Source organism: Novosphingobium sp. GW821-FHT09E05 (assembly GCF_059416165.1).
Genome location: NZ_JBWKOQ010000001.1, coordinates 1 through 55691 on the forward strand (window position 1 = coordinate 1; position 55691 = coordinate 55691).

Below are 55691 nucleotides of genomic sequence, written 5' to 3' on the forward strand. Positions count from 1 at the left end.
GACCAGCGCGGCTCGACCCGCGCGCCCGGATCAGGCCCCAACCACCCGCCACATCTTCACCGCGATCCCGTGGCCCGCCCCCCGCCTCCCGCCACATCGGGCAGACATAATCTGGCCAGCCTCGCCCCTGCAGCCGCGCGAAACACCGGAGGCTCGTGGTCATAAGGCTTGATCTCAGAGCAAAGGGCCATGCCGGAAGGTGAGCATCTCGCGCAGTTCTGCAGGCGCCAGTGAGGATCCGTAAAACGCATCGCGAAGACCGCGATCGCGCGGTTTGATCGGGCTGACGAGCGGCATCTTGAAGCGGAATTGCGAAAGCGCGAGCCTTCACGAAACAGGCTCTCGTCTACGTGCGCATGGTGACATGGCTTATGCCCCGACGGCAGAGGGGATGCGCCGTTGGCTCGATTGCCGCGGCGCTTCGCGCTCGAGGTCGGTGAGTTGAGCGGCCTAGCTGGATGGTCTGACGAACATGGCTCTTTGTGTCAGGTAGCCGGTTGCGCACCAGGGAGCGGAGGACCCTGTGGCTCTTGCTGAGCGGTCACGGTCGATAGGGCAACCAAGGCAGGAACATAAAAAAGGCGGCAGTCCGATGGGACTGCCGCCTTTTTTGTTGTCCGGATTGACGCCTCAGCGGCTTGCGAGTTCCTTGTTCAGCCAGAGCGCAACCAGCGTCGCGAGCGCGCCGGAGAGCAGGTAGCCGCCCGAGGCGATCAGGCCGAACTTCACCGAGAGCAGCAGCGCGGCCAGCGGCGCGAAGCCGGCGCCGAACAGCCAAGCGAGGTCGCTGGTGAGCGCCGAGCCGGTGTAGCGGTGCTCGGTCGCGAAGGCGGAGGAGACGACTCCCGAGGACTGGCCGAAGGCGAGGCCCAGCAGGATGAAGCCGGAGATCATGAAGACGATCTCGCCCGCTGTGCCGCCGTCGAGCAGCTGAGGGGCAAAGCCGCTGAACACGGCGATGGCGACGGCGCAGGCACCGAGCAGGGTGCGGCGGCCGTAGCGGTCGGCGAGGCGGCCCGAGGCGACCATGGCGACGACGCCGAAGGCGGCGGCCAGCGCCTCGATCAGGAGGAAGCCGGTGGGCGCCTCGCGGGTGAAGAGGAAGACCCACGAGAGCGGGAACACGGTGACCATGTGGAACAGCGCGAAGCTGGCCAGCGGCGCGAAGGCGCCGATGACGATCGTGCGCCATTCGCGCGTCACGGTGCCGACGACGCTCACGGGCTGCAGGTCGCGGCTTTCGAACAGGCTCTGGAATTCCTCGGTGACGACGATGCGCAGTCGCGCGAAGAGGGCGACGACGTTGATCGCGAAGGCGACGAAGAACGGATAGCGCCAGCCCCAGTCGAGGAAGTCGGCCGCGGGCAGGGTGGTGATCATGAAGGCGAACAGCAGGCTGGCGACGATCAGGCCGAACGGCGCGCCGAGCTGCGGGATCATCGCGTACCAGCCGCGGCGGTTCTCAGGCGCGTTGAGCGCTAGCAGCGAGGCCAGGCCGTCCCAGGTCCCTCCAAGGGCGAAGCCCTGTCCGAGGCGCAGCAGGGCGAGCAGCCAGACCGAGGTCATGCCCGCCGTCTCGTAGCTGGGCAGGAAGGCGATCGCGGCGGTGGAGCCGCCGAGGCCGAACAGTGCGATCGTCAGCTTGACGCCGCGGCCGTAGGCGCGGTCGACCGCCATGAACACGAGGCTGCCGACCGGACGGGCGAGGAAGGCCAGCGCGAAGATCGCGAAGGAATAGAGCGTCCCGGTCAGAGGATCGACGAAGGGGAAGAACAGCTTCGGGAACACCAGCACCGAGGCGATGGCGTAGACGAAAAAGTCGAAGAATTCGGAGGTGCGCCCGATGATCACGCCGATCGCGATCTCTCCGGGAGAGATCGTGTGGTGCGGCTTGAACGTCGGCAGGCCGAGTTCCTCGCGGGTTGATGGAGTGGTAATGCTCATCTGGCGTCTCGCAGCCTTTGTCTGGTAGTAACACACGGCCGGGCGGGAGTCTCCACGCGTCCGCGAATCGCGCAGGCGCGGCAAGCGCCCGGCTTCAACATGCGGCCTATCGTCATTGGCGGGCCGCAAGGGGATTGGACAAAATGTCCTATGTTCGCATCCGCAGCACGAGCCTAGGCGCAGCGCCATGCACCTGCTCGAGTCACGCCTGAACCCGCCCGGCCGCCGCAGCGGTCCGAGTCGCCTCCTCAACCTGCGCGCCCTGTCGGCCCTGGCACTCGCCGGGTCGCTGGCCGCCTGCAACACCGTCGTGCTCGACCCGGCGGGCGACGTGGCGCGGCAGCAGGGCGACCTGGTCATCATCTCGACCCTGCTCATGCTGCTGATCGTGATTCCGGTCATGGCCGCCGTGGTGATCTTCGCCTGGCGCTACCGCGCGTCGAACAAGGACGCGAAGTACGAGCCGGACTGGGATCACTCGACCCAGCTTGAACTGCTGATCTGGACGGCGCCGCTGCTCATCATCATCTGCCTCGGCGCGGTGACGTGGGTCAGCACCCACCTGCTCGATCCCTATCGCACCATCGGCCGCATCGACGGCGAGACCCCGGTTGCGGCGAACGCGAAGCCGCTCGAGGTGGAAGTGGTCGCGCTCGACTGGAAGTGGCTGTTCATCTACCCCGAGCAGGGCATCGCCACGGTCAACGAGCTGGTCGTGCCCACGGGCCGCCCGCTGCAGTTCAAGATCACCTCGTCGAGTGTGATGAACTCGTTCTACGTGCCGGCGATGGCCGGGCAGATCTACGCGATGCCGGGCATGGAAACGCGCCTGCACGCGGTGATGAACAAGCCCGGCAAGTTCGAGGGCTTCTCCGCCAACTACTCGGGCGCCGGCTTCTCCAACATGCGCTTCGCGGCGCACTCGGTTTCCGACGCCGACTTCGCCAAGTGGGTGGGTCAAGTCAAGGCGACCCCTATGCAGCCCGGACCCGCCGGCCAGCCGGCCGACGATCCGCTGCCGGAGGGCCAGAGCGCCCGCCCGGTCGGCGGCAACCTCGACCGCGCGGCCTACCTCGCGCTCGAGAAGCCGAGCGAGAAGGTCCAGGTCATCCGCTACGCCTCGGTCGCGCCCGACCTCTACGACGCTATCGTCGACATGTGCGTCGAGCCGGGCAAGATGTGCTCGAGCGAGATGATGGCGATCGACGCGCGCGGCGGTCTCGGCAAGGCCGGCATCCGCAACGTCTCGATGCTCGCCTACGACAAGAACGGCCGCCAGGCCGGGAGTGAGGCCACCGCCAACCCCAACGACGCGGTCCGCAAGGAACTCGCCTGGGTGCGCGCGCTGTGCCGCCAGATACCCGGAGCGGCGCCCGACGGCACCGTCAAGGCGCCGACCGACCTGCGTTCGCTGAACGGTGCCGGCCTGGCCGCGCCGCAGTCGATCGGGCTCGGGGACCGCGAGGCGCGTGCGCCTGACGCGGCCGCCAAGCCCGCTCACGTTTCCCTGAATTCCCGGAACTGATACGATCATGGCACTAGAAGCCGCCGTAGACCATTCCCACTGGAGCCCGATCATGGGCCGCCTGTGGCTGGACGCGCTCCCGCAAGAGCCCATCGTGCTCGCGACCTTCGTGGTCGTGGCGCTGGGCGGCGTCGCCCTCGTGGCGGCGCTGACGTACTTCAAGCTCTGGGGCTATCTCTGGAAGGAGTGGTTCACCAGCGTGGACCACAAGAAGATCGGCATCATGTACATGGTGCTCGGCCTCGTCATGTTCCTGCGCGGCTTCGCCGACGCGGTGATGATGCGCATCCAGCAGTCGATCGCCTTCAACGGCAACGAGGGCTACCTCAACGCCCACCACTACGACCAGATCTTCACCGCCCACGGCGTGATCATGATCTTCTTCGTGGCGATGCCGTTCGTCACCGGCCTCATGAACTACATCGTGCCGCTGCAGATCGGCGCGCGCGACGTCAGCTTCCCGTTCCTGAACAACTTCAGCTTCTGGATGACCACCGCCGGCGCGGTGCTGGTCATGATGAGCCTGTTCATCGGCGAGTTCGCACAGACCGGGTGGCTGGCCTATCCGCCGCTCTCCAACCTGGCGTACAGCCCGTGGGTCGGCGTCGACTACTACATCTGGGCCCTGCAGATAGCGGGTGTCGGTACATTGCTCTCGGGCGTCAACCTGATCGCGACCATCGTCAAGATGCGCGCGCCGGGCATGACGATGATGCGCATGCCGATCTTCACCTGGACCTCGCTCTGCACCAACATCCTGATCGTCGCCGCCTTCCCGGTGCTGACGGCGGTGATGACGATGCTCTCGGTCGACCGCTACCTCGGCTTCAACTTCTTCTCGAACGACTTCGGCGGCTCGCCGATGATGTACGTGAACCTGATCTGGATCTGGGGCCACCCCGAGGTCTACATCCTCATCCTGCCGCTGTTCGGCGTGTTTTCGGAAGTCACCGCGACGTTCTGCGGCAAGCGCCTGTTCGGCTACTCGTCGATGGTCTACGCGACGCTGGTCATCACCATCCTGTCGTACCTCGTGTGGCTGCACCACTTCTTCACGATGGGTTCGGGCGCGAGCGTCAACTCGTTCTTCGGCATCACCACCATGGTGATCTCGATCCCGACCGGCGCGAAGCTGTTCAACTGGCTGTTCACGATGTACCGCGCGCGCATCCGCTACGAGCTGCCGATGATGTGGACGGTCGCCTTCATGCTGACCTTCACGATCGGCGGCATGACCGGCGTGCTGCTCGCGGTGCCGCCGGCCGACTTCGTGCTGCACAACTCGCTGTTCCTGATCGCCCACTTCCACAACGTCATCATCGGCGGCGTGCTGTTCGGCATCTTCGCGGCGATCAACTACTGGTGGCCCAAGGCCTTCGGCTTCAAGCTCAACCAGTTCTGGGGCAAGGTCAGCTTCTGGCTCTGGGTCCCGGGCTTCTGGGTGGCCTTCACGCCGCTCTACATCCTGGGCTTCATGGGCGTGACGCGCCGCATGCGGGTGTTCGACGATCCGAGCATCCAGATCTGGTTCGTCATCGCGGCCTTCGGCGCGCTGATGATCGCCGGCGGCATCGGCGCCATGCTCGTCCAGTTCGCGGTGTCGATCTGGAAGCGCGAGGAACTGAAGGACGAAACCGGCGATCCCTGGCACGGCCGCACGCTCGAGTGGGCGACCTCCTCGCCGCCCCCTGAGTACAACTTCGCCTTCACGCCGATTGTCCATGACATCGACGCGTGGGATGACATGAAGCGCTGCGGCGTGGAGCGTCCGACCTCCGGCTACCGTGCGATCCACATGCCCAAGGGCACCGGCACCGGCATCATCCTCGCCGGCCTGTCGACCGCGCTCGGCTTCGCGATGATCTGGTACATCTGGTGGCTCGCGGCGGTCTCGTTCGCCGGGATCATCGGCTACGCCATCTTCCATACCTTCAACTACAAGCGGGACTACCACATCCCCGTCGAGACGGTCGAAGCGACCGAGGCGGCGCGGACCCGCCAGCTCGCCGCGGCGGGAGCCTGAATCATGAGTGCAAGCACCTTGAACCCCGCTCATGACCTGAGCCAGGCGCAGCTCCAGGCCGCGTTCTACGACCTCGACGAGCACGACCATCCCGAAGGCGGCAGCACCATGCTGGGCTTCTGGATGTACCTGATGAGCGACTGCCTCATCTTCGCGATGCTCTTCGCCGCTTACGGCGTGCTCGGGGGCAGCTTCGCCGCCGGGCCAGGACCGAAGGACCTGTTCGAACTGCCGCTGGTGGCGCTCAACACCGCCATGCTGCTGTTCTCGTCGATCACCTACGGCTTCGCCATGCTGGCCATGGAGAAGGGCTCGAAGGGCGCGACGCAGATCTGGCTGCTGGTCACCGCCGTGTTCGGCATCGCCTTCCTGTCGATCGAGCTCTACGAGTTCTACCACCTGATCCACGAGGGGGCGACGCCGATGCGCTCGGGCTTCCTCACCGCGTTCTTCTCGCTGGTGGGCACCCACGGCCTCCACGTCACCTTCGGCCTGATCTGGCTGTTCACGCTGGTCGTGCAGGTCGGAAAGAAGGGCCTGATCCCGGCCAACAAGCGCCGGCTGATGTGCCTATCGCTGTTCTGGCACTTCCTCGACGTCATCTGGATCGGCGTCTTCACGTTCGTCTATCTCATGGGAATGCTGTGATGGCCCACGCCGACACCCACAACGCCGCCGCCCATCCCCATCCCGACGCGCATGCCGAGGACACCATGGAGCACGGCGGCCATGGCTCGCTGCGCGAATACGTGGTCGGCTTCCTGCTCTCGGTCGTGCTCACCGCGATCCCGTTCTGGCTGGTCATGTCGGGCGCCATCCCCGACCCGCGCACCACCGCGCTGGTCATCATGGCCTTCGCGATCGTGCAGATCGTCGTCCACATGATCTACTTCCTGCACATGAACACCAAGTCCGAGAACGGCTGGACGGTGATGGCGCTGATCTTCACGATCGTCATCGTCGTGATCGCGCTCTCGGGCTCGCTCTGGGTCATGTACCACCTCAACCACAACATGATGCCGATGAGCCACGAGATGAGTTCGATGGGCTGATCCCGGTGCCTACATCGGAAACGACTACAGCAGCGCGGCGGCCCTATGGGCTTGCCGCGCTTTTGCTGGCGGCCATGGCGCTGTTCGCCGCGCTGGGCGTCTGGCAGGTCCAGCGCCTGTACTGGAAGCACGCGCTGATCGCCCGCGTCGAGACGCGGGTCCATGCAGAGCCGGTCGAGGTGCCCGCAAATGGTGCGCTCTCTGGCAGCAAGGCCGGCGATCTGGAATATCTTCGCGTCCGGGCCTCGGGCGTCTATCAGGGAACGGCGACCGCGCTGGTGCGGGCCGCCACGGACCTGGGGACGGGGTACTGGACGATGACGCCGCTGCGCATGGATGATGGCCGCCGGGTCTGGATCAATCGCGGCTTCGTGCCTGCCGGCACCAGTGCCGCGCTGGCCGGAGCCACCGCTCCCGGTGGCCGCGTCACCGTCACCGGGCTCCTGCGCAAGAGCGAACCCAAGGGCAGCGTGCTCCAGTCCAACCGCCCGCAGGACGACCGCTGGTATTCGCGCGACGTGGACGGCATGGCGGCGGCGCGCAGGCTCGGCGCGGTGGTCCCCGCCTTCGTCGACGCACAGGTCGAGCAGCCGGGCAGCCCGTCCTCCGCCACGCCGCGGCCCGTCCCCGGCCTGACGCAGATTCACTTCCCCGACAATCACCTCATGTACGCGCTGACGTGGTTCACCCTGGCCCTTCTTTCCATGGTGGGCCTCGGCTACATCTGGCGCCGGGCGTGATCGACCGCATCGCGGCGCTGTTCGCCATCCCCGGCATCGCGCCGGGCATGGCGGGCATGTCGCCCAGTCGCTCGAGCGTCGTGCTGCTGACCCAGCTGCGCTGGCTCGCGGTGTTCGGCCAGCTGGCGACGATCGTCATCGTCTCGGCCGTGCTGAGGGTAAACCTGCCGCTCGCCCCGCTGCTGCTGGCGCCGCTGCTGCTGATGGTCATCAATCTCGCGGTCGCGGGCGTGCTCAAGCGCCGCCGGACGTTTTCCCAGCGCGAACTGTTCTCGGCGCTCATGGTCGACGTGGTGGCGCTGTGCTGGCAGCTCTACCACTCGGGCGGGGCGACCAATCCCTTCACCTTCCTGTTCCTGCTTCAGATCGTGATCGGTGCGATCATCCTCGAAGCACGGTGGAGCTGGCTCGTCGCGCTCAACGCCTGCCTTTGCATGGCGCTGCTGACCTTCCATTACACGCCGCTGCGCCTGCCGCCGCCGCACGCGAACGACCCGTTCCGCCTCTACATCTACGGCAGCCTGTTCTGCTTCGTGCTCGCCGCCGTGCTGCTCATCGTCTTCGTCGTGCGGCTCGACCGCAACCGGCGCGAGAGCGACGCGCAGCTCAGCGCCCTGCACCAGCAGGCGGCGGAGGAGGACCACATCATCCGCATGGGGCTGCTGGCGTCCGGCGCTGCCCATGAACTGGGCACGCCGCTCTCCTCGATCTCGGTGATCCTGGGCGACTGGAGCCGCGAACCGCTGATCGCCGGCGACCCGGACATGGCCGCCGACCTCGCCGACGTCCGCCGCGAACTGGCCCGCTGCAAGACCATCGTCTCGGGCATCCTCATGTCGGCGGGCGAAGTGCGCGGCATCGACCCGGCTGCCACCGGCGTCCGCGCCTTCATCGAGGACATCGCCGGGGAATGGCGCACGCGCATCCCCGGCGAACTGCGCCTCGTCGACCGGGTGGACGAGGACATGCCGATCATCGCCGACCCGGGCCTGCGCCAGGTGATCGGGAACGTCGTCGACAACGCCGCCGAAGTCTCGCCCGACCTCGTGGTCATGGAAGCCTGGCTGGAAGGCGCAGGGGACGCGCGCCGTCTCGTTCTCACCGTCAGCGACCGCGGTCCCGGCTTCGCGCCCGAGATGCTCGACCGCATCGGCCAGCCCTACGCCTCGACCAAGGGGCGCGACGGCGGCGGGCTGGGTCTGTTCCTGGTGGTCAACGTGATCCGCAAGCTGGGCGGCGCCGTTTCGGTCGAGAACCGTCCCGGCGGCGGTGCGAGCGTGCAACTGGCGATCCCCCTCGCTACACTGGCGCTCGACCATACCGGCCCGGACACCATCGCATGAGCGAGACCGACCTACTGCCCGAAGGCGCGAGCCTGCTCATCGTCGAGGATGATCCCACCTTCGCGCGCACACTGCGCCGCTCGTTCGAGCGCCGGGGCTACCGCGTGGCCTCGGCCGCCAGCCCCGAAGAGGCCGAGGCACTGTATAGCACGGAGGGCTTCGACTTCGCGGTCGTGGACCTCAAGCTGGGCGGCGCCTCGGGCCTTGCGGTGGTCGAGGCGCTGCACGCCCGCTCGCCCGACACCCGCATCGTCGTGCTGACCGGCTACGCCAGCATCGCCACCGCGGTCGAGGCGGTGAAGCTGGGCGCCGCACATTACCTCGCCAAGCCCTCCAACACCGACGACATCGAGGCCGCCTTCGCGTCCCTGCGCGGCGATGCCAGCGTGCCGCTCGAAGGGCGCAGGAGCTCGATCAAGACGCTGGAGTGGGAATACATCCACCGCACCCTGGTGGAGTGCGACTTCAACATCTCGGAAACCGCCCGCCGCCTCGGCCTCCATCGCCGCACCCTCGCGCGCAAGCTCGAGAAGCGGCAGGTATGACCGCTCGCGCCGCCGCTTCCTGTTGACCGGCATCCGCGCCGGCTCGCAACCGGCGAGACCGTCGGCCGCCGGTTCGCCCTGCCTGACGACGAAGGTGCGGTGGATAGGTTCTCGCCGGGATGTCATGATCCTCGATTACGCCCCACTGGTCGCCGAAGCGGACAACGCCCCGCCGCGTCCGGAGGGCGCTTTGTTGCAGCGCGGGAAACAACCTCCGCCCCCTAGAGTTCGCCATGATCATGCTGATTTCCCGTCCCGTCCAGGACCATCCCGACCATCCCGGACTGCTGAGCCGGTACGGCGCGGTACTGTTCCTGCGCAACGCCGTTGCCTCCAGCCTGTGCTTCGCGCTCGACATGGGGCTGATCTGGGTCATGGTGTCACAGCTTGGCATCGACAAGTTCGTCGCCGTGACGCTGGGCTTCGTCACCGCCAACGCGCTGAACTACGTCCTCGCCCGTATCTGGGTCTTTCGAGAAACCGATCGCGGGCTGTTCACCGGCTACATCTATTTCCTGGGCAATGCGCTGGTCGGCCTCGCCATCATCCTCGCCGGTTTCGCCCTGCTGACCGGGCCGCTCGACACGCATTACATGGTGGCGCGGGTGGTCGTCTCGCTATGCTCGGGGACGATCGTCTTCATCCTCAACGCGACGCTGAACTTTCACGAGGTGTAAATCCTACCGTGAGCCGCGGCGGGCTGCTATGGCGAGGGCGGGCAGCTTGGCCGCGGTGGGCTCATGCTGCGGGACAGGAGGCGGCGACATGACGATCCTGAGTCTCCCGATCCTGCAGGGCCTCGCCCGCGGATGGGCAGGGCCGTTCCGCTTCCGGGCCCTGGGCGCCGGCCGGTTCGAAAACCGGGATGGTGCCGCCAACCGCATCCTTTTCGATGACGTGCCGTGAAGGCGTCGCTCGCGCTGTTCGGCGCGCTGGCGCTGCTGCCGGCGATGGTCGGTCCGCTGGAGGCAGAGGCGCGCACCCTGCCTGCCCCACTTTGCGGCGGCTCGGCGGCGATGCTCCGCCTTCCCGTCCGTGACGCCCCGCCGGGACCCCCGCAGGGGCCGTGCTGCGCCAAGGGTTGCCATTCGGACAGCAAGCGCAAGCGGCTTGATCGCGCGTAATGACCGGGAAGGGGCTCAGCCCTGGGTATCGAACTCGACGCCGAACAGGTTGTCTTCCCGCCAGCGGACGAGACCCCACAGTTCGCGGCCGTCCACCAGCCGGGCGCGGATCACCTCGTTGAGCGCGGGCGGCGGGCCGAGCGCGGCGGCGCTGAGGCCGCGCGCGGAGATGTCGCGCACGATCACCGCGATCTCCGCTCCGGACGCATCGGTGAGCGCGAAGCGCATGCAGCGTCGTCGGCGGCGTTCGCGCAAGTGGGGGGTGGGGCGGAAACGCGGCTCGTCCATCCGGACCATGACGGCAGCGCGGCGGAGATTTTCAGGGTGCCGCCTTCCAGGAGCCCCAACAAGAAAAGGCGGCCCATGGACCGCCTTTTCCCTCCTCTCCAAACCTACGATGACCGGACCGTCTTGCGCGGTCCTGGCCGGGGGTTTGAAACTCTCAGTGATCCGCCGCGGATGCGACGGCGATGCCGGTCTGCATGTAGGGGATCGGGTTGACCGCTTCGCCGGCCATGCGCACTTCGTAGTGCAGATGCGGGCCGGTCGAGTTGCCGGTGCTGCCGACGAAACCGATCACGTCACCCTTGTGGACGCGCTGGCCCTCGGCGACGTTGAGGCGCGACATGTGGCCGTAGCGGGTCTGCATGTCGCCGCCATGCTCGAGTGCGATGTAAAGGCCGTAGCCGCTGAACCACGAGGCGCGGCTGACGGTGCCGTCGGCGGTGGCGTAGATCGGGGTGCCGACGGGGGCGGCGAGGTCCACGCCCTTATGCGCGCGGCGGCCACCGAGAATGGGGTGTTCGCGCATGCCGAAGGTGCTGGTCATGCGTTCCTGGGCGAGGGGGTTGCGCGAGGGGATGGCGACCGAGGCGAAGCTGCCGGAGATGGCGGGCTTGGGCTTGGCCGAAGCGAGACCGGTTTCCTCGAAGTTCTGCCAGGAACTGAAGAGCTGGCGGAACTGTTCGTCCTCGCCGCCGGTTACGGACTGGTTGGCAGCCTGTGCGGCGCGCAGCGGAGCCGAAATGTCGGCCGAGGCGGCGCTGCTGTTGGCCATCGCGGGATGCGCGGCCATCGAAAGTCCGGCGACGACGAAGAGTCCTGTCACTGCGCGGAACTTGGCGAAGAATTTCGTTACGACCACTCGCAATACCTTGCTTTCCGCCGCTATCCGCCCGGCATTTTCCGAGCGCATGCCACGTTGTTTTCGCACGACCAGCTAAGCGGAAGCAGGCCGCACTTCAGGATTGGAGATGGTCGGAACCCCCCGCCGTCTCGCAGAACATGACTTATGCCGTTAGGTTTCGCCTAGGCAAGCGCCGTGTACAGGTCGCGCGACAGACCGGCAGAGAGGCGCGCCGAGTCGTTGAACGGTGGTTTGAGGTTGCTGCGAAAGTAACGGGAAACCAAGGATTTCCACAAGTTTCCGGGCTCCTCGGCCAACCGTTCGGCGACGTCGGTGAAATGGTTTGCGCCGAAACGAACGTGGCGAATCTCGTCGTCAAGGATTCGTTCCAGGATGCGCGCGCCGCGCTCGTCACCCCCGCCCCGCACGCGGTTTATGGCCCCCGGCGTGACGTCGAGGCCGCGCGCTTCCAGCACCATCGGCACCACCGCGAGGCGGGCGGCGACGTCGTGGCTGGTCTCCGCGGCGGCGCCCCACAGGCCGTCGTGGGCGGGCAGGGCGCCGTAGCGGCTGCCCAGGGTATGCAGGTGGCGGTTGAGCAGGGCGAAATGCATGGCCTCGTCCGCTGCAACCGACAGGAAATCGCCGACGAAGGCCGGGCCCATCTCCTGTCCGAACCGCCCCGCCATGTCGAGCGCGAGGTCGATCGCCACGAACTCGATGTGGGCGAGCGCGTGCCACAGCGCGATCCGGCCGTGCGCCGAGCCGTTCTTGCGCTTCGGCATTCTGGCGGGTGGCAGCAGCTCAGGCTCGTCCGGGCGGCCGGGCGTTTCCGGCATGGCGACGTCGAATGCGAAGGCGAGGCGCCCCAGACGCCAGTCGCGCGCGACCTTGCGCGCCGCCATCGTCTTGGCGCGTACGTCACGCTCGCATAGCGCAGCGCGGATCGCGGCGGCTACGGAGTTCTGCATGAGTGGCCCTTCATCAAAATACCCGTCGTCCGCCTGCGCGGGGGCGACGAGGCTTTAGTTCATTCTGTGGCTGAGATTCACACCGCCTGCGCGGCTTCCAGCACCTTGGCGGCGTGGTCCTTGACCTTCACCTTGTCCCAGACCTGCGCGATCCGGCCATCGGGACCGATCAGATAGGTGGTGCGCACCATGCCCATGTAGGTGCGGCCGTAGTTCACCTTCTCGGTCCAGATGCCGAGCGCGTCCGAGAGACCGTTTTCCTCGGCATCGGTGGCGAGCGGGGCCTTGAGGTCGTGCTTGGCGATGAAGTTCTGGTGCTTCTTGGCCGAATCCTTGCTGACGCCCAGCAGCGCGGTGCCGGCGGCCTCGAATTCGGGGGCGAGGGCGGAGAACTCGATGTTCTCGGTGGTGCAGCCCGGCGTCGCGTCCTTGGGGTAGAAGAAGACGACGAGCTTGCGGCCGGCGAAGTCCGAGACTTTCACGGCGGCGCCCTCGGGCGTTTCGAGGGCGATGTCGGGGAAGGCGTCGCCGACGTGGGGGCGGGGGTTGGTCATGTCTCGATCTCCAAGGTTTCGCCGAAGGCCGCGTGCCAGGCCGCCGCGACATGCGCGCGTGCCTCGGCCAGCCCCCGTTCGAGCGTCTGCCAGTCCCCATAGCCACATGCGCGCACGAGCGCCATGCAGGCGGCGTGGCCGGGCTCCTGCGCATCGGGCGCGAGCAGCCGCCCGGCGACGAGCAGGCGGGTGAGCGCATCGTGCGCCTCCACCAGCGGGGCGGCGACCAGCCCGGCGGCGGTCAGCGCGCGCACCGCTTCGCCGAGATCCGGGTCAAGGCCGGGGCCGCGTTCGCGCAGCTGGATGAAGTGGACGATGAATTCGAGATCGACCAGCCCGCCGCGCGCCAGCTTGACGTCGAGCGGGCCCTTGGCGGGTTTGTGCTTCGCCATCTTCGCGCGCATTTCGAGCACGTCGGCGCGCAGCTTTTCGGGCCCGCGCGGTTCGGTCAGCACGGCATGGACGATCCCGGCCAGCGCGGCGCGCCCTTCGGCCGACCCGTAGAGCGGGCGCGCGCGGCACAGCGCCATGTGCTCCCAGGTCCAGGCCTGTTCGCGCTGGTAGCGCTCGAAGCTGTCGAGGCTGGCGGCAGGCGGGCCCTGCGCGCCCGAGGGCCTGAGGCGGGTATCGACTTCGAACAGCGCTCCCTGCGCGGTCGCCACCGACAGCGCCGAGATCGCGCGCTGCGACAGGCGGTTGTAGTAATGGGTCGCCCCCAGCGGCCGCCGCCCGTCCGACTCGGCCTGAAAGTCGCCGCTGAACAGGTAGATGAGGTCGAGGTCGGAAGCGTGGGTCAGCACCCCGCCGCCCATGCGGCCAAGGCCGAGCACCAGCATCTCGCTGTCCGGCACCTCGCCATGGACGGCACGGAATTCCTCCACGGCCGCATTGGTCAGCACCACCAGCGCGGCCTCGGCGATTCGGGCGAGGGCGTGGCCGATGGCGATCGGGTCGTTGACGCCCTCGATCAGCTGGACGCCCAGCTTGAAGCGCAACTCGCCCACCTTGCGGCGCACCGCGTCAAGCTTGCGCTCATAGTCGTCGCCCGGCTCGAAGCGCGCCAGTTCGGCGGTGAGTTCCTCGACCGTGCCGGGCAGGTCGAAGGCGGATGCGTCGATCAGCGGGTCGAGCAGGTCGGCGCGGCGGGCCAGTGCGTCGGCGAGCGGCGGGGCGAGTCCGAGGATGCGCGCCAGCAGCTCGATCAGCGCAGGGCGGGCTTCCAGCAGGTTGAACAGGTTGATCGCGGTGGGCAGGTTGCCCAGCAGTTCCTCCCAGCGCGCCAGCAGGCGCTCGGGATCGGGCGCGGCGCCGAAGGCGGCGAGGAGGTCGGGGCGGATCGCCTCGAAGGCCCGCCGCGCAGGCTCGGAGCGCAGCGCCCGCACCTTGCCGCCCAGCCAGCCGCGCATCCGCTCGGACAGGGCGAGTGGATCGGCGAAGCCCAGAGCTTCCAACTCGTCGGCGAGCGAGGTCTGGTCGGGCATCGCGACCGGCACGCCGGAGCGTTCCGCATGGGCCATGATGAGCGCATCGTAGCGCTCGCCCACCGCCTCGGTGATCGCGGTCAATTCGTTGAGCAGGGCCTGACCGCTTTCCAATCCATCGAGCCGGGCGACTGCCTCGATGGCCTCGGCCGTTTTCGGCAGGCTGTGGGTCTGCTGGTCCTGGATCATTTGCAATCGGTGTTCGACGGTCCGCAGGCGGTCGTAGCTTTCGCCGAGCAGCCGCGCTTCTTCCGCCGGGACCAGCCCGGCATGGGCCAGTGCATCGAGCGTCGCGCGGGTGCCCCGCAGGCGGAGCGCCGGGTGGCGGCCGCCGTGGATGAGCTGGTGGGTCTGGGCGTAGAATTCCACCTCGCGGATGCCGCCGCGGCCTTTCTTGAGGTCGAAGCCCGGCCCCACCACCGCCGAGCCGCGGGTGCTGGCGCGGATCTGCGCGGTGAGGCGCCCGATCTCGGCGATGGCCCCGAAGTCGAGGCTGCGGCGCCAGACGAAGGGCCGGATCGCAGCGAGGAACGCCTCGCCTGCCGCGATGTCCCCGGCGCAGGCGCGGGCGCGGATGAAGGCGGCACGCTCCCAGGTGAGCGCCGAGGATTCGTAGTGCGTCAGCGCCGCATCGACCGGGATCGCCAGCGGGCTGACCTCCGATGCGGGTCGCAGGCGCAGGTCGACGCGGAAGACGTAGCCTTCGTGATCGACGCGCGAGAGCGTCTCGACCACCGTGCGGGCCACGCGCTGCGCCGCCTCGCCGGGCTCGTCGCGTTCGCGGCGGGGGAGGACGAGGGGGTCGAACAGCAGGATCGGGTCGATATCCGAGCTGTAGTTGAGTTCGCCCGCGCCGTGCTTGCCAAGGGCGAGCGCGATGAAGCCTGTGGAGGCCTCGGCGGGGTCGAAATCGGGCACGCGGCGGCGGATGCCCTCGACAATGGCGGCATCCAGTGCGCGGTCGGCAAAGGCGGAAAGCGCGCCGGTCACTTCCAGCAGCGGGAAGGCGCCGGCAAGGTCGCCGATGGCCAGCGTGAGGGCCAAGGCCTGCTTCTCGCGACGCAGCGCCGAGCCGGTGTCGGCCGCGCCTTCGCCGGCGCCGCGCGCGAAGGCCAGCGCGCCCGCGCCGTCCCCGGCGGCAAGCAGCTCGGCCAGGGCGGGGCGGCGCTCCAGCAGCCCCGCGAGGTACGGCGCGTTGGCGCGGGCGCGGGCGATGGCGGCGGTCCAGTCGGCACTCATGGACCGTTCCTGCCCGGCGGAATGGGCAGGAGCAAGGCGGTTCGCGACCACCACCTCTTTCTTTTCGTCATTCCCGCGCAGGCGGGAACCCATCTCCTGCCTTGTCCCATGAAGCGGCATCAGCCGGGTCCCCGCCTGAGCGGGGATGACGGGATTTATGGAGTGGAGGGGGTTGAGGAGCCACCTTGCCCCGCGCCGCCTGCTCTGGCACCTGTGCGCCCGTCCCAGCGCGAGGTCCCGCCGATGAAACATATCCTGCCGCTAGCCGCCGCCATGACGCTTGGCCTGTGCACTGCCGCGTCGGCCCAGGACGGCCCGCTGCCCAAGGGCACCGCCCTCAAGCCGCCCAAGGATGCGGGCGCACAGCCCGACGTGCCGGTGCCGCTGATGCAGGCGATCACCAAGCGCCTCTCCGCCGACGACTTCGAGGGCCGCGCGCCGAGCACCGCGCTCGAGCCTAAGATTCTCGACTACATCGTCGCGCAGTTCAAGGCGGCGGGGCTCCAGCCCGGCAACAGGGGCCAGTGGCTGCAGCCGGTGCCGACCGTCGAGCTGACCGGCAGCAATTATACCCCGCTGACCGTCTCGGGCGCGTCGAAACTGTCGTTCAGGTTCGGTGACGACTACGTCGCCGCCAGCTACCGCGTGACGCCGAAAACGCAGGTGAAGGACAGCGAGCTGGTCTTCGTCGGCTACGGCATCAACGCGCCGGAGCTGGGCTGGAACGACTACGCCGGCCTCGACATGAAGGGTAAGACCGCGGTCATCCTCGTCAACGACCCCGACTACGCGATGGAAAGCGAGGACGGTCTCTTCAAGGGCCGCCGCATGACCTACTACGGCCGCTGGACCTACAAGTTCGAGGAAGCCGCGCGCCAGGGCGCCACCGCCGCGCTGATCGTGCATGACACCTTCCCCGCCGCCTACGGCTGGAAGGTCGTCAACTCCAGCTGGACCGGCGCGCAGTACATGGTTCAGAAGGCCAACGACGGCATGGACCAGACGGCCGCCAACGGCTGGGTGCAGAAACCCGTCGCCGAGGCGATCCTGAAGGCCGCCGGCAAGGACCTCGCCAGCCTCACCGCCGCCGCCCAGAAGAAGGGCTTCAAGGCGGTTCCGCTGGGCCTCAAGGTCAGCTTCGGGTTCGACAACGCCATCCGCAAGTCGACGTCCAACAACGTCGTCGGCGTGCTGCCCGGCAAGACCCGGCCCGACGAGGTCGTGCTCTACAGCGCTCATTGGGACCACCTCGGCCGCTGCACCCCGGACGCGACCGGCGACGACATCTGCAACGGCGCGGTCGACAACGCCGACGGCGTCGCGGTGCTGACCGGGATCGCGAAGATGAACGCCGAGGCCGGCCCCGCCGCGCGCAGCCAGGTCTTCGTGGCGCTGACGCTGGAGGAATCGGGCCTGCTCGGCTCCGAATACTACGGCGCCAATCCGATCTATCCGCTCGACCACACCGTCGGCGGCGTCAACATGGATGCGCTGCTGCCGACCGGGCCGTCGAAGTCGTACACCTCGACCGGCGGCGACAAGTCGGAGCTGGGCGACCTCTACCTCGCGGCCCTCAAGGCGCGCGGTCTCACCGACGTGCCCGAGGACCATCCCGAGCGCGGCGGCTACTACCGCTCGGACCACTTCAGCCTCGCCAAGCGCGGCGTGCCGATGTTCAACATCGAGCGCAGCGCCGACCTCGTGACCGGCGGCACTGAGGCGGGCGAAAAGGCCGCGCAGGACTACACCGACAACCGCTACCACGCCCCGGCCGACGAATATTCCGACGACTGGGACTGGACCGGTATCGCCCAGGACGCCGAACTCTACTACGCGCTCGGCCGCGAACTGGCGGAGGGCCCGATGTGGCCCAATTGGCGCCCGACCGACGAATTCCGCGCCATCCGCGACAAGGCCTGCGCGGCCGCAACCCAGGGATGCAAGACCAAGTGACGTTCGCGCTTCCCCCCGAATGGCATCCGCAGGACTGGATCTGGATCGGCTTCCCGCATGACCCGGTCGAGTGGCCGGGCTTCCTCGCAGCGGCGCAGGAGCAGATGGCAGCCTTCGCCAGCGCCGTCGCCGAGAGCGGGCAGGAGGTGCGCCTGCTGGTGCGCGACGAGGTGAACCGGGCGCGGGCGTCGGAGCTGGTTTCGGAGAAAGTCACGCTGGAGACGCGGCGCTACGGTGACGTCTGGCTGCGCGACACCGGGCCGCTGGTCGTGATGGACGCGCACAAAGGCTCCGGCGGCCACCGCAAGGCTATGCGCTTCGGCTTCAACGGCTGGGGCGGCAAGTACCTGATGGACGGCGACCAGGAGATCGGCGAGGAACTGGCGCGCGAGGCCGGCCTCGAGGTCGAACTGGCCGACTGGATCCTCGAGGGCGGCGCGCTCGACGGCGACGGCACCGGGCTGGTCGCGACGACCGCGCAGTGCCTGCTCAACCCCAACCGCAATCCGCACCTGACGCGGGCGGACCTCGAAATGCGCCTCAAGCGCGATCTTGGCTACGACCGGGTGCTGTGGCTCGGCGACGGGCTGATCAACGACCACACCGACGGCCATGTCGACAACCTTGCCCGCTTCGTGGCGCCGAACGTGCTGGCGCTGCCGCGGGCGACCGGCCCGGACGATCCCAACGCGGCGATCTACGCTGATGCGAAGGCGCGGGCCGAGGCGATGGGGGTGACGGTTGCCGAGGTTCCCTCGCCCGGCCGGGTCGAGAGCGAGGGCGGGCGGGTCGAGCCGGCCAGTTACATGAACTTCGCGGTGACCTCGAAGCTGGTCGTGGTGCCGACCTATGGCACCACGCACGACGAGGAGGGCGTCGCCGCCATCGCCGCGCTGTTCCCGGACCGGGATACGGTGGGTGTGCTGGCCGACGCGGTGCTGGCGGGCGGGGGCTCGTTCCACTGCTCCAGCCAGCAGATGCCGTCGCTTTGAGCCGTTTGGAAAGACCGTGTTCGACCGAGCCTGGTTTGTCATTCCCGCCTTCGCAGGGATGACGGTCCCGTACGAGACGATGAGGTTCCAGCCTTAACGCTTTGGAAACCAGCGGCGACGCATGGTCGCGGCCATGGCTCGTATCGTCGCTCTCGCGCAGGTTCCGCTCAACCACCCCGCTGCGGGGCTGCTCCGTCCGCTTGTCGTGGGCGGTTGCGCTCTCGCGCTGATCATGGCGCGCACCTCGCTGCCGTTCTGAGCGTGGGCCCGTTCACCGGGCCTCACCGATTTTCTCGTCTTATCAACGTCGCAAGGCGCCGCAAGGCCGCATCTTGTCTCCTTTGTTGCACCGCACACCGATACGCCGCAGCGCAGCAAAGATTCGTCGCAAAGTGCTGATGCAATCGAAATCTGGTCTCACCAATTTAGGCGCGAAACCTGATTTGGAGATCGACCATGCGCCACATGACCGAAGCGGAACGCACCCGCCTTCGCGAATCGCTCACCGGCAACCTGCTCTTGCTGCTGTTCGGCTGCGGCGTGCTCGCCTTCCTGGTGGCGGCCGACCGCGTGAACTGGTTCTCGATCCGTCCTGCGACCGGAACTTCGATCGCGATGGCCCGTTCGACCGAAAAGCCCGCTGACAAGCCGGCGCACAGTTTCCAGGAAAAGCGTGCCACGACGCTTGCCCAGCAGCCGCAACCGGAGTCCGCGCTTCACCCATGATCGTCAACAAGTTACCGAGTCCCGCCCGGGTCGTCCGGGAAATCTGGAAGCCGCTGACCGTCCTGTTCGTCTGGGACGTGATCGTGACCATCACCTACTACGTGCTGCCGTTCTCCGCGCCCGAGCTGCCGGTGACGCTGTTCGGGACGGTGCTCGGCCTGTTCCTCGGCTTCCGCAGCAATTCGGCCTACCAGCGCTGGTGGGAAGGGCGGGGCCTATGGGGGCTGATGATCAACGCCAGCCGCAACATCGCCCGCTCGGCGCGCAACTTCATGCCCGACCCCGAGGCGTCCGACTACAAGCGGCGCATCGTCATGCGCCAGATCGCCTACGTCAACGCGCTGCGCTGCCAGCTGCGCCGCCTGCCGCCCGACGAGGAAGTGATCCGCCTCCTGCCCAAGCACGAGGCCGACCTTGCGCTCACCCGCACCAATGTCGCCAACGGCATCCTCGACGGCACCGGCCGCCGCATCGACGAGGCGCGGCGCAACGGCTGGATCGACACCATCCAGCAGACGCAGATGGAAGCCGTGCTGGTCGACATCGCCAATGCGCAGGGCGGCATGGAGCGGCTCAAGAACACGCCCTTGCCGTTCCAGTACCGCTTCCTGCCGATGCTGTTCACGCACCTGTTCTGCGTGCTGCTGCCGATCGGCCTCGTCGAGACGCTGCAGTTCGCCACCCCGCTGGGCTCGACCATCGCGGGTCTCATGTTTCTCGCCGTGCTGACCATCGGCGACGATCTGGTGGACCCTTTCGCCAACGACATCCACGACCTGCCGCTCAACGCCATGTGCCGCACCATCGAGATCGACCTGTTGCAGTCGATCGGCGAGGAAGCGCCCGAGCCGCTGGGGCCGGACAAGCACGGTGTGCTGTGGTAGGCTGACGGCTTCCACTATGCCGGAGGCCGCAGCGGATGCCCTTTTCGAAGAAAGATCGCCAAGTCACCAGCACCGTCGTGCGCCTGGGCAAGAGCTTCAGCGCCGAGGTGCGCGCCGACTTCAGCCCGGCGGGCTTCGTCGGGGTGGGGATCATGGTCTCGACCATGCTGCTCAGCAGCGCGGTGATCGTGGCGGCTGCGCGCTGGCGGCGGCGGCGGGGGCCGATGAGGCAGATCGAAGGGTAGGAGGCTGTAGCGCTGTTAATGCGGCGCTGAGCGCGCGGGCGCGCAGCGCGCCCCCTTATCCCTCGCGCTGCGAGGCGAACCAGATGACGTGCTTGGGGCCCTTGCCGTTGCTGCGCGCGTGGACCTTGACCTCGTCCACCGCGAAGCCGCCCTTTTCGAGCCTGCGGTTGAACGCCGGATCCGCCCCGGCCGACCAGATCGCCAGCACCCCGTCGGGCGTCAGCGCGCGCTTGGCCGAGCGCAGGCCGACCTTGGAGTAGATGACGTTGTTGTCCTCGCGCACCAGCCCGTCGGGGCCGTTGTCGACGTCGAGCAGGATCGCGTCGTAGTCGCCCCGGCCCTCAGCGATGACGTGGGCGACGTCGCCCATCACCAGCGTCACGCGCGGGTCCTCGAGGCAGCCCTGCATGAGGTGCGCCATGGGGCCGCGCGCCCATTCGATGATCTCTGGCACGAGTTCGACCACGGTGACGCGCGCGTCCTTCGGCAGCACCTTGAGCGCGGCGCGCAGGGTGAAGCCCATGCCGTAGCCGCCGATCAGGAAGTGCGGGCGCTTGGAATTCTTGACGCGGTCGAACGACATTGTCGCCAGGGCCTCTTCCGAGCCCCACTTGCGCGTGCTCATCAGCTCGTTGTGGCCGAGCACGATCATGAAGTCCTGGTCGTGCCGGAACAGTTCGAGCTTCTCCCCGTCGGGGATCCAGGCGGTGTCGAGGAGTTCGCGCTGGATCATCGGGTGGGTTCCTGAAGCACGCGCTCTCTTCCCTTCGGGGGAGAGATACGCAGGCTTGCCAGCTTGCTGGCTAGCCGGAGTTGAGAGGGGAAGGTCGCGCGCTTGCCCCTCTCCCAACCCTCTCCCCTGAAGGGGAGAGGGCCAAGAAGGAGGTGCGCGCAGGTCACAGCAAATCCGGCGCCGTGGCGGCGGTCTTGAGCAGCACGATCGCCTCGCCGAGCGTCATGACCTTCTGGTGCTCGGCGCCGAGCGTGCGCAGCGCAACGGTGCCCTCCTCGGCCTCGCGCTTGCCGACGACCAGCAGGTGCGGGACCTTCTGCACCGAGTGCTCGCGCACCTTGTAGTTGATCTTCTCGTTGCGCACGTCGGTCTCGACGCGGACCCCGGCGGCCCGGAGCTTGGCGGTCACTTCGTGGGCATAGGCGTCGGCGTCGGAGACGATCGTCGCGACCACCGCCTGCACCGGGGCGAGCCAGACCGGCAGCTTGCCGGCGAAGTGCTCGATCAGGATGCCGATGAAGCGCTCGTAAGACCCGAAGATCGCGCGGTGCAGCATGACCGGGCGGTGCTTCTCGCCGTCCTCGCCGATGTAGCTGGCGTCGAGGCGCTCGGGGAGGACGCGGTCGGACTGGATCGTGCCGACCTGCCAGGTGCGGCCGATCGCGTCGGTCAGGTGCCATTCCAGCTTGGGCGCATAGAACGCGCCTTCGCCGGGGAGTTCCTCCCAGCCGTACTGTTCGGTGGCGAGGCCGGCCTTGACCACGGCGGCGCGCAGTTCGGCCTCGGCCTTGTCCCACATTTCCTCGCTGCCGAAGCGCTTCTCGGGGCGCAGCGCGAGCTTGATCGAGTAGGTGAAGCCGAAGTCCTTGTAGATCCGGTCGGCGAGCTGGCAGAAGTCCTGCACTTCGGCGACGATCTGGTCCTCGCGGCAGAAGATATGCGCGTCGTCCTGGGTGAACTGGCGCACGCGCATCAGGCCGTGCAGCGCGCCGTGCGGCTCGTTGCGGTGGCAGCAGCCGTTCTCGTAGAGCCGCAGCGGCAGTTCGCGATAGGACTTCATGCCCTGGCGGAAGATCAGGATATGCGCCGGGCAGTTCATCGGCTTGAGCGCCATCCACTCGGCATCGTCCGAGACGATCGGGCCTTCGTCCTCGACGTTGGGCACTTCGTCGGGGATGACGAACATGTTCTCGCGGTACTTGCCCCAGTGGCCGGACTGCTCCCACTGGCGCGCGTCCATGACCTGCGGGGTCTTGACCTCGCGGTAGCCGGCGCCGTCGATGGCGCGGCGCATGTAGGCTTCCAGCTCGCGCCAGATCACGTAGCCCTTGGGGTGCCAGAACACCGAACCGTGCGCTTCGGCCTGCAGGTGGAACAGGTCCATCTCGTTGCCGAGCCTGCGGTGGTCGCGCTTGGCGGCCTCTTCCAGGCGCGTGAGGTGCGCGGCGAGCTGCTTCTTGTTGAGCCAGCCGGTGCCGTAGATGCGGCTGAGCATCGCGTTCTTCTGGTCGCCGCGCCAGTAGGCGCCCGAGACGCGCGTCAGCTTGAAGGCGGCGGGGTCCAGCTTGCCGGTCGAGGGCAGGTGGGGCCCGCGGCACATGTCGAGCCAGTCCTCGCCCGACCAGTAGACGGTCAGCGGTTCGTCGCCGGGGAGTTCGGCGGCCCATTCGGCCTTGAAGCTCTCGCCCTGCTGCTTCCAGCGGCTGATCAGCGTCTCGCGGTCCCAGACCTCGCGGCGCAGCGGCTTGTCGGCGGCGATGATGCGGCGCATCTCGGCCTCGATCGCGGGCAGGTCGTCGTCCGTGAACGGGCGATCCTTCGGCGCGAAGTCGTAGTAGAAACCGTCGTCGGTCGAGGGACCGAAGGTGATCTGCGTGCCCGGGAACAGCGCCTGCACCGCTTCGGCGAGGATATGCGCGAAGTCGTGGCGGGCGAGTTCGAGCGCCTCGGCCTCGTCGCGGCTGGTGACGAGGGCGAGGCTCGCGTCGCCGGTGAAGGGCAGGTTCAGGTCGACCAGCTCGCCGTCGATGCGTGCGGCGAGCGCTGCCTTGGCGAGGCCGGGGCCGATCGCGGCGGCGACGTCGGCCGGGGTGGAACCCTCGGGCATCTCGCGGACCGAACCGTCGGGCAGGCTGATCTTGAACATCTCGGACATCGGGACTCGTCTCTCGTTACCGGCGATCCGGCTTTGAGCGCGCCATGGCACAGGCAGGCGCGCGGGTGAAGCGTCGGCGTCGGGTGAAAGGTTCGTTTCGGGAGAGTGACGCCGCCTCGCCCGAAGCCGGGCGACGGTGGCTCGCGCCTTCAGCGCGCGACCGACCGTGCCCGGGCGCGCCGGGTGGTAGTGGTAGTGGTCGGGGTGCGCGGGTGCGTCATCGCGGGATTATGTAGCGATTGCGGGGGCAGGAGTCATCCCCCTGTATGCAACCGTCGTCCCCGCGCAGGCGGGGACAGCTGGGTACCCTTGAGGCGTGACTTCGCCATGGGCCACGGCGATGTGGCGCCAGGCCTGGAGGTGGCGCGACCTTGCCAGCGGTCCCCGCCCGCGCGGGGACGGCGAGGGGATGTCAATGACGCTTGACTTAGGTCGCGTGAACTGACAATTGTCCTTTACATATTATCAAGGGAGCTTGATGCAATGGATAGTACACTTGTCTCGCGACGCCCGGTCTGGCTCTGGGGCGCCGCCTTCTTCATCGGCATGTTCGGCACGGGCTTCCTGGCGCGCTGGTTCGACCTGCCGTCGGTTCCTTCGATGCTGGTGATGATCCCGCCGATGCTGCTGCTGATCCCCTTCGTGCGGGCGACCGAGCGGGCGCAGGCCGCCTGCGGGGCGCTGTCCCCGGCGACGCAGCGCTACAACCGGCGCGGGCTGGCGTGGTCGTTCGCCTATGTGCTGCTGCTGTTCGTGGCCGTCGCGGGGAGCAGGGCGCTCGACGCCCATGGCCCGCTGCTGTGGCTGCTGGCGGTGTTGCCCGCGCTGCCGATCCTCTATCTGGTCTGGGCCATGGCGCGCTACCTCATCGAGGAGCAGGACGAGTACCTGCGCATGAAGGTGGTGAACGCGGCGCTGTCGGCGACCGGGCTGCTGCTCGCCGTGGCGACGGTCTGGGGCTTCCTCGAGACGTTCGAACTAGTGCCGCACGTGCCGAGCTGGGCAGCGGTGCCCGTCTGGGCGGTCGGGCTCGCGCTCGGCACCTTCGTCAATCGCTGGATCGAGACGTGAAGAACCGCCTCAAGGTGCTGCGCGCCGAGCGCGGCTGGAGCCAGCAGGACCTCGCCGAGCGGCTGGAAGTCTCGCGCCAGAGCGTCAACGCGATCGAGACCGGGCGCTACGACCCCTCGCTGCCGCTCGCCTTCCGCATCGCCGACGTTTTTGGTATGGCGATCGAGGATATCTTCCAGAGGGGCGAGTGATGGCGGCCGGACCCGATCGGCGCAGGACGGCAATGGCAATCGGCACCTCCATCGCGATCGCGGTGGGCGTGGCGGTCGCGCTCGGCGTTTTCGGAGGCGCGCGCGCTGACCGCGAGCCTCGCGTCGAGACGAGCCTGAGCGCCTTCCCCGTCGAGGGCACGATCGTCGTGCGGGTGCTGGGTCCGACCCTCTACTGACGTCTCAGTGCAGCGTCGGCCTTGCCATGCCGCGCTCGCCCAGCCGGCCGAGTGCGGTCATCGCCAGCCAGCCGGCGGTCATGCACACCCACGGCATCACCGGGTAATGGAAGCGCGACTGGCCTGAGAACACCACGCAGATCAGCGTCGGATAAAGCGCGATGCCGTAGGGCAGCAGCCACCAGCCGATCCAGCGCTGCCCGTCGCGGCGACGGCGTGCGATCATCACGACAAAGGCGGCGGCGAAGGCGGCCATCAGCAGGACGTAATAGCCCTGGTTGAGCATGCGCACGGCGCGGTAGACCAGCTCGAACCGCGCGTAGCCGGGCGCGCCGCCCTGGTAGGCCCACTCGGCCTCGCCGTCGGGCAGCCACAGCCGCATCAGCTTCTTCGGCGCCAGCTTCAGGAAACGGTCGGGGTGCGTGGTGATCCACGCCATCCCGAGCCGCCGCGCCTCGGCATCACGCGTCACTTCGTCGAGGCCGGGGCGGGCCATCAGGTCCTTCACCACCGGGGCGTCGGGGGTGTAGTCGCCGGTCGCGGTATCGTGGTTGCCGGTCAGCAGGGTGTAGCCGCCGTTGGTGGAGACCGCGACCCAGTGGCCGAGCTGCGTGTAATTGCGGATCGTCCACGGCGCGACCGTCAGCGCCGCTATGGCGAGGACCAGCAGTCCGTCGCCGAGCAGGCGCGGCAGGCGCTTCCAGACCTGTCCCATCCGCAGCCAGTCGATTGCGAACAACAGCGGCACCACCACCAGCGTCTGCGCCTTCACCAGCGTGGCGATGCCGAAAAGCACGCCCGCGCTGACCAGCTGCCAGCGGTTGGTGCGGGTCACCACCACCCAGCACCCGGCCATCAGCACGGCGGTGTAGAACACCTCGGTCAGCGCGAGGGGCACGTAGCCGATCGCATTGGGATAGACTGCCAGCAGCAGCAGCCCGGCCCGCGCCGCGCCTTCCGAGCCGAACAGCCGCCGCCCCAGCGCCAGCGTGACCACCCCGGTCAGCATCGCACTCACGAGGTTGAACAGCCCGAGCGCCACCAGCGAGGTGCCGAACTGCGCGAACACGAGGCTCAGCGCGATCGGCCAGCCCGCCGGCCAGAACGCGGTCGGCTCGCCGAAATTGTCGAGATACCCCTGGCCCGCCGCCAGGCTCGCCGCCCGCAGGTAGTACCACTCGGCATCCGAGGTCGGCGCGACGTCGATCAGCAGCACCGCGGCGCGCAGGGCGAAGTAGAGCGCCCAGATGCCCAGCAGCACCGACTTGTCGGTCGCGAACCACTCGAGCCGCAGCGCGAGCCGCGAGGGGCGGGACGGGAAATGGATGACCTTGGCGCTCATGGGTGTCCTCTAGGCGAGCAGGCTTAAGATCGCATTATGCAGAGGAGGTCCAGCGACTTGTGCCGCCCGAACTTGCAGGACGACAAGCAAGTCTTTGCCTTTCGCCGCTTGCCCTCGGCCCCTCGCGTTCCCACTAACGGCAGCATGACTTCGACGCACTTCCTCGACCTCTCCGACGGTCGCTCCATCGCCTATCGCTTCACGCCGGGGGTCGGCCCGGTGATCGTGTTCCTGCCCGGCTACATGTCCGACATGACCGGCTCGAAGGCCACCGCGCTGTTCGAGATGGCGCGCGCCAGCGGGTTGCCCTGCCTGCTGTTCGACTATTCCGGCTGCGGCGAGAGCCCCGGTTCCTTCGGCGAAGGCACGCTGACGCGCTGGACGCAGGAGGTCCTGGCGCTGGTCGCCGCGCTGGAGACCGAGGAGAAGGTGGTGCTGGTCGGCTCGTCGATGGGCGGCTGGGTCATGCTGCTGGCGGGCCTCGCGCTCGGTGAGCGGCTCGCCGGCCTCGTCGGCGTGGCCCCCGCGCCGGACTTCACCGACTGGGGCATCCCGCAGATGGACAAGGCGCTGCTGGCCGACGGCGAGACGTTGCTGGAGGACAATCCCTACGGCCCCGAGCCGACCCCCACCCACCCCGGCTTCTGGGCGGACGGACAGGCCAATCTCCTCCTCGAAGGCCCGATCACGATTCACGCGCCGGTGCGCCTGCTCCATGGCCAGCGCGATGCCGACGTGCCCTTCGACATCTCGCTGCAGCTGGCAGAGCGCCTGCGTTCAGCCGATGTGCAGGTGACGCTCATCAAGGACGGGGACCACCGCCTCTCGCGCGATGCCGACATCCAGCTGCTTCTCCGCACGGTTGCCGAACTCGTCCTTCCCCGCGCGACGCAGGTTCCCTCGGAGTCCTGATCCCATGTCCCTGCTGCCTCTCCTGCTTCCGCTCATGGCCCAGGTCGGCCCGGCATCCTCGCTGCCGAGCAGCGCCAGCCCCTATGCGTCACAGCTGCCGCTCGAGATCATCGAGAAGAAGCAGGACGAGGCCGCGCGCCGGGCCCGCGAGGCGCAGGTCGTCGCGGTGCCGAGTGGGATTGCCGGTACTGGCAGCAGCGGCTGCATGAGCGCCGTCGAGTCCAATCCCGAACGCTCCGCCGAACTGGCCGCCGATGCGCTGGGCCGCGCGGTGGGGCGCGAGCGCGTGCGCGCGGGGCTGTGCCTCGGCGCGGCGCTCAGCAGCCTCGACCGCTGGGACGAGGCGCGCGCCGCCTTCGTGACCGCCCGCGACGCCGCCGACATCACCGACCATGCCAGCCGCGCCCGGCTCGGCGCGATGGCGGGCAATGCCGCGCTCGCCGCCGGGCAGCCGGGACAGGCGCTCGGCCTGCTCGGCCCGGCCGCGACCGACGCGAAGATCCTCGCCGACGCCGACCTCACCGCCTCGATCGCGCTCGACCGCGCCCGCGCGCTCGTCGCCGTCAAGCAGCCCGGGGACGCCGCCGCCGCCCTCGCCGAAGCGCGCGCCGTGCAGCCCGGCAACGCGCAGGCCTGGCTGCTCTCGGCCACCCTCTCGCGCCGCCAGAACGACCTCGGGCAGGCGCAGAGCCAGATCGAGAAGGCCGCGAGCCTCGCCCCGCAGGACCCCGAGATCGGGCTCGAAGCCGGCGTCATCGCCATGCTCTCGGGCAACGAGACGGCCGCGCGCCGCAGCTGGACCTCGGTCCTTGCCGCCGGCGTCGGCAGCGATGCGGCGGTCACTGCCAAGCAATACCTCTCCCAGCTCGGGCCGGAGTCCCCCCAGACCCCGGCCAAGGCAAAATAAGGCCATGCCATGATCCCGCTTTCCGTCCTCGATCTCGTCACCGTCCGCGAAGGCGGCACCGTCGCCCAGGCGCTCGACATCTCCGTCGCCACCGCGCAGGCGGCCGAACGCGCCGGCTACAAGCGCTACTGGGTGGCGGAGCACCACGGCATGGACGGGATCGCGGGCGGAGCCACCTCGGTGGTCCTCGCGCACCTCGGCAACCAGACCTCGACGATCCGCATCGGCTCGGGCGGGATCATGCTGCCCAACCACACGCCTTACGTGATCGCCGAGCAGTTCGGCACGCTCGCCGCGCTGTTCCCGGGCCGCGTCGATCTCGGCCTTGGCCGCGCGCCGGGCGCGGACGGACGGCTCGCGCAGGCGCTGCGCAAGGACATCCACGCCGCCGCCGAGCGCTTCCCCAACGACGTGGTCGAACTCCAGGCGCGCTTCGCCGGACAGGCGGCGGGCGGCGTGCCCTCGCCGCAGGCGGCGGGCGCCGACGTCGAGATGTGGATTTTGGGCTCCAGTCTGTTCGGCGCGCAGCTCGCGGCGATGCTGGGCATGCCCTACGCCTTCGCCTCGCACTTCGCCCCCGCCGCGCTGGACGAGGCCGCCAAGGTCTACCGCGAGCGGTTCCAGCCCTCCGAGACGCTGGACAAGCCGCACTTCATGGCCGCGATCAACGTCGTCGCGGCGGAAACCGACGAGGAGGCGATCTACCTCGCCTCGTCCACCGACCAGAGCTTCGTGGCGCTGCGCACCGGCAATCCGGGCCGGCTACTGCCGCCGGTGCGGGGCTACCGCGAGACCCTGCCCGGCTCGGCGCGCGCGATGCTGGAACAGGTCCGCTCGGTCAGCGCGGTGGGTAGCCCCGAGACGGTGCGCGCCGGGATCGAGGAATTCGTCGCGCGCACGCAGGCGGACGAGCTGATGGTCAGCATCGCGACCTACGACCCGGCCGCCCAGGTGCGCTCTATCGAGCTGACCATGGAAGCGCTGGGGCAGACGCCGGCGCTGACCTGAGACGGCAACGGTCCGTCGTCCCCGCGTAGCCGGGGACGACGTATTCGCGAACCGGCCGTTCCGCCAGCGTCACGCGATGCTACCGCGATTATCGCCAAATCCTATCCTCTCTCCCATTGACCGCGCGGCGAAATTGCGGAACTCACCCCGCCCATGGAAACATCAGACGTCGTCATCGTGGGAGCGGGTCATGGCGGAGCGCAGTGCGCGATCGCCCTGCGCCAGAACGGGTTCACCGGAACCATCACCGTCATCGGCCGCGAGGCCGAGTACCCTTACGAGCGCCCGCCGCTCTCCAAGGAATACTTCGCGCGCGAGAAGACCTTCGACCGCCTCTACATCCGCCCGCCGACGTTCTGGGCCGAGAAGGAAATCACTTTCCAGCTCAGCACCGAAGTCACCAAGGTCGATGCCAAGGCCAAGGAACTGACGCTCTCGAACGGCGCGACGCTGGCCTATGGCAAGCTCGTCTGGGCGACCGGAGGCGATCCGCGCCGGCTGTCGTGCGGCGGGGCCGAACTGGCGGGCGTCCACGCCGTGCGCACCCGCGAGGACTGCGACACGCTGATGGCCGAGGTCGATGCGGGCACGAAGAACATCGTCGTCATCGGCGGCGGCTACATCGGGCTCGAGGCGGCGGCGGTGCTGTCCAAGCTCAAGCTCAACGTCACCCTGCTCGAAGCGCTGCCGCGCGTGCTGGCGCGCGTCGCGGGCGAGGAACTCTCGGCGTTCTACCAGAAGGAACACCGCGACCACGGCGTTGACCTGCGCACCGGCGTCGCGGTCGACTGCCTGGTGGGCGACAGCCACCGCGTCACCGGCGTCAAGCTGGCGGACGGCGAGGTCATCCCCGCCGAGGCGGTGATCGTCGGCATCGGCATCGTGCCCGCCGTCGGCCCGCTGATCCTGGCCGGCGCGAGCGGCGCCAACGGGGTCGACGTGGACGAATTCTGCCGCACCTCCTTGCCCGACATCTACGCCATCGGCGACTGCGCCGCCTTCGCCTGCGACTATGCCGGCGGCACAGTGATGCGCGTCGAATCGGTGCAGAACGCCAACGACATGGCCACCTGCGTCGCCAAGGCCATCTGCGGCGACGAGAAGGCCTACAAGGCGTTCCCGTGGTTCTGGTCGAACCAGTATGACCTGCGGCTCCAGACCGCCGGCATCAACATGGGCTTCGACAAGACCGTGATGCGCGGCGACCCCGAGGGCCGCAGCTTCTCGGTGGTCTACCTCAAGGAAGGCCGCGTCGTGGCGCTGGACTGCGTCAACGCGGTCAAGGACTACGTGCAGGGCCGCAAGCTGGTGGAAGCGGGCCTCTCGCCCGATCCGGCGGTGCTGGCCGATGCCGGGACGCCGCTCAAGGAACTGATGTAGCGCCGGGCCCAAGCGCGGCCCCCGCCTGCGCGGGGGCGACGGGGATTTTGAGCCAACCTCGCGTTCAAGACACCCCGTCGCCCCCGCGAAGGCGGGGGCCCCGCTTCCTTCCTGGCGCTAGGCCGGGGGCGAAAGCCGAGTCCTGGCCCAGGCCGCCGCCTCCGCCACCACCGGGTCCTCGTCCCCCAGCAGCGCCTCGACCTGCGCCAACAGCGCCACCCGCCCGCTGTTCCCCGCCGCATAGAGGCAGTTCCGCACGAACCGGTTGCGCCCGATCCGCTTGATCGGACTGCCCGAGAACAGCGCCCGGAACCCCGCATCGTCGAGCGTCAGCAGGTCCGCCAGCTCAGGCGCCGTCAGCTCGGCGCGGGGCAGGAAGGCCTTGATGGTGTGCGCGGCCTCGGCGAACTTGTTCCACGGACAGACCGCCAGACAGTCGTCGCAGCCGTAGATGCGGTTGCCCAGCCCCTCGCGCAGGTCGTCGGGCACCGGGCCCTTGTGCTCGATGGTGAGGTAGCTGACGCAGCGCCGCGCATCGAGGCGGTAGGGCGCCGGGAAGGCATTGGTCGGGCAGGCGTCCTGGCAGGCGGTGCAGGACCCGCACGAGTCGCGCCCCGGCGCCGAGGGCTCGAACGCCAGCGTGGTGTAAATCTCGCCGAGGAACAGCCACGAGCCATGCTCGCGGCTGACGACGTTGGTATGCTTGCCCTGCCAGCCGAGCCCGGCGGCGGCGGCCAGCGGCTTTTCCATGACCGGCGCGGTATCGGTGAAGACCTTGACCCCGGCGCCCTCGAATCCGCGCTTCGGGCCCTGCTCGACGATCCAGCGGGCCAGGTGCTTGAGCGCCTTCTTGACCACGTCGTGATAGTCCGCGCCCTGCGCATAGGTCGAAATGCGACCTATCTCCGGCTCGCCCGCGAGTCGCAGCGGATCGGCGGCGGGGGCGTAGCTCATGCCGAGCGCGATGACGCTGCGGGCCTCGCCCCACAGGCCCTGCGGGCTGCGCCGGTGGTGCGCGCGCTCCTCCATCCAGCCCATGGTGCCGTGCATCCCCGCCGCGAGCCAGGCGTCGAGCCGCGCGGCGCGCTCGTCGTCGCCAGCGGCCGAGGCGATCCCGAACGCCCCGAAACCCAGTGCGCGGGCTTCTGCCTCCAGATCCGTCGCAAATGCCCTTAGCGCGCCCTTAACCGGGCCTTCGCTATGGGCTACGCTGGTGTATGAGCCGGGGGACGTCATGGATGCGCAAGTAGGAGATCCGAGGTTGACCGGCAATGCGCATGAGGGCGCGCGGTTCGTCGAGCCATGGGCGATCGAGGCGCGCGGCCTGGTGAAGCGATTCGAAGGCGTCACGGCCGTCGATGGCGTCGATCTCGCGGTGCCGGCGGGCTCGGTCTACGGCATCCTCGGCCCCAACGGCGCGGGCAAGACCACGACGCTGCGCATGATGCTGGGCATCATCGACCCCGATTCGGGCTACCGCCGCATCCTCGGGGCGGAGCGTCCGCACGACGTCGCCCACGCCATCGGCTACCTGCCCGAGGAGCGCGGCCTCTACCCCTCGATGAAGGCCACCGAAGCCATCGCCTTCCTCGGCGCGCTGCGCGGGCTGCCGCTCAGGGAAGGCCGCCGCCGCGCGCACGAACTGCTGGAACGGCACGGCCTGGGCTATGCCGCCGACCGCCAGATCCGCCAGCTTTCCAAGGGCATGGCGCAGCAGGTGCAGATCCTCGGCACCCTCGTCCACCGCCCCCGCCTGGTGGTCTTCGACGAGCCGTTCTCCGGCCTCGACGCGCTCAACCAGGGCAAGCTCGAGACAATGATGCGCGGCCTGGCGGCGGACGGCACCACGGTCATCTTCTCCACCCACGTCATCGCCCATGCCGAGCGGCTGTGCGACGAAGTGGCGATCATCGCCGGCGGCAAGGTGCCCTTCGCCGGGCCGGTCGACGTCGCGCGCGACCGGATTCCGCCGCAGGTGCGCCTGGAAACCCGCGCGTCGGACGGGTCGTGGCGCGCCGCGCTGCCCGCCGATGCGCGCCGGGAAGGGCAGTTCTGGCACTTCCCCCTGCCCGCCACCGGGATCGAGCCGCTGCTGCGCGCGCTGATCGAGGGCGAGGCCGGGATTCTCTCGCTCTCGATCGAGCGGGCCGGCCTGCACGATGCCTTCGTCGCCATCGCCGGCGAGGCCGCCGCGCGCGCGCTCGAAGAGGAAAAGCCGGAGGAGCCGCGCCGATGATGCCCGATTCGCATGGACCTTCGCACGGAGGCCGCCTGTCCACGCTCGCCGCCGCCTGGGTCGTCGCCCGGCGCGACTTCACCGCGATCCTGTTCTCGCGCACGTTCTTCTTCTTCCTGCTCGGCCCGCTGTTTCCGGTGGTCGTCGGCGCGCTGGCGGGCAGTGTGGGCGGCAGCGTGGAGCGCAGTTCCGACCGGCCCGAAGTGGGCGTGGTCATGGCGGGCGCGGATGCCGACGCCGTGCTGGGCGCGCGCAACGAACTGGCCGACCGGCTGGGGCAGGACCTGCCCGGCCTCGTCGTGCTCAGGCGCCTCGCGCCGGGTGAGCGCGCCGATCCGGCGGCGGCCATGGCGGGCAAGCAGGCCAACATCGCCGCCGTGCTCTCGGGCACCCCCTCCGCCCCGGTGCTGACCGGCCCGCGCGGTCAGATCGAGGCGTGGAGCGGAGACATCGCGATGATCGCCTCGCAGGCCGAGCAGGGCGCGCTGCGTGCCTGGCCCCGGGTGCATCTCGAAACCACCGCGAGCAGCCAGGTGAGCGAGCGCAAGAGCCGCCTGCGGACCGCGCAGGCGGCGCAGACGCTGCTGTTCCTGCTGACGATGATGCTGGCGGGCATGGTGCTGTCCAACCTCGTCGAGGAAAAGGGCAACAAGATCATCGAGGTCCTGGCTGCGGCGATCCCGATGGAATCGGTGTTCTTCGGCAAGCTCTTCGCGATGCTCGGCGTGTCGCTGGTCGGCATCGCGGTGTGGGCCGGGGTGGGCGCGGGGCTCTATCTCGTCGCGGGATCGGCCTTCCCGCATTTGCCGGGTCCCGCCGTCGGCTGGCCGCTGCTGGTCGTGCTGGGCGTGCTCTACTTCTCGATGGCCTACCTGCTGCTGGGTTCGGTGTTCCTGTCGATCGGCTCGCTGGCGGCCACCGTGCGCGAGGTGCAGACGCTCTCGATGCCGGTGACGATGGTGCAGCTCATGCTGTTCTTCTTCGCCACTTACGCGATGACCCGTCCGGGCAGCGCGGTCGAGGTGGCCGCGGCGCTGTTCCCGTTCAGCTCGCCCTTCGCAATGCTGGCGCGCGCGGCGCAGGATGGCGCGCTCCTGCCGCACGTCGCGGCGCTGGCCTGGCAGGGGCTGTGGGTCGCGCTGCTGGTGCGGCTGGGCTCGGGCCTGTTCCGCAGCCGGGTGATGAAATCGGGCGGACAGGGACGCGGCGGCAGCCGGCGGTTCGCGCGGCGTCCTCGCGCGGCGCTGTAGAAAAAGCGCAGGCGCAGGAAAGGGCGTCGCGCTTACACCTCGGCCATCCCCGGTCGCCTCATCGACCGGGCTTTTCGCCGGGCCGGTCGAGTAACGCATCTGGGGCGCAAGGACAACGCGCCTCCGCGTCCCGGCGCGGGGCCATTTTCCACACCTGATTGAAACCCCGCGCGAAATCGCCACCTAGGACTCGGCGAGAGGCCAAGGAGGCACACCCATGATTGCATCGACGACCCGCCGCAATGTCCTCGCATGGCTGGGTGCCGGCGCCGCGCTGCCGGTACTGGCGGCCTGCGGCGTCACGGCCGAGGCGAAAGTCTACCCGGTCGCCTATTCCGATGCCGAATGGCGCCGCCGCCTCACCGCAGACCAGTACCGCGTGCTGCGCAAGGAGGCGACCGAGCGGCCTTATTCCTCGCCGCTCAACGCCGAGCACCGGGCGGGCACGTTCGTCTGTGCGGCGGACGGCAACCCGCTCTATTCCTCCAAGACCAAGTTCGACAGCGGCACCGGCTGGCCCAGCTTCTGGAAGCCGCTGCCCGGCGCCATCGGCACGTCGCGGGATTCGAGCCTGGGGATCGGGCGCACCGAGGTCCACTGCGCGCGCTGCGGCGGCCATCTGGGCCATGTCTTCGACGATGGGCCGCCGCCGACCGGCAAGCGCTACTGCATGAACGGCGCGGCGATGACGTTCCGGCCGGGGTGAGCGGCCCCGCTCAGGCGATCGCCGTGGCGACCTGCTGCATGCGGAAGGTGCGGACGGCGAGTTCCTCCAGCCCCATCAGCTGGCGGAAGACGAGGCCGTAGGACGGTTGGCGCCGCCAGCATACCGTCGCCTCGAACGGCGGCAGCTCGTCCGCCTCGAGGCGCAGCTGCTGGCCGATGGCGAGATGGCCGTCCGTGTCGATCCGGGCCCCCTGGCGCGAGAGGTCGCGCACGCGAACCTGCGCCGTTTCACCCGCCACCGTGATGCGGGCGGGGTGGTCCACGGCGACGCGGATCGGGCGTCTGGGGTAGGGACCGGCCTCGGCGATGAAGCGCTGGACGTCGATCGGCCGGGCGAAGCGGAAGCCGGCCTCGTCTTCATGCTCCCAGACCAGAGCGAGGGGAATGCGCTCGCCGGTTACGCTTTCGAGCGCCAGCTGGTCGATACCCGCAAGCGAATGGAACAGGCGCAGCCGGGCACCGGTTTCGGACACGTCCCGCACGATGCACAGGTATTCGCCCCGAGGTCCGACGAGCTTCGCCGCGCGCAGCAGCAGCGCGAAGCGCGGCGTGGCGCGCAGGTCTTCCGGCTTGTGGCTACCCAGAGCCTGGACATGGCCGGCGGACGAGCGGTCCGGAAAAGTCATGGCGAACGATACCCCCTAGATACACGCCCCGGTGCCGGCCAGGCAAGGCCAGATGGGATCGTGCGGTGGGCGCACTGGCGGGTACCGGCTTAATAATACCGATTCGCAAGTTACCTATTTGTAAACGCAATCGTTTGAGGCTGGCCAATACTGCAAATAAAACCGCGATATTGGCGTCCGGTGACTTGGTGCGGGCGGCGGGACTCGAACCCGCACTGGAATCCCAAGCGGATTTTAAGTCCGCTGCGTCTACCATTCCGCCACGCCCGCACGTCGCAGCCCAGCAGTCGCGCTTAGCGTCAGGCCTTGCGCAGGGCAATCCGATAGCGCCGCGACGCGGGCGAATTCACGCGGGCGCGAAGCCCTGGGCAACGACGGTGCGCGCCGGGCAGGCGGATCCGCTCGGGCGGCCGGGCCTTCCTTGCTATTCCACGTTGAGGCGGGCGCGCATTTCCTTGCCGGGCTTGAAGTAGGGCACGCGCTTTTCCGGCACGTCGACGCTTTCGCCTGTGCGCGGGTTGCGGCCCTTGCGGCCATCGCGGTGGCGGGTGGAGAAAGCGCCGAAACCGCGCAGTTCGACGCGGCCCCCGTCGGCGAGGCGCTGGGCGATCTCGTCGAAGAAGGTGTCGACCGCACGTTCGACATCCTCGGCGCGCAGCTCCGGATTGTCCTTGGCGAGCACCTGCAGCAGCTCGGACCTGATCATCGCGCCATTTCCCCCAAAAAATCCACAAACCGTGACGGAACATAAAATTACGCTCCGCCGGGCTCCCGCCGCGCGAGAAAATGCCACCGCTGGCGACTTCGCGCAATGGGCCGTATCACGAGCCGGAAATGATGCGCCTGCGAAGTCCGTTCCGGCGCCTTCGCTGGACCGGTCCCCATTTACAGCGGCAAATTGCCCGCTAACCTCGTCTCTTTCGCCCGCAGGCCGATTTTTCCGGCGGCGGGCGCGGGTCGGATAACAGGGCGCCAGGACAGGAGCGGCATGAAGGACATCGCAGTTTGGAACGAGGGTGACTGGATCGCGGCCATCGGCGCCGTCGTCCTCTTCGCCGTGCTCGCGATCGGCGGCTTCATCGCCACGCGCAAGAGCGAGGAATTCGTCGGCCACCCGCGCGGCCTCTTCGTGCTGTTCTACGCCGAGATGTGGGAGCGTTTCTCCTACTACGGCATGCGCGCGCTGCTGATCCTGTACCTCACCAAGTTCTGGCTGTTCTCCGACGGGCCGTCGAACCTGATCTACGGGGCCTATACCAGCCTCGTCTACATCACCCCGGTGCTGGGCGGCTACCTCGCCGACCGTTGGCTGGGGCAGCGCAAGGCGGTGCTGTTCGGCGGCATCGTGCTGGCGCTCGGCCACCTGTTCATGGCCTACGAGGGGATGCAGGGGCTCACCGACCCGGCGCTCAAGCAGGCGGACCCGGCGATCAACGTGTTCTGGTTCGCGCTGGCGCTCATCATCGTCGGCTCGGGCTTCCTCAAGGCCAACATCGCGGTCATCGTCGGCCAGCTCTACAAGATGACCGACACCCGGCGCGACGCCGCCTACACGGTGTTCTACATGGGCGTGAACACCGGCGCGGCGCTCGGCACGATCCTGGTCGGTTACCTGGGTGAGACGATCGGCTGGTCGTGGGGCTTCGGGCTTGCCGGCATCGGCATGCTGCTGGGTCTCGTCATCTTCGTGGTCGGCCGGCCGGCGCTGCGCGGACGGGGCGAACCGCCGAGGCCGATGGCGAAGAAGAGCGAACTCACGCTCTACGGTGTCGGCGGGGCTGCGGTCGTGGTGATCTGGCTGCTGATCCAGTACGTCGACGTCATCCAGAACCTGCTGATCGTCTCGGGCGTGGCGATGCTGGGCTACACGCTCTACGAGGCGTTCAAGCTGCCCAAGGAAGCGCGCGAGCGTATCTTCGCGATCATCTTCCTGGTCGCGCTGAACCCGATCTTCTGGGGCCTGTTCGAGCAGGCGGGCGGCAGCCTCAGCCTCTATACCGACAAGTTCGTCGATCGCGGCGGCGTGCCGACCAGCCTGTTCCAGTCGATCAACCCGATCTACATCGTGCTGTTCGGGCCGATCTTCGCCGCCTTGTGGCAGTACCTCGGCCGCAAGGGCCTCGAGCCTTCCGCGCCCGCCAAGTTCGCGCTCGCGCTGGCGCAGGTCGGCCTCGGCTTCCTCGTCTTCGTGTGGGGCGCGGGCACCGGCGATCCGGCGGTGATGACCTCGGTGCTGTTCGTGTTCCTGATCTATGCGCTGCACACCACGGGCGAGCTGTGCCTGTCTCCGGTCGGGCTTTCGGCGATGACGCGGCTTTCGCCGCTGCACCTGGGCAGCTTCATCATGGGCGCGTGGTACTACATGACGGCGGTGGGCAACTTCGTCGCGGGCAAGATCGGCGAGGCCACCGGCGGCGAGGGCGGTGCGATGGACAAGGCGCTGACGCTGGATATCTACAACAAGATCGGCTGGGTCACGCTCGGCGTCTCGGTCGTGGTGCTGGCGCTCTCGCCGCTGGTGAAGCGCTGGATGCACCTCGATTCGCTGGGCGACCGCGCCAGCGACCACGACCTCGCCGGAGAGGCGGCGCTCGGGCTCGATGCCGGGGAGGCCGGTTTCCACCCGGGCAAGCGCACCGACTGACATTGGTACAGACGGCCTGTTCCCGGGGTCGCCCGGGGCGGGCGACTCAACAGGGGGAAACGGCCATGAGGGTATCGACGGGGATGCGGCGCTGGGCGTCGCTGCTGGCGCTCGGCGCGGCTTTGACGATGGGCACGTCGGCCGCCGATGCGAAGAAGAAGGACAAGGGCGAGGAGGCCTCCTCGCCCGCGCCTTATGCCTCCACCTACAAGCCCTATCCGGGCCGGCCGACCGCGCTCGTCGGCGCCGTCGTCTACGACGGGCGGGGTGGCCGGATCGACAACGGCACCGTGCTGTTCGAGGGCGGCAAGGTGGTCGCCGTGGGCGGCGCCGATCTCGCGATTCCCGCCGGCTACGACCGGGTCGACGGTGCCGGCAAGTTCGTGACGCCGGGCGTGATCGACATCCACTCGCACCTCGGCGTCTATCCCAGCCCCGGCGTCGACGCCAATTCCGATGGCAACGAGGCGACCAGCCCCACCACGCCCGACGTCTGGGCCGAGCATTCGGTCTGGCCGCAGGACCCCGGCTTCAGCCGTGCGCTCGTCAATGGCGGGGTGACCTCGCTGCAGATACTGCCTGGCTCGGCCAACCTGATGGGCGGGCGCGCGGTGACGCTCAAGAACGTCGCCAGCCGCACCGTGCAGGGCATGAAGTTCCCCGGCGCGCCCTATTCGCTCAAGATGGCCTGCGGCGAGAACCCCAAGCGCGTCTACGGCGAGAAGGGCACCAAGCCCTCGACCCGGATGGGCAACTTCTCGGTCAACCGCCAGGCCTGGATCGACGCGAAGAAGTACAGGGACGGCGACCATGCCGAGCGCGACCTCGGCAAGGACACGCTCGAAGGCGTCCTGAAGGGCGAGATCCTCGTCCAGAACCACTGCTACCGCGCGGACGAGATGGCGCTGGTCCTCGATATGGCGAAGGAGATGGGCTACAAGGTCACCGCCTTCCACCACGCGGTCGAGGCCTACAAGATCGGCGACCTGCTCAAGGCCAACGATGTCTGCGCCGCGATCTGGGCGGACTGGTACGGCTTCAAGATGGAGGCCTACGACGGCATCCCCGAGAACGCCGCGCTGCTCGCCAAGCAGGGCGCGTGCGTGGTCATCCACTCCGACGACGAGAACGGCATCCAGCGGCTCAACCAGGCCGCCGCCAGGGCGCAGGCCGCGGGCAGGCGCATCGGCGTCGAGGTGCCCGACGCGCAGGTCGTCGGCTGGTTCACCTACAACGCCGCCAAGGCCATGGGCATCGGCGAGAAGACCGGCAGCCTCGAAAACGGCAAGATGGCCGACGTGGTGCTGTGGAACGGCAATCCGCTGTCGATCTACTCGCGGCCCGAGAAGGTCTGGGTCGATGGTGCATTGCTATACGACGCCGACGATCCCAAGCGAAAGCCGGTGAGCGACTTCGAACTCGGCCAGCCCGGCGAAGGAGACGTGAAGTGAGCCGCCGCCTGATCCTTGCCGCGCTGTTCGCGGCCGCTCCGCTCCCTGCCTTCGCGCAGGATGTCGCCATCACCAACGCCACCGTCGCGACCGGCGATGGCGGTGCGCCTGTCGAGCATGGCACCGTCGTGGTGCGGGCGGGCAGGATCGTCGCCGCCGGGGCCGGCGTCGCCGTGCCGGCGGGCATCCAGACCGTCGACGGCACCGGCAAGTGGGTGACGCCGGGGCTGTTCTCGGCGGTCACCGACCTCGGCCTGTGGGACGTCGGCGCGGTCGACGAGAGCAACGACCTCGAGGCCGACAAGTCGCCGTTCAATGCCGCGCTCGACGTGGTGCCCGCGCTCAATCCGGCGAGCGAGCATATCGCCGTCAGCCGCGAGGGCGGGGTCACCCGCGCCAGCGTCACCCCGTTCAACGGCGGCTCGATCTTCGCCGGGCAGGGCGCGGTGATCGACCTCGGCGCCGATGCCACGCTGGTGATGAAGCCGCGCGCGTTCCAGTACGTCGAACTGGGCGAGACCGGCGGCCGCCTTGCCGGGGGCAGCCGCGTCGCCGCGCACACCGCGCTGCGCAACGCCCTGCGCGAGGCGCGCGAGGCGGCGGCGCTGACGCCCGGCGCGCAGCGGCAGGGCGACGTCCTGCTCACCCGCGCCGACGCGCTGGCGCTGGCCAAGGTGGTGGACGGCACCCAAGCGCTCTACGTCGGGGTCGAGCGCGCCGCCGACATCCGCAGCGTGCTGGCGCTCAGGGGCGAGTTTCCCAAGCTGGACCTCGTGCTCGTCGGCGCCACCGAGGGCTGGCTGGTGGCACCCGACGTCGCGGCGGCGCATGTGCCGGTCATCACCATGCCGATGCGCGACCTGCCCGCCACGTTCGAGACGCTGGCGGCGACGCTGTCGAACGTCGGGCGCATGAAGAAGGCCGGCGTCAAGGTCGCGCTGGGAATGTACGCCGGCATGGACCAGCCCCGCAACGCGCCGCAGCAGGCGGGCAACCTCGTCGCGCTAACCAGGATCCCCGGCGCCACCGGCCTCAGCTGGGGCGAGGCGCTGGCGTCGATCACCTCGGTTCCGGCCGAGATCAGCGGTTTCGGTGGAAAGGCCGGCGTGCTGGCGCCGGGCGCGGTGGGCGACGTGGTGCTGTGGGACGGCGATCCGCTGGAAGTGTCCTCGGCCCCGGTCGCGGTGTGGATCGACGGGGTGAAACAGCCGCTCGGGAACCACCAGAGCCGGCTGCGCGAACGCTACAAGGACCTCGACGAGACGTACCAGCCCAAGGCCTACGACTGGTAGCGCGCCCGCTTCTCCCTGTCGCGCAGCGATGGGGGGGTGGGCAGGCACGGGAAAACGCCCGCGGGCGAGTGCGGGTTTACGCCGGGGAAAACAGCGGACGGGGTGCGGCCGGCGCTGGGGTGCCGCCAGCATCAGGCGGCGGGTGCTGGGTGCTGCCTTTTGCATGCGAACGGCTGGAGAGGGGCAGTACCGCGTGGGACTCTCCGGCTCGGCCCTCGGTGCGCGGGGGTGACGGCGCGGGCTCGCTCCCTTGGCCGTCGTTCCTGAGGGCATACCCTCATGTTCATCCACGCATCCATGGTACGGTTTGTCCGGTCCGTGACCGGGCGCCGACCGCGTACGGAAAAGCGCTCGGCGCCAGCTTCGCGCCTCCCGTCCCGCCGCATGTGTCGAGGGTTATCGACGGTGGAGTTTATAACCTAAATGGTTATTATTGGGCGATTATGCACTTTACAAACCCACGCTGAAAATGTAGGAATGACGGCAAGGAGCAAACCGTCATGTCCGTTCTCTCGTCCCCTCACTTTCACGATGAGGCCAAGGCTTTCGCTTTCCTTGAAAGCGTCGTGTGGGCGAACGGCGTAGTCTGCCCTCACTGTGGTGTTGTCGCCGGTCGCGTCTACGATCTGGCGGGTGTCCGCTCCAAGCCTAGCGCCAAGAGCCCTGAGGGTGTTGTGCGTCACGGCCTTAAGAAGTGCGGCGAGTGCCGCAAGCAGTTCACCGTCAAGGTTGGCACTGTGTTTGAGCATGCCCGCATGCCCCTCCACAAGATGCTCCAGGCCGTCCACCTGATGGTATCGAGCAAGAAGGGCATCAGCGCCCACCAGCTTAGCCGCATCCTTGAGGTGCAGTACAAGAGCGCTTGGTTCCTCGCCCACCGCATCCGTGAAGCCATGCGTTCGGGCGATCTGGCTCCTTTCGGCGGCAACGGCACCATGGTTGAAGTCGATGAGACCTACATCGGTCGCCAGAAAGGCAAGCCCGTTAAGTCGGGCGGCGGTCACAAGATGAAGGTTCTGGCTCTGCTTGATCGCGAGACCGGCGCTGTCCGCACCTTCACCGATCCTAACCTCACCGCCAAGGACATTCACCCCATCCTGCGCGCCAACATCGCCGCAGAAGCCCGCCTGATGACCGACGAAGCGCGTCTGTACTGGAAGGTTGGCAAGGAGTTTGCCGAGCATAACCGCGTGCTGCACGCTGGCGGTGAGTACGTCCGCAAGGCTGACGTCACCATCCACACCAATACCGTCGAAGGCTACTTCTCGATCTTCAAGCGCGGCATGCGTGGTGTCTACCAGCACTGCGGTGAGCAGCATCTGCACCGCTACCTTGCTGAGTTCGATTTCCGCTACACCAACCGCGTTGCCAACGGGTTCGACGACAAGGCGCGTGCGATCGAAGGGCTCAAAGGCATCGTTGGCAAGCGGCTGACCTACGCGAGGCCTGACCTCAACGCGTAAGCAGGAAGCCACCCGAGCCCGCAAAGGGAACCAACGCTGGCGATCAAAGCGGCGGCAAAAATCGAGGATTCCAAAAGAAAGGCGACGGTGCTATGAACACCGTCGCCAGTTGATAGGTCCTACTGCTTCTTGGCTCACATCGAGGCCACCGCCCTTGCACCGGGTTGGTGGCCTCTCTTATTTGACCCTTGCCGTCTCCGCGAGCGCGAGATCGGCATGAGCGACTCTCCTGACGTTCATGTTGCACCTCCCTTGTGAGTAGCTGCGATTCATCGTCTACGGTCGCCGCCCACGTCTCGTCAAGTCAGTAGAGCAATTTTATTGGAGAAATCCAACCGGCGTGTTAGAGCAATGACACGAGAAGTCGGAGAGCATCCATGAGCACGAGCCCTGATACCCCTGTACGAAGCCCATCCTACCCCGTTATGTCACTTGCTGATGCAATTGCTGCAGTCCAAAAAATTGAAGCGCAGTACCGCTCATCGAAGGTAGATCGAGAGATCGCTGCCAAGATGATAGGCTACTCCAGTCTAAGCGGCCCCGCCAACAAAGCCCTTGCAGCCCTAGCCCAGTATGGGCTCGTTGAGCGCGCTGGTAAGGGGGAAATGCGGGTAACCGAGCGGGCGCGTGCCATTCTCCATCCTGACAACGATGACGAGAAACGCCGCGAGCTACAGGCAGCCGCCCTAGAGCCTGCCCTTTTTCGTGAGATGCAAGAGCGTTGGCCTGACATGATTCCGCCTGAGGAAGGCGTGATCTCATATTTCAACCGCCGAGGTTTCAACCCCTCGGCGATTCGCCCTGCGGCACGCGCCTATCTGCAGACGTTGCTCTACTTGGAGGAAGCAAACGACAGCGATAGTCATGGCAGTGGGCCCTCTATTCGGGCAGATGGCCCTGCAGATACCCCATCTCAGGAACATAACATGCAGTCCCGCCCTCAAGCGCCCGCCTCAAATCCCGCCATCCTAGCTTCAACCGCTCCGGTAGTACTAGCGCCAGCATACGCTAGCGGTGTCATGCCTTCTCTCAACAAGATCAACATGAACGTGAAGGGCGGGCAAGTGCACCTTGAAGCACTACTTGACCGAAAAGGCCTCGCCTCTCTCAAGCGTAAGATCGCCAGCCTTGAAGCGTTGTTGGAAGATGACGATGATGATGATGAGTTGGACGGATCTAACGATGAAGACTTGGGCCATCACGACTAGCTTATGTCCGATCCTCTTCGTAAGGTTCCGCCGATGACCGACCCCAAATCCTCCCAGCTCGACAAATTCAAGGAAGCCGCCCGCGAGCTAGAGACGGACGACGATCCCGAGCGGTTCAAGGAGAGGCTGGCTAAGATCGCCAAGCACAAGCCGGTGGAGAAGCCGGAGTGATGTGGGTCGCGATGGCAGCGGCGTCCTTCAATCTGTTCTGCCAAGGCACATTGACGACCACTGGCGGCGGCGAAAAGCCGATGCGGATACCCTTTACCTCAACCATTAGGATCGATCTTCAAGCTCGCCGCTGGTGCCAAGGCCCATGCACGTCAACACTACCCATAGCAGCGGTTAGCGAGACTGATCTAACGCTTGAGCAGTACGAACAAGCGGATGGCTCATTCTATACGTATGTGAGCCGTGAAAGCGGGAAGTACATTTCCGAGGCGACTGCAGGTTCGACCACCATACGAGAATCGGCGCAGTGTGAGGCGCAACCGTTTTCAGGTTTCCCGCAACGAAAATTCTAGTGGGTTTGTAAAGTGCATAATCGCCTATTATTGTCAAGCACCGTCGTTCGCGCGCGGGTGGTGAGCCCGCGTGTTCCTTGGGCGTCGCACAAGGAAGCGGGGCCCCCGCCTGCGCGGGGGCGACGGGGTGAGTTGAGGGCGACCGGGATTGCCATTGTGGCGGGACGAACGGCTCCCCCCTTACGGAAAGGGTAAGGCGCACGCGGCCGTCGCCTGCGGCTTCTCAGGCCCGCGCTTCGGTCACGCCCGCGCTGTTGTGGCGCAGGGCCTTGAGCACCGTGTCGACTATCTGCGGCGCGTTGAGGCCTGCCTCGTCGTACTGCGCCTCGGGCTTGTCGTGGTCCTGGAACACGTCGGGCAGGCGCATCGTGCGGATCCTGAGGCCGGCGTCGGTCAGGCCCTCGTCGCTGGCCATGGTGAGGACGTGGGCGCCGAGGCCGCCGATCGAGCCTTCCTCGACCGTCACGATCACGTCGTGGCTGAGCATCAGGCGGCGGATCAGGTCGGTGTCGAGCGGCTTGGCGAAACGCAGGTCGGCGACCGTCGTCGACAGCCCCTTCGCGTCGAGCTGGTCGGCGGCCTTGAGCGCTTCGCCCAGGCGCGTGCCGAGCGAGAGGATGGCGACCTTGGAGCCTTCGCGCACGACGCGGCCCTTGCCGATCTCCAGCCGCTCGGGCGTGGCCGGAAGCTCGAGGCCGATGCCGTTGCCGCGCGGGTAGCGGAAGGCGATGGGGCCGGTGTCGTGGAGCGCGGCGGTGTGGACCATGTGGACCAGTTCCACCTCGTCGGCGGCGGCCATGACGACCATGTTGGGCAGCGTCGCCAGATAGGTCACGTCGAACGACCCGGCATGCGTCGCGCCGTCGGCGCCGACGAGGCCGGCGCGGTCGATGGCGAAGCGCACCGGCAGGTTCTGGATCGCGACGTCGTGGACGACCTGGTCGAAGGCGCGTTGCAGGAAGGTGGAGTAGATCGCGCAGAACGGGCGCATCCCCTGCGCGGCGAGGCCGGCGGCGAAGGTCACCGCGTGCTGTTCGGCGATGCCGACGTCGAAGCTGCGCTGGGGGAACTGGGCGGCGAACTTGTCGAGCCCGGTGCCCGACGGCATGGCGGCGGTGATCGCGCAGATCGTGGGATCGCGCTCCGCCTCTGCCGTGAGCGCCTTGGCGAAAACGCCGGTGTAGCTGGGCGGACCGGCGGGGGCCTTGGCCTGTTCGCCGGTGATGACGTCGAACTTCTGGACGCCGTGGTACTTGTCGGCCGCTTCCTCGGCGGGCGCGTAGCCCTTGCCCTTCTGGGTCACGACGTGGACCAGGATCGGGCCTTCGCCCGCATCGCGCACGTTTTCCAGCACCGGGACCAGCGCGTCGAGGTCGTGGCCGTCGAGCGGGCCGACGTAGTAGAAGCCCAGTTCCTCGAACAGGGTACCGCCCATGGCCATGCCGCGGGCGAATTCGTCGGTCTTCTTGGCGGCGACGTGCAAGGGGCGCGGCAGGCGGCGCGCGAACTTGCGCGCCAGCTCGCGCAGGCCGAGGAACTGCCCGGAGGACACCAGCCGTGCGAGGTAGGCCGAAAGCCCGCCCACCGGCGGCGCGATCGACATGTCGTTGTCGTTGAGGATGACGACGAGGCGGTTGCCGGCCTCGCGCGCGTTGTTCATCGCCTCGTAGGCCATCCCTGCGCTCATCGCGCCGTCGCCGATCACGGCGATGCCGCGTCCGGGCGTGCCCTTGATCTTGTTGGCGACGGCGAAGCCGAGCGCTGCCGAGATCGAGGTGGAGCTATGCGCGGTGCCGAACGGGTCGTACTCGCTCTCGGAGCGCTTGGTGAAGCCCGAGAGGCCGCCGCCCTGGCGCAGGGTGCGAATCCGGCTCCGACGGCCGGTCAGGATCTTGTGCGGATAGGCCTGGTGGCCGACGTCCCAGATCAGCCGGTCGGCCGGCGTGTCGAACACGTAGTGGATCGCGACGGTCAGTTCGACCACGCCGAGTCCCGAACCGAGGTGCCCGCCCGTCTGGCCGACGGCGGAGATCATCTCGGCACGCAGTTCGTCTGCGAGCTGGCGAAGTTGGGCGGGCTTGAGCTTGCGAAGATCTTCGGGAGTCGGAACTTCGTCGAGCAGGGGAGTGGCCGGGTTGGCGTTCATCCCTCGGGCCTTACACGCTTGGGACTTGCGTGTCGATTGACCGGTTCCGCAATATCCGCCTCGTGTGTTCGCCGCGCCTCAGCTGCAGTCGGCGCAGATGCCGCGCAGCTCGACCACGGGCCGCACCTGCGCGAAGCCCGCGCCGCGCGCTGCTGCGACGAGGGCGCCGGTGAGCTTGTCGTCGTCGATGTGGACGGCCTGGCCGCAGCTGTCGCAGATCAGGAAGATGCAGTCGTGCTGGCAGCCGGGGTGGGTGTTGGCGACGTAGGCGTTGGCGCTCTCCACCCGCCGCGCGAGGTTGGTGCGCACGAACAGGTCGAGGATGCGGTAGACGCTGTTGGGCGCCACGCGCTTGCCGCGCAGGGCCGAGACGTTCTCGGCGAGGTCGTAGGCGGAGGCGGGGCGCTCGCGGTCGGCCAGCGCGGAGAACACGTCGGCGCGCATCTCGGTCCACTGCTCGCCGGCCTCGACGAGCGCGTTGCGGGCCTCGGTGACGAGGCTGGCGCCGGAATGTTCGTGGTGGTTATGATGAGCGGACATGCCGCCCATATGGGGCCTCACGCGGCGTCAGGCAATCCGGGCCCGAAGCGGAGGCGCGATCACTGCGTTTCGGCGGCCTGGGCTGCGGGTGCGAAATCGTCGGCCAGCGGGCGATGACCGCCGATACCCATCGCGCCGAGCACCAGCACCGCGCCGCCGGCGAAGCCGAGCGCGAAGAAGCGGTAGAAGTCGGCCTTGAAGAGTCCCATCGGAATGGCTTTCGAAAATTCGTCGTTACGGTGCGTGGGGCCCTAGTGGTCAAAAGTGTCTGTCCGTCGAGTGAACGATGGACGGAACACCGCCATTCATCGACGAACCGTTGACCCTCTGCGGTGAACGGGTGCAACTTTCGGGCCTATCGACCCCGTGCTGCAACAAACACCGGGCGCGGGCCCTCCCGGTCGTCGGCGCAGACGGCGATGCGCAGCTCGCGCCAGCCGTTGTATCCATCGGCGGCATAGATCGTCGGCGCGCGGCAGTCGGTGAAAGGCGAATCGCCGGTCGTCCCGGGCACCGCTGCATGCATCCACCAGCTGGCGAGGCCATGGTCCCTGCCGCGATTCGCAAAGGCCCGGGGCGTCATTGCGGATGGGGCGAGGCCGGGCAGGGCCATGAGCCGGGCCCGCTCGGCCGGCGCGGCGTCGAGGCGCAGCAGGACTTCGCGGGTCGGTCCCTGCCCGAAGGCGTCGAACAGCATGCGGTCGGGATCGGGGGTCGGGCCCGGGCCGAACAGTTCCGCATGGAGCACCCGGTCGTCGGGCGCGAAGGCGGAGGCCGCGAGCGAGAGCAGCGCCAGCGCCAGCACCGGCAGCGCCGCGCAGGCGAACGGCAGGGCGATCGCGGCGAGCGCGCTGCGGCGCGAGCGCAGCCTGCCGAGGCGTAGCAGGACGGCGGCGATCGTCATGCCGACAAGGAAGAAGACGACAACCACGGGGCCGAACCAGATCACCCACATGGTCGATTGTCTCCTTGCTCCGCCGCCTGCGACCGGCCGTCCAGGCGGCCATAGTACCGACCCGCGCCGTCATTGCGAGCCCCGGTGACGCAGCGGGGAGCGGGAGGGGCGTCTCAGTGCTTGAAGTGGCGCATGCCGGTGAAGACCATCGCCAGGCCCGCCTCGTTGGCGGCGGCGATCACCTCGTCGTCGCGGATCGAGCCGCCCGGCTGGATGACGGCCGTCGCGCCCGCCTCGGCGGCGGCGAGCAGGCCGTCGGCGAAGGGGAAGAAGGCGTCGGAGGCGACCGCCGAGCCCACGGTGCGGGCGGCGTCCCAGCCGAACTTCTCGGCGGCTTCTGCAGCCTTCATCGCGGCGATGCGCGAGGAATCGCGGCGGTTCATCTGGCCCGCGCCGATGCCGGCGGTGACCCCGTCCTTCGCATAGACGATGGCGTTGGACTTCACATGACGCGCCACGGTCCAGGCGAACAGGCAGTCGGCCAGCTCGCGGTCGGTGGGCTCGCGCTCGGTCACCACCTTGAGGTCGTCGAAGCCGATGGCGCCGTTGTCGCGGTTCTGCACGAGCAGGCCGCCGGTGATGCCGCGCACGGTCAGACCGGCGCGGCGCGGATCGGGCAGGTCGCCGGTCAGCAGCAGGCGCAGGTTCTTCTTCTTCGCGAAGAACGCGCGGGCTTCCTCGTCGGCGTCGGGGGCGACGACGACTTCGGTGAAGATCCGGCAGATCGCCTCGGCGGTGGGCCCATCGAGCGGGGTGTTGACCGCGACGATGCCGCCGAACGCGGAGACGTCGTCACAGGCGAGCGCGCCTTCCCAGGCTTCCAGCAGCGAATCGCCCTGGGCCACGCCGCAGGGGTTGGCGTGCTTCACGATGACGACGGCGGGCTTCTGGCCCCGGAACTCGGCGGCGAGTTCGAGCGCGGCGTCGGCGTCGTTGTAGTTGTTGTAGGACAGTTCCTTGCCCTGCACCTGCTCGGCCTGCGCCAGACCCTTGGTGAACGGGCCGACCGGCGTGTAGAGCGCGGCCTTCTGGTGCGGGTTCTCGCCGTAGCGCAGGGTCGTCGCGAGGCGGCCGTTGACGCTGAGCATCTCGGGGAATTCGAGGCCCTGGTCGACGGCGGCGAACCACTGGGCGATCATCGAATCGTAGGCGGCGGTCTGCGCATAGGCGCGCGCGGCCATCAGCTTGCGGAAGGCCAGCGTGGTGGCGCCGTCGGTCGCTTCGAGCTCGTCGATCAGGCCGGCGTAGTCCTTCGGGTCGGTGACGATGGTGACGAAGGCGTGGTTCTTGGCCGCCGAGCGCACCATCGAGGGGCCGCCGATGTCGATGTTCTCGATCACCTCGTCGCGCCCCGCGCCCTTGGCGACGGTCGCCTCGAAGGGGTAGAGGTTGACGACCACGAGGTCGATCGCGCCGATTGCGTGCTCGGCCATCGAGGCGGCGTGCTCGGGATTGTCGCGCACGGCGAGCAACCCGCCGTGGACCTTGGGGTGCAGCGTCTTGACGCGGCCGTCCATCATCTCGGGGAAGTCCGTGATCTCGGAGATGTCCTTCACCGTGAGGCCCGCCTCGCGCAGCGCCTTGGCGGTGCCGCCGGTCGAGACCAGTTCGACCCCGCGCGCGCTGAGCACCTGGCCGAGCTGGGCAAGGCCGGTCTTGTCGGACACCGACAGCAGGGCGCGGCGGATCTGGACGGAATCGGTCATCGGGCGGGCTTCCTTGCGGCAGGGTCTTTGCGCGCGCCCTTAGGACGGGAGGGGTCGGGGGGCAAGGGCGCCGGCCGCTTATGCGCCGAAGCCGCGCCCGGAAGGGGCGGCGCGCGATGAAAAAGCCTTAACCGCGCGGCCGGGCCTATCCCGTCTATGCAGGCGGCGCAGCTCGGGGAAACCCGAAATCGCGCTGCATGAAGGAGGTGGTTTATATTCAATTAGATACAGCACTCATGATCATCATGGCCTGCTTCGCCTTCACGACCCTGATCCTCAAGGTCGTGGAGCTGTCGCGCCGGCAGTGATCACGGGCGGGAATGGGCTGGCACCCGTTCCCCAAACGGTAAGGGGCACGCTACTGGCATAGCGCGCCCCTTGGAGGTGATATATCGATTAGATACAGCACTGGCATGATAGCGGCCATTCGCGGAGATTTCAATCCCGGCCGTTGTAGTGGACCGGCTCAGTTCATCTTCTTGAGCAGCCACCCGAACGTCCCGCCCCCGCGCGAGACCATGCCCTGGATGACGAGCTGCTGCGTCGCCTGCGGGCGGCCCTGGCCGTCGACCCACAGCGAATCCTCGACCGTCACCGCGCCCGCGCCCGAGCGGAACTGCCAGTAGCCGCCGTCGGGCAGCGACAGGGCGGCGCCCTGGCCATCGGCGGTGAGGTTGACGTCGACCTCCGGCCCGAGATGGAAGCGGATCGCGAAGCCGACCATGCCGCGCTTGCCCTTGCGGCCCGAGGGCACCAGCAGGTCCTCGCCGCGAAGTTCGGTGCCGTCGTCGCGCAGCATCAGGATGCGCTGGTGGGTCAGGCCATAGCGCGCGGCGTAGCCGTTGTGGCTGGCGTCGAGGCGGCTGGCGGCAGTGCCGTTGTCCTGCGGCAGGGTCTTGCGGTCGAGCGCGACTTCGGTGACGCCCGAGCCGATCATGCCGCCGATCAGGATCGCGGTGGAATTGGCGTCGTCGAGGGTAAGCGTGGAGTGCGCGGCGGTCGCGCGCAGGCCCTGTTCGAGCCGGACGGGCACCAGCCCCCCGCCGCTCGCCGCGCCGCCGCAGTTGACGACGAGGCGGTGGACGCCGTGCGAGAATTCGAACGCCAGCGTCGAGGCGCAGCCGAAGCGCGCCTGCGCGGGCATCGGCGGCGGCGCGGTGTCGAACTGCAGGACCGACTTGTGCGCGACGACGCGCTGGTAGCCCCACTGGCGCACGTCGCGCAAAGGCCGGGTACGCACGCCGCTGGCCTTGACGAGCCCGTCGAGGTCCTCGGCCGAGACGGCCCAGCCGCCCTGCCACGACCCGAGCCCGCCGTCGCCGTGGGTCAGCGCGAGGAGCGGCGGCAGCAGCAGTTCGACCACGCGCTCGACCGCCGGGGGGGCGTCGCGGCGGGTGGCGTGGTAGCAGTTGCGCAGCCGCACCAGCAGCGCGATCGCCTCCATCTGCGCAAGCGGACTGCGCGACAGCACGCCGCCGTCGTCGCCCATCAGCTCGCCCAGCGCCTTGATCAGCCCGGCCTCGCCGTAGAGGCGGCGCGGACGGCCATCGGGCAGCAGCAGCCCGGCGGCGACGATGCCGACCCAGCCGGCCACTTCGGCGAGCTGGTCCTCGGCGTTCGAAACATGGCGGTCGAGCCAGCGCGCGCTCGCGGCGATGTGCGCCAGCGTGCGCAGGCGCAGCGTCTTCTCGCCCGAGAGGATCAGCGGGGCGTGGGCCAGCCAGTTGGCGACGCGCATGCCGGTGTTGCCCACGTTCCACGCCGGGCCCTTGCCGGGCTTCGACGGGGGAGCGGGGTTGGCGGCGAGCCAGGCGGTGAGGATGCGCTCGGCCACGGGCGCGCCCTGTTCGCGCGGCGCGCAGGCTTCGAGGTCGGTCAGCCACGAGAAGGAGTGGACGACCTTCTCCAGCGGCGGGGTGACGCGCTGCGCGCCCGCATAGTCTACCTGCGCGACCGGGGTCTTGGCGCCGTGGACGAGGAAGTGCCCGGCGCGGATCGCGGTGCCCGCGGCGCGGCTGCCGGGCAGGGTGTTGTCGACGGTGGCCAGCAGGCGGTTGCGCGCCTTCTTGCCCACCGGCCCCGCGAGCATCGATCCCGGCACGCCCATGCGGTAGGCCATGCGGATGAACTTCTCGCCCAGGCTCGCGGCGGGGGGCGAGAAATCGACCAGCGCCAGCGCGCGGCCCGGCTCGATATGGCCGGGCTCGATCACTTCGGCGGGGTGAGCGGCGTGTACGGGATGGGGGACCGGCGCGGCGGGGAGCTCATTCGCGCTGTCATCTGCCACACCCACCTCCACCGCGTCCGACAGGGGAAGCGCCCGGGATGGTTCCAGGTTCCGCCCCATCGGATCTGCGGCCGGGCGAGGATGGGTGCCCAGGCCCACGCCTATGCCAGGCCCTTGAGCGTCTGGATGTTGGCCGCGTACTGCGAGGGGCCGCCGCGGAAGGTGGCCGATCCCGCCACCAGCACGTCGGCGCCGGCGGCAACGCAGAGCGGCGCGGTCTTCGCGTCGACGCCGCCGTCCACCTCGAGGCGGATGTCGCGGCCCGACTTGTCGATCATCTTGCGCACCGCCTCGATCTTGCGCAGCTGGCTGGAGATGAAGCTCTGCCCGCCGAAGCCGGGATTGACGCTCATGATGAGCACGAGGTCGATGTCGTCGATCAGGTAGTCGAGCATCTTGGCCGGCGTCGCGGGATTGAGCGAGATGCCCGCCTTCTTGCCGAGGTTGTGGATCGTCTGCACCGTGCGGTGGACGTGGGGTCCGGCTTCGGGATGGACGGTGATGTAGTCCGCCCCGGCATCCGCGAAGGCTTCGAGGTAGGCATCGACCGGCGAGATCATCAGATGGACGTCGAAGACCTTGGCGCTGTGCGGGCGCAGGGCCTTCACCACGGCCGGGCCGATGGTGATGTTGGGCACGAAGTGGCCGTCCATGACGTCCACGTGGATCCAGTCGGCCCCCGCTTCGTCGATGGCGCGCACTTCCTCGCCCAGCTTCGCGAAGTCGGCGGACAGGATCGAGGGGGAAATCAGCGGGATGGTCATGGTGGGGTGGTGCAACTCCTTGCGCCGGGGATACGCCACCATATCTTGGGGCCACAAGCGCGGACGGCCCGTTTTCCACACGCGATGTTGCGTCAAGCGCCGCCAAGCGGCGGAAACGGCCGGATTTCGCGGCCATGACGACGAAGCGTTGCTTGCCGTCGGCGGAATGGAGAGTTCACTGCCCATTCACGGCGAGGGAGGCATGCGGGGGCCGTGAAAAAGCATTCTGGCCTGCGCCCGGCAGGCTCCCTACATGGAAGCGCAATGACCACGACCAGTCCCAGGGGATCGATCGCAATGCCCCATCGAATGTCCGCCGTGCTGGCCGCCCTGGCCGCCCTCGGGCTCACCACGCCCGCTCTGGCCCAGAGCCGGACGGAATACCGCAACGAAATCCGTAACGAGATGAGCCGCTGCAGTTCCGACCGGGGACCCGCTCTGATGGTCACCGTCGACGGTGTGAAGTCGTCGTCGGGCAAGCTGCGCGTGCAGTCGTACCGCGCGACCCCGGGCGAATGGCTGCAGAAGGGCAAGTGGCTCTCGCGCATCGAAGTGCCGGCCCGTGCGGGCACGATGACCTTCTGCGTGCCGCTGCCCGCGTCCGGCACCTACGGCATCGCCGTGCGCCACGACGTCAACGGCAACGGCGAGACCGACATCCGCACCGATGGCGGGGCGATGTCGAACAATCCGTCGATCAACATCTTCAACCTCGGCAAGCCCAGCTACACCAAGGTCGGCGTGCCGGTGGGCGGCGGGGTCAGGGCGATCCGGATACAGATGAAATATATGTAGAAGCCGTCGTCCCCGCCTGCGCGGGCACGGCGTCAGCCCAGCAGCCGGCGCGCGTCCGCGAGATCCGAGGGCTTGTCGACGTCCACCGCCGCCAGCCCGTCGCGCGCCGCCACGAGGCTGGCGGTGACGCCGATCTTCCCGCCCAGCCGCGCGATGGCGGCGGCGAGGGTCAGGCGGCCGAGCGCGTAGCCGGCCAGCATGCCGAGGCCCAGCCGCGCGGCGATGCGCCAGGGGCGCTTGCGGTCGGCCTCGACCATCTTCCAGGTCTCGATGGCCAGTCCGGCGCGCGCGCTCGCCAGCAGGAACAGGTTGCAGCCGGACCACTGCCCGTCGGCGAAGCGCAGGTAGGTGCGGCGGCTTCCGGGCATTGCCGCCTCGATCGCCTCGCGCCGGGCGAGCAGGATGGCGACGTCGCTGCCCTGGGGCGTATCGGCCAGGAAATCGCGCACCCATTCAGGCCGCAGCAGCGCGTGGTCGCTGGTGGTGACGAGCAGCGGCGCGCCCAGCGCGCCGAGGCCGATGGCGACGCTGGCGCTGGGCCCGGTGCCCGTCGCGAGCACTTCGCAGCCGAGAAGGAGCGCAAGGTCGCGGACGTGCGCGTCGCTGGCCGAGACGGCGATGCGCTCGATCCCGGCCTCGCGCAGGGCGGCGACGACATGGGCGAGCATCGGCTTGCCCGCGATCACCGCCAGCGACTTGTGCGGGACGCCTTCCGCCGCGGCGACCGGGTCGGGCGCGCCGGGACGCGATCCGGCGAGGATCAGGGCGGCGGGCCTCATGCCTGCACGCCCTTCGCCAGCGCCTTGCGGCCGCGCCAGACCTGCCACAGCACGCCGGGCGCGGCGAGCACCGGGTGCCGTTCGCGCCAGGGGGTGATCGTCACCGGCACGCCGGTATGGCGCTCGACCTTCCAGGCGGCGTAGCGCGCGGCGCCCTCGAAGGTGGTCGAGGCCTTGAGCAGGCGCAGGACGTTGTAGGGCTTGCCCATCCGCCGGCGGCGCTGCCACCACGACAGGGTCGCGGCGCGCGCCGTGACCCTGGGGCGCAGGATGTCGCCCTCGCGCGTGAAGTCGATGCCCTGCGCAGCCAGTGCCAGCGGCAGCAGGCCGTCGAAATGCGCGCGGTTGGCGGCGAGGATCGAATCCTCGCGGCCCGCCTTCTCGACGCGGAACTCGGCGGCATAGGTCGCGCGGAACAGCGCGCGCCAGTAGTCCTCGGGCGTTCCCGCCTCCGGCCCCAGCGCTACGGCGAGGCGCGCGGCGGTGCGCGCGGCCTGCGCGACGGCTTCGGGAATCGCGGCGGCGGCGGCCTCGTCCCTCGCCCAGGCGAGCGCGCTGGGCTGGACGAACCGGGCCCATATCGTGGTGTCGAGCTTGTCCCCGGCAGCGGCGGCGCGGAAGGTTTCCAGCGCCATCGTCGCCACCTTGGCGCGCAGGGGCACGCCCTCGTGGACCCACTCGTGGTAACTCACGCGCGGCCAGATGCGCTCGACCTGGGGGCCGGGCAGGAGCACGTAGAAGTCGAGCACGCCCTCGAGCGCGCCGGTACGCAGGTTGGAGCCGTAGAACAGCACGCCGAGCGCGCCGGCGCTTTCCGCCAGTTTCCGGGCGAATGCGCGGACTGCGGGCACGACCGGGCGGCCGAGCGCCGTGTCGATGCGGCTGAGGAGGAGGTCTTCGCTCATGCCGGCCTGCATCGGGCAGGCCTGTCCCGATTACAAGCCGTCAGGGAACCACGAAATTGATCTGCGGGCCTTCGTCGAGCACGAAGCGGCCGGCCGGGAAGGCCTCGCCGTCGAGGATGAAGGTGCCGCCGATGTCGAGGTCGAGGTCGCTTGCGGCGAAGCGGTTGGCGCCGTTGCGGGTCAGGAACTTGCCGTTGAGCCCGGCCATGATCGCGGGCAGCAGCGCGACGATCCAGCGCACCGGCGAATCGAACACCGCCAGCTTCAGGCCCGGCGCCGGGTTGCGCCCGAACGGGCGCGCGCCGAGGGGGAAGCGCTCGAACGTGGTGGCGAACGTCATGAAGCGCTCGTCGGGGCGGCCGTGCCCGGTGTAGGGCAGGTGCCGGCCGCTGTGGCGGTCGACGATGCGCGTGGGCGGGCTGGTGCGCCAGACGTTGCCCTCGCGCCCGAAGAGCGCGCCGACGATGGCGGCGAGGATCGAAAGCCCGACCGCGAAACTGTTGAAGGCGCCGCGCCGGTGCGCTTCCTGCCCCGCCTCGGTGGCGCGGGCGAAGACGCCGGTGCCGAGCACGAAGCCGAGGATCGCGCGCGACTTGCCGTCCCTGGGGCCGTCCTTGGGGGTCAGCCGCAGCGGACGGCGCGCGATCGTGCCGCGGCGCTGCGCGGCGGCGAGCGCCTCGGCCAGCGACCAGCGGTTGGGCAGGCCGAGATCGACCGCCAGCGCATTGGTCTTGCCCTTGGGCAGGACGATGAAGGTCGGCCAGTCGTCCCCGAAGATGTCGGCGCCGCAGGACAGCACGTCGCGCACGGTGCCGTCGCCGCCGTCGACCACAAGGTAGTCCACCCCGCGCCGCGCGAACTCGGCGAGCGTGTAGTGCAGTTCCTCGCGCGTGCCGGGCGTCTGGGTGAGGATGTTGGAGCAATCCGCCATCTCGGGCGCGACGCCCTTGTTGCGATGGCTGCGGGGATTGCGCACGATGCCGACGAGCGGAACCGCCCGGCCCCGGCGGGCAGGACGTGACAGACGGCCG

55 protein-coding genes and 1 tRNA gene (1 of these 56 running past the window's edge) are annotated in these 55691 nt (G+C 68.5%); 33 read left to right on the forward strand and 23 right to left on the reverse strand.

Annotated features, from left to right (window positions below; all coding sequences use genetic code 11):
* Positions 1–630: 630 nt before the first annotated feature.
* Positions 631–1944: an MFS transporter gene (locus AC07M9_RS00005; RefSeq protein ID WP_494880265.1), complete on the reverse strand. Its 1314-nt coding sequence runs from the start codon at positions 1942–1944 to the stop codon at positions 631–633.
* A gap of 187 nt (positions 1945–2131) precedes the next feature.
* Between AC07M9_RS00005 and cyoA the strand changes: the two genes are divergently transcribed.
* From cyoA to AC07M9_RS00055, 10 genes are all read left to right on the forward strand, one after another.
* Positions 2132–3469 carry a ubiquinol oxidase subunit II gene (cyoA, locus tag AC07M9_RS00010; RefSeq protein WP_494880267.1) on the forward strand — a complete coding sequence of 446 codons (1338 nt, stop codon included), beginning with the start codon at positions 2132–2134 and terminating at the stop codon, positions 3467–3469.
* Between the two features lie 7 nt (positions 3470–3476).
* Positions 3477–5492: a cytochrome o ubiquinol oxidase subunit I gene (gene cyoB, locus AC07M9_RS00015; protein ID WP_494880269.1), complete on the forward strand. Its 2016-nt coding sequence runs from the start codon at positions 3477–3479 to the stop codon at positions 5490–5492.
* Positions 5493–5495: 3 nt separating this feature from the next.
* Positions 5496–6140, forward strand: coding sequence for a cytochrome o ubiquinol oxidase subunit III (cyoC, locus tag AC07M9_RS00020; protein WP_494880270.1), 645 nt, complete (start codon positions 5496–5498; stop codon positions 6138–6140).
* Positions 6140–6544, forward strand: coding sequence for a cytochrome o ubiquinol oxidase subunit IV (cyoD, locus tag AC07M9_RS00025; RefSeq protein WP_007683416.1), 405 nt, complete (start codon positions 6140–6142; stop codon positions 6542–6544). The genes cyoC and cyoD overlap by 1 nt, the downstream gene beginning before the upstream one ends.
* Positions 6545–6549: 5 nt before the next feature.
* A complete protein-coding gene (locus AC07M9_RS00030) occupies positions 6550–7284 on the forward strand; it encodes an SURF1 family protein (RefSeq protein WP_494880273.1) in 735 nt (244 codons plus the stop codon).
* Positions 7281–8627: an ATP-binding protein gene (locus tag AC07M9_RS00035; RefSeq protein WP_494880275.1), complete on the forward strand. Its 1347-nt coding sequence runs from the start codon at positions 7281–7283 to the stop codon at positions 8625–8627. Before AC07M9_RS00030 ends, AC07M9_RS00035 begins: the two co-directional genes overlap by 4 nt.
* Positions 8624–9172 carry a response regulator transcription factor gene (locus AC07M9_RS00040; protein WP_494880276.1) on the forward strand — a complete coding sequence of 183 codons (549 nt, stop codon included), beginning with the start codon at positions 8624–8626 and terminating at the stop codon, positions 9170–9172. The genes AC07M9_RS00035 and AC07M9_RS00040 overlap by 4 nt, the downstream gene beginning before the upstream one ends.
* Before the next feature lie 233 nt (positions 9173–9405).
* The gene (locus tag AC07M9_RS00045) at positions 9406–9849 is read left to right on the forward strand and encodes a GtrA family protein (RefSeq protein ID WP_494880278.1); all 444 of its coding nucleotides are present in this window, start codon (positions 9406–9408) and stop codon (positions 9847–9849) included.
* Between the two features lie 88 nt (positions 9850–9937).
* Positions 9938–10078 (forward strand): hypothetical protein, encoded by a 141-nt coding sequence (locus tag AC07M9_RS00050; RefSeq protein WP_494880279.1) that lies wholly within the window; start codon positions 9938–9940, stop codon positions 10076–10078.
* Positions 10075–10296 (forward strand): hypothetical protein, encoded by a 222-nt coding sequence (locus AC07M9_RS00055; RefSeq protein ID WP_494880281.1) that lies wholly within the window; start codon positions 10075–10077, stop codon positions 10294–10296. The genes AC07M9_RS00050 and AC07M9_RS00055 overlap by 4 nt, the downstream gene beginning before the upstream one ends.
* A gap of 15 nt (positions 10297–10311) precedes the next feature.
* Here AC07M9_RS00055 and AC07M9_RS00060 read toward each other — a convergent pair whose 3' ends face one another.
* The 5 genes from AC07M9_RS00060 to AC07M9_RS00080 all read right to left on the reverse strand — a co-directional run bounded on the left by AC07M9_RS00060 (position 10312) and on the right by AC07M9_RS00080 (position 15667).
* Positions 10312–10524: a histidine kinase gene (locus AC07M9_RS00060; RefSeq protein WP_494880282.1), complete on the reverse strand. Its 213-nt coding sequence runs from the start codon at positions 10522–10524 to the stop codon at positions 10312–10314.
* Between the two features lie 214 nt (positions 10525–10738).
* The gene (locus AC07M9_RS00065) at positions 10739–11440 is read right to left on the reverse strand and encodes a M23 family metallopeptidase (protein WP_494880283.1); all 702 of its coding nucleotides are present in this window, start codon (positions 11438–11440) and stop codon (positions 10739–10741) included.
* Positions 11441–11604: 164 nt separating this feature from the next.
* Complete coding sequence (locus AC07M9_RS00070; RefSeq protein ID WP_494880285.1) at positions 11605–12393, reverse strand: ferritin-like domain-containing protein; 789 nt, start codon at positions 12391–12393, stop codon at positions 11605–11607.
* A gap of 77 nt (positions 12394–12470) precedes the next feature.
* Positions 12471–12947, reverse strand: coding sequence for a peroxiredoxin (locus AC07M9_RS00075; protein ID WP_494880287.1), 477 nt, complete (start codon positions 12945–12947; stop codon positions 12471–12473).
* Entirely contained in the window at positions 12944–15667 is a 2724-nt protein-coding gene (locus AC07M9_RS00080; RefSeq protein ID WP_494880289.1) for a bifunctional [glutamine synthetase] adenylyltransferase/[glutamine synthetase]-adenylyl-L-tyrosine phosphorylase, read from the reverse strand. Before AC07M9_RS00080 ends, AC07M9_RS00075 begins: the two co-directional genes overlap by 4 nt.
* Positions 15668–15910: 243 nt before the next feature.
* Here AC07M9_RS00080 and AC07M9_RS00085 point away from each other — a divergent pair, with 243 nt between their 5' ends.
* The 6 genes from AC07M9_RS00085 (at position 15911) to AC07M9_RS00110 (ending at position 20467) form a co-directional block, all read left to right on the forward strand.
* Positions 15911–17620 (forward strand): M28 family metallopeptidase, encoded by a 1710-nt coding sequence (locus AC07M9_RS00085; protein WP_494880291.1) that lies wholly within the window; start codon positions 15911–15913, stop codon positions 17618–17620.
* Positions 17605–18612 (forward strand): agmatine deiminase family protein, encoded by a 1008-nt coding sequence (locus AC07M9_RS00090; protein ID WP_494880293.1) that lies wholly within the window; start codon positions 17605–17607, stop codon positions 18610–18612. The genes AC07M9_RS00085 and AC07M9_RS00090 overlap by 16 nt, the downstream gene beginning before the upstream one ends.
* Before the next feature lie 133 nt (positions 18613–18745).
* On the forward strand, positions 18746–18871 hold the full coding sequence (locus AC07M9_RS00095; RefSeq protein WP_494880295.1) for a hypothetical protein: 126 nt from the start codon (positions 18746–18748) through the stop codon (positions 18869–18871).
* A gap of 197 nt (positions 18872–19068) precedes the next feature.
* Positions 19069–19338 carry a hypothetical protein gene (locus tag AC07M9_RS00100; protein WP_494880296.1) on the forward strand — a complete coding sequence of 90 codons (270 nt, stop codon included), beginning with the start codon at positions 19069–19071 and terminating at the stop codon, positions 19336–19338.
* Positions 19335–20222 (forward strand): bestrophin family protein, encoded by an 888-nt coding sequence (locus AC07M9_RS00105; protein ID WP_494880298.1) that lies wholly within the window; start codon positions 19335–19337, stop codon positions 20220–20222. The genes AC07M9_RS00100 and AC07M9_RS00105 overlap by 4 nt, the downstream gene beginning before the upstream one ends.
* 35 nt (positions 20223–20257) lie before the next feature.
* On the forward strand, positions 20258–20467 hold the full coding sequence (locus AC07M9_RS00110) for a hypothetical protein (protein ID WP_494880300.1): 210 nt from the start codon (positions 20258–20260) through the stop codon (positions 20465–20467).
* Positions 20468–20522: 55 nt separating this feature from the next.
* Here the strand turns inward: AC07M9_RS00110 and AC07M9_RS00115 are convergent, their stop codons facing one another.
* Positions 20523–21200: a spermidine synthase gene (locus AC07M9_RS00115; protein ID WP_494880302.1), complete on the reverse strand. Its 678-nt coding sequence runs from the start codon at positions 21198–21200 to the stop codon at positions 20523–20525.
* A gap of 163 nt (positions 21201–21363) precedes the next feature.
* A complete protein-coding gene (gene thrS / locus AC07M9_RS00120) occupies positions 21364–23355 on the reverse strand; it encodes a threonine--tRNA ligase (RefSeq protein ID WP_494880304.1) in 1992 nt (663 codons plus the stop codon).
* A 483-nt stretch (positions 23356–23838) separates the two neighbouring features.
* On the opposite strand from thrS, the gene AC07M9_RS00125 reads away from it, so the two are divergent.
* The 3 genes from AC07M9_RS00125 to AC07M9_RS00135 are packed head-to-tail and all read left to right on the forward strand — an operon-like array spanning position 23839 to position 24814.
* A complete protein-coding gene (locus AC07M9_RS00125; protein WP_494880306.1) occupies positions 23839–24426 on the forward strand; it encodes a hypothetical protein in 588 nt (195 codons plus the stop codon).
* Positions 24423–24617 carry a helix-turn-helix transcriptional regulator gene (locus tag AC07M9_RS00130; RefSeq protein WP_103096826.1) on the forward strand — a complete coding sequence of 65 codons (195 nt, stop codon included), beginning with the start codon at positions 24423–24425 and terminating at the stop codon, positions 24615–24617. Before AC07M9_RS00125 ends, AC07M9_RS00130 begins: the two co-directional genes overlap by 4 nt.
* Before the next feature lie 32 nt (positions 24618–24649).
* Positions 24650–24814 (forward strand): hypothetical protein, encoded by a 165-nt coding sequence (locus AC07M9_RS00135; RefSeq protein ID WP_494880308.1) that lies wholly within the window; start codon positions 24650–24652, stop codon positions 24812–24814.
* A 4-nt stretch (positions 24815–24818) separates the two neighbouring features.
* On the opposite strand, the gene AC07M9_RS00140 is transcribed toward AC07M9_RS00135, so the two are convergent.
* Positions 24819–26156 (reverse strand): ArnT family glycosyltransferase, encoded by a 1338-nt coding sequence (locus AC07M9_RS00140; RefSeq protein WP_494880309.1) that lies wholly within the window; start codon positions 26154–26156, stop codon positions 24819–24821.
* A gap of 144 nt (positions 26157–26300) precedes the next feature.
* On the opposite strand from AC07M9_RS00140, the gene AC07M9_RS00145 reads away from it, so the two are divergent.
* The 4 genes from AC07M9_RS00145 to AC07M9_RS00160 all read left to right on the forward strand — a co-directional run bounded on the left by AC07M9_RS00145 (position 26301) and on the right by AC07M9_RS00160 (position 30363).
* The gene (locus AC07M9_RS00145; RefSeq protein WP_494880311.1) at positions 26301–27068 is read left to right on the forward strand and encodes an alpha/beta fold hydrolase; all 768 of its coding nucleotides are present in this window, start codon (positions 26301–26303) and stop codon (positions 27066–27068) included.
* A 4-nt stretch (positions 27069–27072) separates the two neighbouring features.
* Positions 27073–27975 (forward strand): tetratricopeptide repeat protein, encoded by a 903-nt coding sequence (locus tag AC07M9_RS00150; RefSeq protein ID WP_494880313.1) that lies wholly within the window; start codon positions 27073–27075, stop codon positions 27973–27975.
* Between the two features lie 9 nt (positions 27976–27984).
* A complete protein-coding gene (locus AC07M9_RS00155) occupies positions 27985–28983 on the forward strand; it encodes an LLM class flavin-dependent oxidoreductase (RefSeq protein ID WP_494880314.1) in 999 nt (332 codons plus the stop codon).
* Positions 28984–29136: 153 nt separating this feature from the next.
* A complete protein-coding gene (locus AC07M9_RS00160) occupies positions 29137–30363 on the forward strand; it encodes an NAD(P)/FAD-dependent oxidoreductase (RefSeq protein ID WP_494880316.1) in 1227 nt (408 codons plus the stop codon).
* Between the two features lie 117 nt (positions 30364–30480).
* On the opposite strand, the gene queG is transcribed toward AC07M9_RS00160, so the two are convergent.
* A complete protein-coding gene (gene queG, locus AC07M9_RS00165; RefSeq protein ID WP_494880318.1) occupies positions 30481–31599 on the reverse strand; it encodes a tRNA epoxyqueuosine(34) reductase QueG in 1119 nt (372 codons plus the stop codon).
* Between queG and AC07M9_RS00170 the strand changes: the two genes are divergently transcribed.
* From AC07M9_RS00170 to msrB, 3 genes are all read left to right on the forward strand, one after another.
* Positions 31598–32599, forward strand: a complete 1002-nt coding sequence (locus tag AC07M9_RS00170) for an ABC transporter ATP-binding protein (RefSeq protein WP_494880320.1) — start codon at positions 31598–31600, stop codon at positions 32597–32599. The genes queG and AC07M9_RS00170 overlap by 2 nt on opposite strands.
* Positions 32596–33849 (forward strand): ABC transporter permease, encoded by a 1254-nt coding sequence (locus tag AC07M9_RS00175; protein WP_494880322.1) that lies wholly within the window; start codon positions 32596–32598, stop codon positions 33847–33849. The genes AC07M9_RS00170 and AC07M9_RS00175 overlap by 4 nt, the downstream gene beginning before the upstream one ends.
* A 217-nt stretch (positions 33850–34066) precedes the next feature.
* Positions 34067–34555, forward strand: coding sequence for a peptide-methionine (R)-S-oxide reductase MsrB (gene msrB, locus AC07M9_RS00180; protein WP_494880323.1), 489 nt, complete (start codon positions 34067–34069; stop codon positions 34553–34555).
* 10 nt (positions 34556–34565) lie between these two features.
* Here msrB and AC07M9_RS00185 read toward each other — a convergent pair whose 3' ends face one another.
* The 3 genes from AC07M9_RS00185 to AC07M9_RS00195 all read right to left on the reverse strand — a co-directional run bounded on the left by AC07M9_RS00185 (position 34566) and on the right by AC07M9_RS00195 (position 35907).
* Positions 34566–35201, reverse strand: coding sequence for a PilZ domain-containing protein (locus tag AC07M9_RS00185; RefSeq protein WP_494880324.1), 636 nt, complete (start codon positions 35199–35201; stop codon positions 34566–34568).
* A gap of 186 nt (positions 35202–35387) precedes the next feature.
* Positions 35388–35471 (reverse strand) — tRNA-Leu (locus AC07M9_RS00190).
* Positions 35472–35625: 154 nt separating this feature from the next.
* Positions 35626–35907: an integration host factor subunit beta gene (locus AC07M9_RS00195; protein ID WP_007684921.1), complete on the reverse strand. Its 282-nt coding sequence runs from the start codon at positions 35905–35907 to the stop codon at positions 35626–35628.
* A 282-nt stretch (positions 35908–36189) separates the two neighbouring features.
* Between AC07M9_RS00195 and AC07M9_RS00200 the strand changes: the two genes are divergently transcribed.
* From AC07M9_RS00200 to AC07M9_RS00225, 6 genes are all read left to right on the forward strand, one after another.
* Positions 36190–37845 carry a peptide MFS transporter gene (locus AC07M9_RS00200; protein WP_494880325.1) on the forward strand — a complete coding sequence of 552 codons (1656 nt, stop codon included), beginning with the start codon at positions 36190–36192 and terminating at the stop codon, positions 37843–37845.
* Between the two features lie 65 nt (positions 37846–37910).
* Positions 37911–39296 (forward strand): amidohydrolase, encoded by a 1386-nt coding sequence (locus tag AC07M9_RS00205; RefSeq protein WP_494880326.1) that lies wholly within the window; start codon positions 37911–37913, stop codon positions 39294–39296.
* Positions 39293–40588 (forward strand): amidohydrolase family protein, encoded by a 1296-nt coding sequence (locus tag AC07M9_RS00210; RefSeq protein WP_494880327.1) that lies wholly within the window; start codon positions 39293–39295, stop codon positions 40586–40588. Before AC07M9_RS00205 ends, AC07M9_RS00210 begins: the two co-directional genes overlap by 4 nt.
* Before the next feature lie 500 nt (positions 40589–41088).
* Positions 41089–42051 (forward strand): IS1595 family transposase, encoded by a 963-nt coding sequence (locus AC07M9_RS00215; protein WP_494880328.1) that lies wholly within the window; start codon positions 41089–41091, stop codon positions 42049–42051.
* A gap of 377 nt (positions 42052–42428) precedes the next feature.
* Complete coding sequence (locus AC07M9_RS00220) at positions 42429–43259, forward strand: hypothetical protein (RefSeq protein WP_494880329.1); 831 nt, start codon at positions 42429–42431, stop codon at positions 43257–43259.
* A gap of 33 nt (positions 43260–43292) precedes the next feature.
* Complete coding sequence (locus AC07M9_RS00225; RefSeq protein ID WP_494880331.1) at positions 43293–43430, forward strand: hypothetical protein; 138 nt, start codon at positions 43293–43295, stop codon at positions 43428–43430.
* A 576-nt stretch (positions 43431–44006) separates the two neighbouring features.
* Here AC07M9_RS00225 and dxs read toward each other — a convergent pair.
* The 7 genes from dxs to rpe form a co-directional block, all read right to left on the reverse strand.
* Complete coding sequence (gene dxs / locus AC07M9_RS00230) at positions 44007–45929, reverse strand: 1-deoxy-D-xylulose-5-phosphate synthase (RefSeq protein ID WP_494880333.1); 1923 nt, start codon at positions 45927–45929, stop codon at positions 44007–44009.
* 78 nt (positions 45930–46007) lie between these two features.
* Positions 46008–46469 (reverse strand): Fur family transcriptional regulator, encoded by a 462-nt coding sequence (locus AC07M9_RS00235; RefSeq protein ID WP_494880335.1) that lies wholly within the window; start codon positions 46467–46469, stop codon positions 46008–46010.
* 59 nt (positions 46470–46528) lie between these two features.
* Positions 46529–46678, reverse strand: coding sequence for a hypothetical protein (locus tag AC07M9_RS00240; RefSeq protein ID WP_494880336.1), 150 nt, complete (start codon positions 46676–46678; stop codon positions 46529–46531).
* Between the two features lie 146 nt (positions 46679–46824).
* Positions 46825–47424, reverse strand: a complete 600-nt coding sequence (locus AC07M9_RS00245; protein WP_494880338.1) for a hypothetical protein — start codon at positions 47422–47424, stop codon at positions 46825–46827.
* A gap of 113 nt (positions 47425–47537) precedes the next feature.
* Entirely contained in the window at positions 47538–49130 is a 1593-nt protein-coding gene (gene purH / locus AC07M9_RS00250; protein ID WP_494880339.1) for a bifunctional phosphoribosylaminoimidazolecarboxamide formyltransferase/IMP cyclohydrolase, read from the reverse strand.
* Positions 49131–49596: 466 nt separating this feature from the next.
* A complete protein-coding gene (locus AC07M9_RS00255; protein ID WP_494880341.1) occupies positions 49597–51477 on the reverse strand; it encodes a heparinase II/III family protein in 1881 nt (626 codons plus the stop codon).
* Positions 51478–51518: 41 nt separating this feature from the next.
* A complete protein-coding gene (rpe, locus tag AC07M9_RS00260; protein WP_494880342.1) occupies positions 51519–52181 on the reverse strand; it encodes a ribulose-phosphate 3-epimerase in 663 nt (220 codons plus the stop codon).
* A gap of 297 nt (positions 52182–52478) precedes the next feature.
* Between rpe and AC07M9_RS00265 the strand changes: the two genes are divergently transcribed.
* Complete coding sequence (locus tag AC07M9_RS00265; RefSeq protein ID WP_494880344.1) at positions 52479–52976, forward strand: DUF2141 domain-containing protein; 498 nt, start codon at positions 52479–52481, stop codon at positions 52974–52976.
* 32 nt (positions 52977–53008) lie between these two features.
* Here the strand turns inward: AC07M9_RS00265 and AC07M9_RS00270 are convergent, their stop codons facing one another.
* The 3 genes in view from AC07M9_RS00270 to AC07M9_RS00280 are tightly spaced (at most 40 nt apart) and all read right to left on the reverse strand, a layout consistent with a single transcriptional unit that may run on beyond the window.
* A complete protein-coding gene (locus tag AC07M9_RS00270) occupies positions 53009–53755 on the reverse strand; it encodes an NTP transferase domain-containing protein (RefSeq protein ID WP_494880346.1) in 747 nt (248 codons plus the stop codon).
* Entirely contained in the window at positions 53752–54660 is a 909-nt protein-coding gene (locus AC07M9_RS00275) for a hypothetical protein (protein WP_494880347.1), read from the reverse strand. Before AC07M9_RS00275 ends, AC07M9_RS00270 begins: the two co-directional genes overlap by 4 nt.
* A 40-nt stretch (positions 54661–54700) precedes the next feature.
* Positions 54701–55691, reverse strand: the 3' portion of a protein-coding gene (locus AC07M9_RS00280; protein WP_494880349.1) for a diacylglycerol/lipid kinase family protein. It continues 65 nt past the right edge of the window; only the last 991 of its 1056 coding nucleotides appear in the window; its start codon lies beyond the right edge, outside the window; the stop codon is at positions 54701–54703.

Bases quoted from the DNA above. Each gene is read 5' to 3' on its own strand.
- AC07M9_RS00005 (WP_494880265.1), bottom strand. From the start codon at position 1,944: ATGAGCATTACCACTCCATCAACCCGCGAGGAACTCGGCCTGCCGACG.
- cyoA (WP_494880267.1), top strand. From the start codon at position 2,132: ATGCACCTGCTCGAGTCACGCCTGAACCCGCCCGGCCGCCGCAGCGGT.
- cyoB (WP_494880269.1), top strand. From the start codon at position 3,477: ATGGCACTAGAAGCCGCCGTAGACCATTCCCACTGGAGCCCGATCATG.
- cyoC (WP_494880270.1), top strand. From the start codon at position 5,496: ATGAGTGCAAGCACCTTGAACCCCGCTCATGACCTGAGCCAGGCGCAG.
- cyoD (WP_007683416.1), top strand. From the start codon at position 6,140: ATGGCCCACGCCGACACCCACAACGCCGCCGCCCATCCCCATCCCGAC.
- AC07M9_RS00040 (WP_494880276.1), top strand. From the start codon at position 8,624: ATGAGCGAGACCGACCTACTGCCCGAAGGCGCGAGCCTGCTCATCGTC.
- AC07M9_RS00045 (WP_494880278.1), top strand. From the start codon at position 9,406: ATGATCATGCTGATTTCCCGTCCCGTCCAGGACCATCCCGACCATCCC.
- AC07M9_RS00050 (WP_494880279.1), top strand. From the start codon at position 9,938: ATGACGATCCTGAGTCTCCCGATCCTGCAGGGCCTCGCCCGCGGATGG.
- AC07M9_RS00060 (WP_494880282.1), bottom strand. From the start codon at position 10,524: ATGCGCTTCGCGCTCACCGATGCGTCCGGAGCGGAGATCGCGGTGATC.
- AC07M9_RS00070 (WP_494880285.1), bottom strand. From the start codon at position 12,393: ATGCAGAACTCCGTAGCCGCCGCGATCCGCGCTGCGCTATGCGAGCGT.
- AC07M9_RS00075 (WP_494880287.1), bottom strand. From the start codon at position 12,947: ATGACCAACCCCCGCCCCCACGTCGGCGACGCCTTCCCCGACATCGCC.
- AC07M9_RS00080 (WP_494880289.1), bottom strand. From the start codon at position 15,667: ATGAGTGCCGACTGGACCGCCGCCATCGCCCGCGCCCGCGCCAACGCG.
- AC07M9_RS00085 (WP_494880291.1), top strand. From the start codon at position 15,911: ATGAAACATATCCTGCCGCTAGCCGCCGCCATGACGCTTGGCCTGTGC.
- AC07M9_RS00090 (WP_494880293.1), top strand. From the start codon at position 17,605: ATGCAAGACCAAGTGACGTTCGCGCTTCCCCCCGAATGGCATCCGCAG.
- AC07M9_RS00095 (WP_494880295.1), top strand. From the start codon at position 18,746: ATGGCTCGTATCGTCGCTCTCGCGCAGGTTCCGCTCAACCACCCCGCT.
- AC07M9_RS00100 (WP_494880296.1), top strand. From the start codon at position 19,069: ATGCGCCACATGACCGAAGCGGAACGCACCCGCCTTCGCGAATCGCTC.
- AC07M9_RS00105 (WP_494880298.1), top strand. From the start codon at position 19,335: ATGATCGTCAACAAGTTACCGAGTCCCGCCCGGGTCGTCCGGGAAATC.
- AC07M9_RS00110 (WP_494880300.1), top strand. From the start codon at position 20,258: ATGCCCTTTTCGAAGAAAGATCGCCAAGTCACCAGCACCGTCGTGCGC.
- AC07M9_RS00115 (WP_494880302.1), bottom strand. From the start codon at position 21,200: ATGATCCAGCGCGAACTCCTCGACACCGCCTGGATCCCCGACGGGGAG.
- thrS (WP_494880304.1), bottom strand. From the start codon at position 23,355: ATGTCCGAGATGTTCAAGATCAGCCTGCCCGACGGTTCGGTCCGCGAG.
- AC07M9_RS00125 (WP_494880306.1), top strand. From the start codon at position 23,839: ATGGATAGTACACTTGTCTCGCGACGCCCGGTCTGGCTCTGGGGCGCC.
- AC07M9_RS00135 (WP_494880308.1), top strand. From the start codon at position 24,650: ATGGCAATCGGCACCTCCATCGCGATCGCGGTGGGCGTGGCGGTCGCG.
- AC07M9_RS00140 (WP_494880309.1), bottom strand. From the start codon at position 26,156: ATGAGCGCCAAGGTCATCCATTTCCCGTCCCGCCCCTCGCGGCTCGCG.
- AC07M9_RS00145 (WP_494880311.1), top strand. From the start codon at position 26,301: ATGACTTCGACGCACTTCCTCGACCTCTCCGACGGTCGCTCCATCGCC.
- AC07M9_RS00150 (WP_494880313.1), top strand. From the start codon at position 27,073: ATGTCCCTGCTGCCTCTCCTGCTTCCGCTCATGGCCCAGGTCGGCCCG.
- AC07M9_RS00155 (WP_494880314.1), top strand. From the start codon at position 27,985: ATGATCCCGCTTTCCGTCCTCGATCTCGTCACCGTCCGCGAAGGCGGC.
- AC07M9_RS00160 (WP_494880316.1), top strand. From the start codon at position 29,137: ATGGAAACATCAGACGTCGTCATCGTGGGAGCGGGTCATGGCGGAGCG.
- AC07M9_RS00170 (WP_494880320.1), top strand. From the start codon at position 31,598: ATGGATGCGCAAGTAGGAGATCCGAGGTTGACCGGCAATGCGCATGAG.
- queG (WP_494880318.1), bottom strand. From the start codon at position 31,599: ATGACGTCCCCCGGCTCATACACCAGCGTAGCCCATAGCGAAGGCCCG.
- AC07M9_RS00175 (WP_494880322.1), top strand. From the start codon at position 32,596: ATGATGCCCGATTCGCATGGACCTTCGCACGGAGGCCGCCTGTCCACG.
- msrB (WP_494880323.1), top strand. From the start codon at position 34,067: ATGATTGCATCGACGACCCGCCGCAATGTCCTCGCATGGCTGGGTGCC.
- AC07M9_RS00185 (WP_494880324.1), bottom strand. From the start codon at position 35,201: ATGACTTTTCCGGACCGCTCGTCCGCCGGCCATGTCCAGGCTCTGGGT.
- AC07M9_RS00195 (WP_007684921.1), bottom strand. From the start codon at position 35,907: ATGATCAGGTCCGAGCTGCTGCAGGTGCTCGCCAAGGACAATCCGGAG.
- AC07M9_RS00200 (WP_494880325.1), top strand. From the start codon at position 36,190: ATGAAGGACATCGCAGTTTGGAACGAGGGTGACTGGATCGCGGCCATC.
- AC07M9_RS00205 (WP_494880326.1), top strand. From the start codon at position 37,911: ATGAGGGTATCGACGGGGATGCGGCGCTGGGCGTCGCTGCTGGCGCTC.
- AC07M9_RS00215 (WP_494880328.1), top strand. From the start codon at position 41,089: ATGTCCGTTCTCTCGTCCCCTCACTTTCACGATGAGGCCAAGGCTTTC.
- AC07M9_RS00220 (WP_494880329.1), top strand. From the start codon at position 42,429: ATGAGCACGAGCCCTGATACCCCTGTACGAAGCCCATCCTACCCCGTT.
- AC07M9_RS00225 (WP_494880331.1), top strand. From the start codon at position 43,293: ATGACCGACCCCAAATCCTCCCAGCTCGACAAATTCAAGGAAGCCGCC.
- dxs (WP_494880333.1), bottom strand. From the start codon at position 45,929: ATGAACGCCAACCCGGCCACTCCCCTGCTCGACGAAGTTCCGACTCCC.
- AC07M9_RS00235 (WP_494880335.1), bottom strand. From the start codon at position 46,469: ATGTCCGCTCATCATAACCACCACGAACATTCCGGCGCCAGCCTCGTC.
- AC07M9_RS00240 (WP_494880336.1), bottom strand. From the start codon at position 46,678: ATGGGACTCTTCAAGGCCGACTTCTACCGCTTCTTCGCGCTCGGCTTC.
- AC07M9_RS00245 (WP_494880338.1), bottom strand. From the start codon at position 47,424: ATGTGGGTGATCTGGTTCGGCCCCGTGGTTGTCGTCTTCTTCCTTGTC.
- purH (WP_494880339.1), bottom strand. From the start codon at position 49,130: ATGACCGATTCCGTCCAGATCCGCCGCGCCCTGCTGTCGGTGTCCGAC.
- AC07M9_RS00255 (WP_494880341.1), bottom strand. From the start codon at position 51,477: ATGGGGCGGAACCTGGAACCATCCCGGGCGCTTCCCCTGTCGGACGCG.
- rpe (WP_494880342.1), bottom strand. From the start codon at position 52,181: ATGACCATCCCGCTGATTTCCCCCTCGATCCTGTCCGCCGACTTCGCG.
- AC07M9_RS00265 (WP_494880344.1), top strand. From the start codon at position 52,479: ATGCCCCATCGAATGTCCGCCGTGCTGGCCGCCCTGGCCGCCCTCGGG.
- AC07M9_RS00270 (WP_494880346.1), bottom strand. From the start codon at position 53,755: ATGAGGCCCGCCGCCCTGATCCTCGCCGGATCGCGTCCCGGCGCGCCC.
- AC07M9_RS00275 (WP_494880347.1), bottom strand. From the start codon at position 54,660: ATGAGCGAAGACCTCCTCCTCAGCCGCATCGACACGGCGCTCGGCCGC.